The organism is Hahella sp. HN01, assembly GCF_018986435.1.
Classification (GTDB): Bacteria; Pseudomonadota; Gammaproteobacteria; order Pseudomonadales; family Oleiphilaceae; genus Hahella.
This window is the reverse complement of record NZ_JAHMIN010000025.1, coordinates 57672-112468: the sequence shown is the minus strand read 5'-3', so window position 1 is coordinate 112468 and position 54797 is coordinate 57672. Positions and strand designations below refer to the sequence as shown.

Annotated in this window: 43 protein-coding genes (1 of these 43 only partly in view); 26 read left to right on the top strand and 17 right to left on the bottom strand. The window is 56.7% G+C overall.

Features of this window, described 5'->3' with window-relative positions:
- Positions 1-269: 269 nt before the first annotated feature.
- Positions 270-509 carry a hypothetical protein gene (locus KP814_RS21870; protein WP_216738769.1) on the top strand — a complete coding sequence of 80 codons (240 nt, stop codon included), beginning with the start codon at positions 270-272 and terminating at the stop codon, positions 507-509.
- Between the two features lie 288 nt (positions 510-797).
- Here the strand turns inward: KP814_RS21870 and KP814_RS21865 are convergent, their stop codons facing one another.
- Positions 798-1412, bottom strand: coding sequence for a YitT family protein (locus KP814_RS21865; RefSeq protein ID WP_127971292.1), 615 nt, complete (start codon positions 1410-1412; stop codon positions 798-800).
- Between the two features lie 213 nt (positions 1413-1625).
- On the opposite strand from KP814_RS21865, the gene KP814_RS21860 reads away from it, so the two are divergent.
- From KP814_RS21860 to KP814_RS21825, 8 genes are all read left to right on the top strand, one after another.
- A complete protein-coding gene (locus tag KP814_RS21860; RefSeq protein ID WP_256446055.1) occupies positions 1626-2327 on the top strand; it encodes a Yip1 family protein in 702 nt (233 codons plus the stop codon).
- 133 nt (positions 2328-2460) lie between these two features.
- The gene (locus tag KP814_RS21855; RefSeq protein WP_216738767.1) at positions 2461-2835 is read left to right on the top strand and encodes a hypothetical protein; all 375 of its coding nucleotides are present in this window, start codon (positions 2461-2463) and stop codon (positions 2833-2835) included.
- Positions 2836-3062: 227 nt separating this feature from the next.
- The gene (locus KP814_RS21850) at positions 3063-3683 is read left to right on the top strand and encodes a hypothetical protein (RefSeq protein WP_216738766.1); all 621 of its coding nucleotides are present in this window, start codon (positions 3063-3065) and stop codon (positions 3681-3683) included.
- 104 nt (positions 3684-3787) lie between these two features.
- Positions 3788-4984: a hypothetical protein gene (locus tag KP814_RS21845; protein ID WP_216738765.1), complete on the top strand. Its 1197-nt coding sequence runs from the start codon at positions 3788-3790 to the stop codon at positions 4982-4984.
- 245 nt (positions 4985-5229) lie between these two features.
- Positions 5230-9021: a response regulator gene (locus tag KP814_RS21840; protein WP_216738764.1), complete on the top strand. Its 3792-nt coding sequence runs from the start codon at positions 5230-5232 to the stop codon at positions 9019-9021.
- A gap of 7 nt (positions 9022-9028) precedes the next feature.
- The gene (locus KP814_RS21835; RefSeq protein WP_253938547.1) at positions 9029-9967 is read left to right on the top strand and encodes a diguanylate cyclase; all 939 of its coding nucleotides are present in this window, start codon (positions 9029-9031) and stop codon (positions 9965-9967) included.
- A gap of 48 nt (positions 9968-10015) precedes the next feature.
- Positions 10016-10630: an Hpt domain-containing protein gene (locus tag KP814_RS21830; protein ID WP_216738762.1), complete on the top strand. Its 615-nt coding sequence runs from the start codon at positions 10016-10018 to the stop codon at positions 10628-10630.
- A 61-nt stretch (positions 10631-10691) separates the two neighbouring features.
- Positions 10692-14441, top strand: coding sequence for a CHASE domain-containing protein (locus KP814_RS21825; RefSeq protein WP_216738761.1), 3750 nt, complete (start codon positions 10692-10694; stop codon positions 14439-14441).
- Between the two features lie 84 nt (positions 14442-14525).
- On the opposite strand, the gene KP814_RS21820 is transcribed toward KP814_RS21825, so the two are convergent.
- Complete coding sequence (locus KP814_RS21820; RefSeq protein ID WP_216738760.1) at positions 14526-16046, bottom strand: zinc-dependent metalloprotease family protein; 1521 nt, start codon at positions 16044-16046, stop codon at positions 14526-14528.
- A gap of 260 nt (positions 16047-16306) precedes the next feature.
- Between KP814_RS21820 and KP814_RS21815 the strand changes: the two genes are divergently transcribed.
- The gene (locus KP814_RS21815) at positions 16307-16657 is read left to right on the top strand and encodes a hypothetical protein (RefSeq protein WP_216738759.1); all 351 of its coding nucleotides are present in this window, start codon (positions 16307-16309) and stop codon (positions 16655-16657) included.
- Here KP814_RS21815 and KP814_RS21810 read toward each other — a convergent pair.
- The 5 genes from KP814_RS21810 to KP814_RS21790 form a co-directional block, all read right to left on the bottom strand.
- Complete coding sequence (locus KP814_RS21810) at positions 16587-17198, bottom strand: phytanoyl-CoA dioxygenase family protein (RefSeq protein ID WP_216738758.1); 612 nt, start codon at positions 17196-17198, stop codon at positions 16587-16589. The two genes, KP814_RS21815 and KP814_RS21810, sit on opposite strands and share 71 nt — an antisense overlap.
- Positions 17199-17202: 4 nt before the next feature.
- The gene (locus tag KP814_RS21805) at positions 17203-17475 is read right to left on the bottom strand and encodes a hypothetical protein (RefSeq protein ID WP_216738757.1); all 273 of its coding nucleotides are present in this window, start codon (positions 17473-17475) and stop codon (positions 17203-17205) included.
- Positions 17476-17522: 47 nt separating this feature from the next.
- Complete coding sequence (locus KP814_RS21800; protein WP_216738756.1) at positions 17523-18587, bottom strand: substrate-binding domain-containing protein; 1065 nt, start codon at positions 18585-18587, stop codon at positions 17523-17525.
- 193 nt (positions 18588-18780) lie between these two features.
- On the bottom strand, positions 18781-20703 hold the full coding sequence (locus KP814_RS21795) for a bifunctional diguanylate cyclase/phosphodiesterase (RefSeq protein WP_216738755.1): 1923 nt from the start codon (positions 20701-20703) through the stop codon (positions 18781-18783).
- Between the two features lie 21 nt (positions 20704-20724).
- Positions 20725-20958, bottom strand: coding sequence for a DUF2892 domain-containing protein (locus KP814_RS21790; protein ID WP_216738754.1), 234 nt, complete (start codon positions 20956-20958; stop codon positions 20725-20727).
- 256 nt (positions 20959-21214) lie between these two features.
- Between KP814_RS21790 and KP814_RS21785 the strand changes: the two genes are divergently transcribed.
- The 4 genes from KP814_RS21785 to KP814_RS21770 all read left to right on the top strand — a co-directional run bounded on the left by KP814_RS21785 (position 21215) and on the right by KP814_RS21770 (position 23100).
- The gene (locus KP814_RS21785) at positions 21215-21445 is read left to right on the top strand and encodes a hypothetical protein (protein WP_216738753.1); all 231 of its coding nucleotides are present in this window, start codon (positions 21215-21217) and stop codon (positions 21443-21445) included.
- Between the two features lie 17 nt (positions 21446-21462).
- A complete protein-coding gene (locus KP814_RS21780; RefSeq protein ID WP_216738752.1) occupies positions 21463-21891 on the top strand; it encodes a hypothetical protein in 429 nt (142 codons plus the stop codon).
- Positions 21892-22049: 158 nt separating this feature from the next.
- Entirely contained in the window at positions 22050-22817 is a 768-nt protein-coding gene (locus tag KP814_RS21775) for an ABC transporter substrate-binding protein (protein WP_216738751.1), read from the top strand.
- Between the two features lie 40 nt (positions 22818-22857).
- Positions 22858-23100, top strand: coding sequence for a hypothetical protein (locus KP814_RS21770; RefSeq protein ID WP_216738750.1), 243 nt, complete (start codon positions 22858-22860; stop codon positions 23098-23100).
- Positions 23101-23165: 65 nt separating this feature from the next.
- On the opposite strand, the gene KP814_RS21765 is transcribed toward KP814_RS21770, so the two are convergent.
- Positions 23166-24323, bottom strand: coding sequence for a multidrug effflux MFS transporter (locus KP814_RS21765; protein WP_216738749.1), 1158 nt, complete (start codon positions 24321-24323; stop codon positions 23166-23168).
- Positions 24324-24418: 95 nt separating this feature from the next.
- Between KP814_RS21765 and KP814_RS21760 the strand changes: the two genes are divergently transcribed.
- The gene (locus KP814_RS21760) at positions 24419-25192 is read left to right on the top strand and encodes a helix-turn-helix domain-containing protein (protein WP_216738748.1); all 774 of its coding nucleotides are present in this window, start codon (positions 24419-24421) and stop codon (positions 25190-25192) included.
- A gap of 6 nt (positions 25193-25198) precedes the next feature.
- On the opposite strand, the gene KP814_RS21755 is transcribed toward KP814_RS21760, so the two are convergent.
- From KP814_RS21755 to KP814_RS21745, 3 genes are read right to left on the bottom strand one after another with little or no spacing between them, the layout of a single operon-like run.
- Positions 25199-25603 (bottom strand): hypothetical protein, encoded by a 405-nt coding sequence (locus tag KP814_RS21755; protein WP_216738747.1) that lies wholly within the window; start codon positions 25601-25603, stop codon positions 25199-25201.
- A 6-nt stretch (positions 25604-25609) separates the two neighbouring features.
- Positions 25610-26203, bottom strand: coding sequence for a TetR/AcrR family transcriptional regulator (locus tag KP814_RS21750; protein ID WP_216738746.1), 594 nt, complete (start codon positions 26201-26203; stop codon positions 25610-25612).
- 2 nt (positions 26204-26205) lie between these two features.
- Positions 26206-26733 (bottom strand): DUF2867 domain-containing protein, encoded by a 528-nt coding sequence (locus KP814_RS21745; RefSeq protein WP_216738745.1) that lies wholly within the window; start codon positions 26731-26733, stop codon positions 26206-26208.
- Positions 26734-27653: 920 nt separating this feature from the next.
- Between KP814_RS21745 and KP814_RS21740 the strand changes: the two genes are divergently transcribed.
- The 11 genes from KP814_RS21740 (at position 27654) to KP814_RS21690 (ending at position 35137) form a co-directional block, all read left to right on the top strand.
- Positions 27654-28136 carry a DUF6714 family protein gene (locus KP814_RS21740; protein WP_216738744.1) on the top strand — a complete coding sequence of 161 codons (483 nt, stop codon included), beginning with the start codon at positions 27654-27656 and terminating at the stop codon, positions 28134-28136.
- A 133-nt stretch (positions 28137-28269) separates the two neighbouring features.
- Positions 28270-28797 carry a DUF1772 domain-containing protein gene (locus tag KP814_RS21735; RefSeq protein WP_216738743.1) on the top strand — a complete coding sequence of 176 codons (528 nt, stop codon included), beginning with the start codon at positions 28270-28272 and terminating at the stop codon, positions 28795-28797.
- 126 nt (positions 28798-28923) lie between these two features.
- Positions 28924-29445 (top strand): hypothetical protein, encoded by a 522-nt coding sequence (locus KP814_RS21730; protein ID WP_216738742.1) that lies wholly within the window; start codon positions 28924-28926, stop codon positions 29443-29445.
- Between the two features lie 236 nt (positions 29446-29681).
- A complete protein-coding gene (locus KP814_RS21725) occupies positions 29682-30092 on the top strand; it encodes a DUF4279 domain-containing protein (protein ID WP_216738741.1) in 411 nt (136 codons plus the stop codon).
- A 73-nt stretch (positions 30093-30165) separates the two neighbouring features.
- A complete protein-coding gene (locus KP814_RS21720) occupies positions 30166-30807 on the top strand; it encodes a hypothetical protein (protein ID WP_216738740.1) in 642 nt (213 codons plus the stop codon).
- A gap of 112 nt (positions 30808-30919) precedes the next feature.
- The gene (locus KP814_RS21715) at positions 30920-31525 is read left to right on the top strand and encodes a YdeI family protein (protein WP_216738739.1); all 606 of its coding nucleotides are present in this window, start codon (positions 30920-30922) and stop codon (positions 31523-31525) included.
- A 163-nt stretch (positions 31526-31688) separates the two neighbouring features.
- Positions 31689-32219 (top strand): GNAT family N-acetyltransferase, encoded by a 531-nt coding sequence (locus tag KP814_RS21710; protein WP_216738738.1) that lies wholly within the window; start codon positions 31689-31691, stop codon positions 32217-32219.
- Positions 32220-32388: 169 nt separating this feature from the next.
- The gene (locus tag KP814_RS21705) at positions 32389-32988 is read left to right on the top strand and encodes a hypothetical protein (RefSeq protein WP_216738737.1); all 600 of its coding nucleotides are present in this window, start codon (positions 32389-32391) and stop codon (positions 32986-32988) included.
- A 39-nt stretch (positions 32989-33027) separates the two neighbouring features.
- Complete coding sequence (locus tag KP814_RS21700) at positions 33028-33258, top strand: hypothetical protein (protein ID WP_216738736.1); 231 nt, start codon at positions 33028-33030, stop codon at positions 33256-33258.
- 323 nt (positions 33259-33581) lie between these two features.
- A complete protein-coding gene (locus KP814_RS21695; protein ID WP_216738735.1) occupies positions 33582-34274 on the top strand; it encodes a hypothetical protein in 693 nt (230 codons plus the stop codon).
- A gap of 233 nt (positions 34275-34507) precedes the next feature.
- Positions 34508-35137, top strand: a complete 630-nt coding sequence (locus tag KP814_RS21690; RefSeq protein ID WP_216738734.1) for a hypothetical protein — start codon at positions 34508-34510, stop codon at positions 35135-35137.
- A gap of 64 nt (positions 35138-35201) precedes the next feature.
- Here KP814_RS21690 and KP814_RS21685 read toward each other — a convergent pair whose 3' ends face one another.
- From KP814_RS21685 to KP814_RS21660, 6 genes are all read right to left on the bottom strand, one after another.
- Positions 35202-36119 carry a TauD/TfdA family dioxygenase gene (locus KP814_RS21685; protein WP_216738733.1) on the bottom strand — a complete coding sequence of 306 codons (918 nt, stop codon included), beginning with the start codon at positions 36117-36119 and terminating at the stop codon, positions 35202-35204.
- Positions 36116-39562, bottom strand: coding sequence for a non-ribosomal peptide synthetase (locus KP814_RS21680; protein WP_216738732.1), 3447 nt, complete (start codon positions 39560-39562; stop codon positions 36116-36118). Before KP814_RS21680 ends, KP814_RS21685 begins: the two co-directional genes overlap by 4 nt.
- Before the next feature lie 70 nt (positions 39563-39632).
- Positions 39633-41324: a PhpK family radical SAM P-methyltransferase gene (locus KP814_RS21675; protein ID WP_216738731.1), complete on the bottom strand. Its 1692-nt coding sequence runs from the start codon at positions 41322-41324 to the stop codon at positions 39633-39635.
- A 138-nt stretch (positions 41325-41462) separates the two neighbouring features.
- A complete protein-coding gene (locus KP814_RS21670) occupies positions 41463-49337 on the bottom strand; it encodes a non-ribosomal peptide synthetase (protein WP_216738730.1) in 7875 nt (2624 codons plus the stop codon).
- A 69-nt stretch (positions 49338-49406) separates the two neighbouring features.
- Positions 49407-52703, bottom strand: coding sequence for a non-ribosomal peptide synthetase (locus KP814_RS21665; RefSeq protein WP_216738729.1), 3297 nt, complete (start codon positions 52701-52703; stop codon positions 49407-49409).
- Positions 52700-54797, bottom strand: the end of a protein-coding gene (locus KP814_RS21660) for a non-ribosomal peptide synthetase (RefSeq protein WP_216738728.1). It continues 2534 nt past the right edge of the window; only the last 2098 of its 4632 coding nucleotides appear in the window; the start codon falls outside the window, past its right edge — the gene reads right to left on this strand; the stop codon is at positions 52700-52702. Before KP814_RS21660 ends, KP814_RS21665 begins: the two co-directional genes overlap by 4 nt.

Here is a 54797-nt window from a genome sequence, read left to right as displayed (position 1 = left end):
GGTGTGGAAAGAGCTGCGGATATAGGGCGATAGGCCCACTTCCGCCCTGAAAGGGGCGAAAGTTGTTGGAAAAAGCAGTATATGGTTGGGCCAAATGCACAATGGAGAGGGATATTGGGATAACTATGGGTTATTCAGAGGTTCCCTAGGAGACTTTTAAAATGATTTTCACCTGGAAAGAGAAACGCTGGATAATACCTTGTGCGTCTATGGCTTTTCAGGTTTTTTCTTGATGTCGCAATATACGGAGTAGATTAAGAGAAGCGTATATGAATGATAAGTATTCTTTTTTTGATAAATTGACAATGGTGTTTGGCGGCGGCGTAGGAGTCTATTTTACCTTTTTTTTCTTCGATAAAGTTCTAGGTATAGAAATGAATACCGATATTCATGCAGTGCCGTGGTGGATGCTTCTAATTGCGTTCGTTGCGCCGATCGTCTTTGTTATCCTGTTTATGTTGGGCTTTCGAGCAATTAAAATTATGTTGTTCAATGCTTTTTTTAAGTAATTGAAGGTATGCCGAATCTTTTCCTTTTAAAGTCCCTGTTTTATTTCCGTTTCAGCATGACATGCGCAACTGGGCTGATGATGCTTCGGATTGGTTGTGGGATATCGAACTGACGCTCGCGGAGGCGGAGTTGTTATTCGCTGCGTCTCAAAGCAGGCAATTCAGACAAAGAACCAGGCATAAGCTGAGGCAGCAGGTAAACGCCTGGACTATTCAACGGGGATTTTGTTTTGTGCGTGGGAAATCATGAGGGGCGTGGCGTCCTCTCTCAAGACGCCACTGATTGTATTAGCCTACCTGATAGCGTCCAGGTTTGTGGTTGACTGTCAGCAACAGATTCAGCGCTACTGCGCCGAGCACTGAGTAAATCAGAACCATGGGAGTGACGATGAAGCAGGACGCCAGCACGATAATGCAGTCCACCATCATCTGAAACTTTCCGGCGCGCATGATATTGCGCTTTTGCAGGTATAGCGCGAGGATGCCGACGCCGCCCAGGCTGGATTTATGACGGAACAGAATCAGCATGCCCATGCCGATCAGAAAGCCGCCGAAAACCGCTGCGAACCAAGGCTCTATCGACTCAATGGAGACGACATCTCCGGTGTGATCCACAACCAGTGATACGATGGCGACGGAAATAAACGTATTGAGACAGAAACGCCATCCCATCTGCTTGAAAGCCAGCCAATAGAACGGCAGGTTAAGCAGGAAGAAAATCTTACCGAAGCTGATATGCAGCACATGCGTCAATAACAGCGCCAACCCCGCCGTACCGCCTGTCAGCAAGCCGGCTCCGTTGAACAGAAATACGCCGAAAGCCACAAACGCCGTGCCGCTGATCAGCGCAAACAGATCTTCAGGAAGTGAATGCGATTGTAGGGTAAGGGAACTATTAGTCATCGTGAATCCGTCAGAAGGGGAAAATACAGCCTGGAAGTCGCCCAGCGCGGCGATTTTAACGATGCAAAAGACAAAAGTCGCGGATCTTACAAAAAATAACGGGATATTTTAGGGATTTTTACAGAAAAATTGATTTGGGTATGGCTTTAATCTGTGGCTAAACGTAAATTTCCCGCCGTTTTCTTTTTGTTCCATTTGAATTGATAAAACGCCATGCAAGAACGCTCTCCCTATACTCCGCCAAGTGTCGAATTGGAGCCCCCTGTCACTCCGTCAGAAAATGAACGACTAAATCCCTGGTTCTCCATTTGGTTACGGCCTCGCGCAACCATGCAACAGCTTGCTCAAAGCGCGTCAGACAAGTCTGTATTTGTTATGGCTGGAATGGCGGGCATGATCAATATGCTCTATCGCATTAGTGACAATAAACTCTCCACTAAGGGGGATTTTGACGGTGTATGGCCCTGGGCGCTCCTGGCAGGTCTGGTTGAAGGGCTTTTGATTGTTTACCTGGGGAGTGAGCTGATTCGATGGACTGGCCGTTTGCTAAACGGAAGAGCGAGTTATTCAGACATACGTAAGGCCATGGCATGGTCGTATATTCCATTCTTCGCCACGGCTCTCTTCTTCCTGACTGGATGCCTGATCTTAGACATCGGTTTGTTTGATTTCTATCTGGCTATCGCTGACGGCGAACTGGAATTTTGGATTATATTTATCGCGGTCAGCGCTATTCGAATTGTTTTCGGTATATGGGGATTCGTCGTCTTTCTCAAATGCCTTGGCCAGGTTCAGGGCTTTTCCGCTTGGAAAGCATTAGCGAATTGGGTGATGGTTATTTTTGTTGCGACGATCTTTATCTATCTTCCTCTGGGATTAGGTTTTCTCTGGTATCGAGGGTTGCTGAACTTTTAAAGGAGAGGCTCAACGATAGTCATAAGCCATATTGCAAAAGGGCGTTCAACGGATTGTAACGTAGCCGCCGCACACTAAGCGGCTCCCTCATGGGAGTTTAAACACTACGTTATGCTATGAAAGGATTTCTGCAATGTTAAAAACAAAAGTATTGGCTTTGGCCGCTTCCTGCATGGTTTGCACTCTTTCTTTGAATCAGATCGCCAGCGCGAGTGATCGCGTCGCTCAGGTGGATGTGGCGCAAATGGCGGCGGCGGAGAGAAGTTTTTATTATCCGCAGCGTATGAATCAGTATGGCCGTACTGATTACATCTTTATCGACGCCACTAACGGAACCCAGTTCTGTAAAGAAGAGGGTTACAACAACTCGGTTGGCGGTTCTATCCTCTGCGGCGAGGATGAGAGTTCCTACATCACTTTCGACTGGTACCAGCAGCAGTGGGTGTCAAAAAGCACTGGCAGCAAAAATCAGTGCTACCCCTTGTATAGAACTATCACCTGCCGTTAACGGCGGCGCGGTCTAGATCGGGTTGGAAAAAGGGTGGACGGGCTTTCACCCTTTTTTCGCCATGCCGCTCGTTCGTTGAGGACTCATCCCTTCCTGTCTGCGTATTCGCCCTTTCGGAACCAGTCCGCGAAACTGACTGGCGTCGTTGTGCAAAAATACGCCAGTTGAGCTATAACTGAATCAAGGCAGCTTCGCTGCTTGCATGGACGTAAAGGAAGGAGGGAATCGTGCCGTCACCGGAAATTTTCGCTGCGCTCGGCGCGGCGCTGATTGGATTTTCCATCGCTCTTTGGGCTTTCCGAACCTATCGCGGAGATGTGAAGCTAGCCCAACCCAGCTATATCCTGCTTGACCAGGACACCACGTCCCAAGGTAAACGCATCAGCGAAGTGCGTTTGCGGACGGCTTTGTTCAGCGCATCCAAGCGCGGGGTGGTGATCGACTACCTGACCCTGTGGCTGCGTCGGGGCGAAGAGGAAGCCAACTTTAGCGTCTGGGCCTACCTTAACAAGCAATGCCTGCGGGAAAGCGGCGGCTTGCTGGCGCCGAAGGAAGGCGTCGTTCTTGAGCATCATTTCCTGACCGAAACGGAAGGACCTGAATTTGAGTTCAAGTCTGGGCCCTATGAGATGGTGATACTCGCCAAACCCGCAGGATCAGGACGACTACAAAAGCTTAGCAGCCTTTATTTCGTCATCAATGACTATCAGGCTCAGCAAATGCGTAAGTCCGCTATGGGCTTATGCCTGAGATGGGACCCCAAGCATCGTTGTTATCAATCTGATATAGAATCCAACCTCAAGCCCAGCGTGACGCCACTGGTGGAGGAACACGCCGGAGGACATTGAGATTTTCGTTTTACGCCTGGAAACTTCAATTAATCTAATAACTTGGAGTTAAGTAATTATCAGGCTATCCTTCATTAACGGTCGTTAATGGCGAGGAGTAGCTTATGGGGCGGACCCCAACTTATAACGTTGTAAGCAGCGGGGAAATCAATGCGGGCTTTGACGCTCAGCAAGTGGCGAATAGTTGTGCGAAATTATTCAAGACCACGCCAGAAAAGGCCCAGGCGCTGCTTAGTAAGAAACTCGTTTTAAAGAAAGGTCTGGACCTGGAAACGGCGCGCGCATACGTACGCAAGCTGGATAGCATCGGCATGGCGGCGACGGTGCAGGAGGTGAAACCGGAGCCCACTTTTAAAGGGCGTACTCTCTCGTTGGAACCAACAGAGGAAGAACTCCGGGCGAAGGAGGTGGAGGCAGTCAAACCTACTGACGAAAGGGTCACCTGCCCGAAATGTAACCTGGAGCAACCCAAAGCGGAGCAGTGCGCCGGCTGTGGCGTATACATGCACAAAGTCGCCCCTGCGCAGGAACCTACTGAAGCGGCGCCAACAACGGCGGCGGCAACAAGGCCCGGCGGCAATATCCGCAACTCTAGCGCCAAACCCGGCAAAGAGGACGAAGTCACCTACGCGACGGACGATGTTGAAGCGCTCAACCTCAAGGCCGTCGCAGCAGCAGCAGGCGCTGCGATAATCGGCGCTTTGCTATGGAAAGTGATCGTCTTGGCCACAGGTAGTGAGTATGGCCTGATCGCCTGGGGGATTGGCGGCGCAGTGGGATTCGCTGCGCTGGCGATGGGGGGAAGAGGCCTCGCTAATGGGATAGCCTGCGGCGTCCTGGCTTTTCTCGCCATCACTGGTGGTAAATACATGGCTATTCAGAGTATTCAGGATAACTGGTTTGAAATCCTGGCGGATTCGGGGGAAATCGAGTTGCAGGATTTTCGCCCGGTCTATGATTCGGTTATACAGGCCGCTCACAGCTATCAAACCGATGTGACCGATGACGACTCGCTGCGCAATTTCATGATTGAGTACGGCTACACCGAGGCCAGTGAACCCAGCGAAGTGGTGCAATTTGAAATTGATGACTTCAAACGGGAGTTCGAGCCGGAGTTACGCAAAGTGGCGCTGGAAAACCCTTCGTTTGAACAATGGGTGCAAGCCACATTCAGTCAGGAATTTCAGGAATACTCCACTTTTCAGCTGATGCGAGAAGATTTCGGTCTTCTGGATATCCTGTTTTTATTCCTGGGAGTGGGCACGGCGTTTCAAATGGGAAGCGGTTTAAGGCGTCACTGATCTGCGTGACGCCACGCGCAGATTTCCCTGTCTCTTCCCTTTATCGTCCCTTGCCCAGCGTCGCCTTCCGGCAGCCTGTTTCCCCCTTGTATTCCTTGATCAGGCTGTCAGTCGCGCCATTCCTCGCATGTCTCTCAATACAGTCTAAGCTGTAAAGGGGGAGAAGCGATCAAAACGAACGTTCAGGGGCCGCCTGAGTTCGTAGGGATAACCAGAAAACTTCTGGTGTTAAGGGAGGGGCTTTCATGGCGTCCGCCAGACTTTCTGATGCATCATTGCTCAGCATGCGAACCTTGCTGGCGGTTACGCTTGCTTTCTGCACGCTGGCGATTCCTTTCTATTATCTGGCCTATTTCTATCAACTCGATCAGGAACATCACAACTACGACCTCAGGCTGGCGGAACAGGCGGAGCTGAGATCGGAAGCCATACAGAGCAAGTTGGATCTATATCGTCGCGACGTGCGTTTCCTGTCCAACACGCCTCCTATTCAAGGCATCATCCGCGCCATTGATAATAATGGCCTTGACCCGCAAGAAGGGAACTCACTGCTTGTGTGGCAAAGGCGCTTGCAGGTCATTTTTTCCGAATTTATGAAAGAAAACCCCCGCTTTGCGCAAGTGCGCTATATCGGCGTGGCGGACAAGGGAAGGGAGCTGGTGCGTGTGGATCGCACGCCGGAAGGAGTGGTCGCCGTATCGGAGCGGGAATTGCAAAGCAAAGCGGGGCGAGACTACTTCCAGGAAACGCTCAAACTGCCTGCAGGAGAGACCTATGTTTCCGACATCAGCCTGAATCGGGAGCAGGATAATCAATTGGAGACGCCCCATCGGCCAGTGATTCGGGTTTCTGTCCCTATCTATGCGGAAGGCTATCTGTTCGGCATGGTGGTGATCAACGTGGAGTTCGCTGAAATCTTTACGGAGCTGGTCACCGATCTGGCGCCGGAATACACCACCTATTTGCTCAACAGCGATGGCGACTTTCTGGTGCATCCCGACCGCAGAAAAGTCTTTGGTTTTGATATCGGTAAGCGTCACCGCTGGACCGACTATTTCACCACCTCGGACGAATATGGCGCCTATGAGCACATGAAAGTATTTATGGGGCCAAAAGGTCTGATTCATGCTGTCATGGTCGATGTTCCGCTGGACAATAATAACCCGTCTCGACATCTGACGCTGGTGAAGTCAGTCAGCGACGAGTTTCTGAACACGCATGCGTCGCAAACCGGCAGAGTGGCGATTGGCGCGGTGTTGATAGTGGTGGCGATTTTGGGCGTGGTGCTTTATCTGTTTATGTTGAACCTGCGCCGCCGCATGCAGATCAGTCAGGAGCAGGCGCGGCTTGCGGCGATTGTCGATGGTTCTACCGACGCCATTATCAGTAAGTCACTGGAAGGGGTCATAACAAGCTGGAACCGGGCGGCGGAAGAAATGTTCGGCTACACAGCGGAGGAAGCTGTCGGGCAGACTATGGCGTCCCTGATCATGCCCGTGGAGCGCATGGCTGAGGAAGAATACATATTACAGCGATTGCGTCGCGGCGATCCGGTGAGTCATTTCGATACCACTCGTAAACGACGCGACGGTAGCGAGTTTGACGTGTCCATCACCGTATCGCCAGTGTGCGGCCCAAACTGCGCGGTACTGGGGGCCGCCACCACTATCCGCGATATCTCGGCGCAAAAAGCCATTGAAAAGCAAGTGATTGAGCTGAACACCAATCTTGAGCTGCAGGTCAGGGAACGTACGGGAGAGCTTAAAAAGGCTAAAGATGTGGCGGAAGCGGCGAGCATGGCGAAGTCCGAGTTTGTCGCCAACATGAGCCATGAAATCCGCACCCCGATGAACGCCATTCTGGGCATGTTGCAGCTGTTGCAGCGTACGGTGCTGACCAGCCGCCAGCATGACTACGCTGATAAACTCGACGCCGCCGCACGCACCTTGTTGAGCATCCTCAACGATATTCTCGACTTCTCCAAAGTGGAGGCGGGTAAGCTCAGTCTGGATATGCATCCCTTCAATATCGATCAGGTGTTTCGTGAAGTCGGCGTTATCATGTCCGCCAATCTGGGCGGCAAACCCGTAGAATTACTGTTCGATATCGACCCTGACATACCCTACGACATGCTGGGGGATGGTCTGAGGCTAAAACAAATACTCATTAATCTGGTCGGCAACGCCGTCAAGTTCACGGATGCTGGCGAAATCGTACTATCCGCCAGGCTGCTGAAGCGCACAGAACGTGAATTAGAGCTTTTTTTCAGCGTACGGGACACCGGCATCGGCATTTCTCCAGAGAACCTGCAGAACATCTTTGACGGATTCTCCCAGGCGGAGGCTTCCACCTCACGGCGTTTCGGCGGCACCGGCCTGGGCTTGGCTATCTGTCGTCGGCTGGTGGATTTAATGAAGGGCCAGATGAGCGTGGAGAGTACGCCAGGCGAAGGAAGCACCTTCAAATTCACGGTCAAGTTGGGAGTAGTGGGAGATACCCAGGACCTGCGGCGCACCATTCCCAACTTGCACAAGCTCAATGTGCTGGTGGTGGATGATAACGACACCGCCAGAGAAATCGTCGCCGGTATGGCGCAAGGGTTTGGCTGGCGCACGGATTTGGCGGCGTCGGGAGCGGAGGCGGTCGTCTATCTGGAAGCCAGTCGCGACAGTGCGCGTCCCTACGACGTGATATTCGTGGACTATTTGATGCCGGAAGAAAGCGGGCTGGAGGTTTGCCGGAAAGTCCGTTCCATGGACTTTGGCGATGTCCGGCCTATCCTGGTGATGATGTCCGCCCAGGGACGGGAAATACTGGAGCGCCACAGCCAGAGCGGCGACGAAGCCATGCTCGACAGCTTTATCGTCAAACCGATAACGGCCTCCGTATTACTGGATTCAGTGGCGGACGCCCGCGCGGCGGGGCGAAAAGGCTCTTCAACTTCTTACCATTGGCGCAGCTCCGGTCAGATGCTGAAAGGGCTGAAACTGTTGGTAGTGGAGGATAATCCGACCAATCAGCAGGTCGCCCAGGAGCTGTTAATCAGCGAAGGCGCGCAGGTGGAAATCGCCTGCAATGGGGCGGAGTGCCTGGAGATGGTCAAGCGGGCGCAACCGGGCTATGACCTGGTGTTGATAGATATTCAAATGCCGGTGATGGATGGTTATTGCGCCACAGGAGAAATACGCAATCGCCTGGGACTGGCGGATTTACCCATTGTCGCTATGACCGCCAACGCCATGTCCTCGGACAGGAATGCCTGTTTTTCCGTGGGCATGAACGATCATGTCAGCAAACCCTTTGAGCTGGGGCAATTGGTGGAAGTCATTCTCAAGCAGACCGGACTGGAAAGTCGGCTGCAAAAAGTCGCGTCGCTGCATACGACGACGTCTCTGTTTACGGAAGAAGAATTGCAATTCGCCAACAGTCTGCAGATTGACGTCGCTTCCGCGCTGGCTCGTTTTGGCGGCAGCCTGGGCACCTATCGAACGGCGGTGTCTGGTTATAAGAAGGAAGTGCAGGCCTTACTGGAGGAATGGAACGCTTACTTCGCGTCGAGCGGCGATCCTGAGCAGGCGGCGAATATCCTGCATACCCTGAAGGGCCTGGCTGGCTCCATCGGTTCAGGGGGGCATATGAATATTATCCAGGATGTGGAACTGGCGCTGCGTAATCACGAGCTGGATGAAAATCTGTTGGCGGCGTTGCGACGCGAACTGGAGCGAACCCCTCAGATCGTGGTGGAAATCGATAATCTGCTGGCGGTCAAACAAGCGATGGAGTCCCCGCCGGATATCGTTGGTCAGCCGGAGCGAAGTCTGCATCAGGATTTCAAAGAGCTGGCGTCGCTGGTGCGTGCGTCAAATATGGAGGCGATTTCGTTTTTTGAGAATCTCAAAAGGAAATACGGGTCGGAGTTGCCGGAAGCTGTCAACGAACTGGAAGAGTGCATCAACCAGCTCGATTTCAGCACGGCGCTGACTTTGTGTAACGACATGTTGAAACAGCTGGAGTCTTCGGACTGTATCGGTAACTGACATGCCAATGCAGATTGAAAAAAAACGGGCGCGTATTCTGGTGGTGGATGACCAGCCGATTAACATCCAGGCGATCTATCGATTATTCGCAGGCGAGCATGACGTCTTCATGGCGACTAACGGCGCGCAGGCGCTGGAATTCTGCAAGAAAGACATTCCTGACCTGATTCTGCTGGATGTCATTATGCCGGATACCGACGGGTTGGAGGTGTGCCGTCAATTGAAGCTCTCTCCAGAAACCAAAGACATCCCGATCATTTTCGTCACCGCCCACAACACGCCGGAAGAGCAGGACGCCTGCTGGGACGCCGGCGGCGTCGATTTCATCACCAAACCGATTAACCCCGCCACGGTGCGTAACCGGGTGCGCGCTCACCTGACGCTTAAGTTTCAGGCGGATCTTCTGCGGCAACTGGTGTTTCTGGATGGGCTGACCGGCGTCGCCAACCGACGCTTTTTTGATGAATGTCTGGAGCGAGAGTGGCGTCGCTGTAAACGCAATGGCCACCCATTAAGCCTGATGATGCTGGACGTAGACTATTTTAAAAAGTTCAACGACCGCTACGGTCATATCGCCGGCGATGAATGCCTGAGGATGGTGGCGGGCTGTATGAAACAGGTATTGCAGCGTCCTGACGATCTTCCTGCCCGCTATGGGGGCGAGGAGTTCGCCTGCATATTACCGGAAACCAAAATCGCCGGCGCATGTCAGTTGGGTCGCGAACTAGAGGCTTCCATCAGAGCGCTGGGCATCGAACACCAGGCTTCGGAAATCGCCGATGTGGTGACTGTCAGCATCGGCGTGGCGGAGATCTATCCGATCCGGCATATCGAGATTGTGGACTTGATCAAAGAGGCGGATCAGCAGCTGTACGCGGCGAAACAGGCGGGAAGAGGGCGTGTCCACTGCGCTGAAGATAACGCAGAGGAACAACGGATGCTTTAAATGGGGATTTGAAAAATAGAAGATGAAATGGTGAGGTGAGGCGCGAAAGTGAAGGATGGGATAAAGCCGAAACAAAGCACGTTGGACTACTCCAAGTTACTGCTGGCGGGTCAACAGGAAGGCTCTTTGGGTAATCATGTGCGTGAACTGGTGTGTCAGGTGTTAGGTCGCGGCAAACAACCGGTGACGAATATTCGCAAGGCCATGGCTGAAGGGAGCATGACGGAGGCGCTGCGTCTGGCGCATACGCTGCGGGGCTCCATGGGCACCCTGGGCGCTGAGAAGGTGGCGGAGTGCGCCGGCGAATTGGAGGAAAGCATACGGGCCGACCAGGATACGGACAAAAGCCGCCTGCTGAACGCGTTGGAGCGTCGGATGGACGCCATGCTGAAAGAGTTGATGGAGTGGTCGCAGCAGTTCCCGCCGTCCTCGGGCTGCCCGATTAATGTCGAGCTGGACCTGGATATGCTGCAACATTGGCGCGAGCTGCTGGAGGGCAGCAATATGGAAGCGCTGGATTATTTCGACCGTATTCGCTCCTCTTTGCAAACCTTGTGCAGCGCCGCTCAGTTTGAATCCATTCGTGAAAAAGTGGCTAATCTCCAGTTCGATGAAGTTCTGGAGGAACTGGACGGATTGATACAGGAGAACGGCCATGTCTGACGCAATAGAAGCCAGCCAGACTCGATAGCGAGCAGTACGGAGGGTGCGCATGGAGAGCACGATGCTTGGACGTATGAGATGGTTTCTTTGGGGGTTGCTGGCGGTAGGCGTGCTACTGGCCCTGGAAGAAGGCGTGCGCCGGGCCAAGATGAATCAGAGCGAGTCCAGAGCGCGACTGGATATGCTGGCTAATCGCGTCGCCAGCCAGGTGCAATTGCGGATGCAGATATACGAATACGGCCTGCGCGGCGCCCGCGGCGCCATCATCGGAGGCGGCCGTGAAAACATCAGCTATCGCAAATTCCTGGAATATTCCCACTCTCGTGAGCAGGAACGTGAGTTCCCTGGTTCCCGGGGGTATGGCCTGATCCAGCGGGTCACTCTGGAGCAGGAGGCGGACTTCGTCGCCATGGCGCGACGCGAACGGGGCGGCGACTTCGCCATAAAACAAATTAAGGTGAACGACACCGAGCGCTTTGTGGTGCGTTTTGTGGAGCCGGAGCAACATAATTTACAGGCGGTGGGCCTGGATATCGGTTCTGAAACCACTCGACGCGATGCGGCGCTGGCGGCGATGCGCAGCGGCAAGGCTACTCTGTCCGGACCTATTACCTTAGTGCAGGCGTCAGGAAAGAAGCAGCGCAGCTTTCTATTGCTGATTCCGATTTATCGCACTGATCTGTTTCCCGCCACGGTGGAGGAAAGAGAGCGGGAAACCTTCGGCTGGGCCTATACGCCTTTGGTGACGGACGAAGTGTTGCAGGATCTGAACTTTCATAGTGACGATTTTGCTTTTTCTTTGACCGATGTATCTGAATCCGGGGAGGAAGATGTTTTCTACACCTCCGCCGGTTTTGATCGACCCGCCGCAGACGGACTGGAGACCGTCATCAATCTGGATCTGTATCAACGCACCTGGCGCATGCGCATCAAGGCGTTGCCGGCGTTCGTCGACAGTCTGCATTTGCTGTCGCCAGTTCAGGTGGCGCTCACCCTGGCGCTGATCTCTGTGTTGATGACTGGTCTGTTCTATATCTTTTTGGTCAATCTGCAGCGCAAGATGCATATAGGTCTGGAGCGCTCGCGCATGGCGGCCATCGTGGAAAGCTCCAACGACGCCATTATCGGCGTTACTCTGGAAGGTGAAATTACGAACTGGAACCAGGGCGCGGAATCAATGCTGGGATACCCCGCGGCGGAGGCTATTGGTAAAACGCTGATGAGTCTGATCGTACCGCCCAATTGCCGCGAAGAAGAAAAAGACATTATGGAGCGGGTAACTCAGGGCGAAGTGGTGCCTAACTTTCATACGATTCGCAGTCGCGCGGACGGGAGCCATTTTGACGTGTCCGTTACCGTTTTTCCGATCAAAGGCGCCAATAACCGGATCGTCGGCGCCGCCACCACGATTCGCGACATCACCGAACAAAAAGCCATCGAAACCCAGGTGCAGCTGCTTAACGTTAACCTGGAGCGGAAGGTCGCCGAACGCACCGAGCAATTACGCCAGGCCAAGGAAGCGGCGGAATCCGCCAGTCGCGCCAAGTCGGATTTTGTCGCCAATATGAGCCATGAAATCCGCACTCCCATGAACGCCATTCTGGGCATGCTGCAGCTGGTGCAACAAACGGATCTGACCGTGCGGCAGTCCGACTACATTCACAAAACTGAATCCGCTGCGCGCACGTTGCTGGGCATTCTCAACGACATACTGGACTTTTCCAAGGTGGAGGCGGGCAAGCTGGAGTTGGATCTGCATCCGTTTTATCTGGAAAAACTGGTGCAGGAAGTGGGCGTGCTGTTGTCCGCCAGTCTCGGCAAGAAGAATGTAGAGGTGCTGTTCGATATCGATCCCGCGCTGCCGGAGCAGGTGGTGGGAGACTCCCTGCGTTTGAAGCAGATCCTTATCAATCTGGCGGGCAACGCCATCAAGTTCACGGAGTCCGGCGAGGTAGTGCTGACCATCAGATTACACAAGATGGAAGCCACACATCTGTGGCTTTATTTCAGCGTGCGCGACACCGGCATCGGTATTTCCGCAGCGCAACAAAAACATATCTTCGATGGCTTTTCTCAGGCGGAAGCCTCTACCTCCAGACGCTATGGCGGCTCCGGACTGGGATTGGCGATCTGCCAACGCCTCATTCGCATGATGGACGGCGAACTGCAACTGGAAAGCGCGCTCGGCGAGGGCAGTGAGTTCTATTTCACTGTGCGCCTGACCTGCTCTGACGAAGTGGCGCGGAAACCGGAGCCAGCGCTCCAGGGGCCGCTGAAGGTGCTGGTCGTCGATGACAATCAATGCGCGCGGGACATCCACTGCAATATCGTCAAACATCTCTCTTGGCATGGAGAAGGGGCTGCTTCCGGCGAAGAGGGGATCGCCATGGTGAAGGCCGCCAGGGAGACGAACGCCGACTATGATGTCGTGATGATGGACTGGCGCATGCCGGGATTGGACGGCTGGGAGAGCATTCGGCGCATTCGCCGGGTCCTGATGGGCGTTAAAATGCCGCTCATCATGATGGTGACGACCCAGGACAGGGAAATTTTATCCTACCCGCGTGAGGGGGAAGCGGGCCTGCTGGATGGCTATCTGGTGAAGCCCATCACCGCCGCCATGTTATCGGAAGCAGTGACTGACGCACGCGCCGGCTATCGACAACGGCTACAGATCAATCGCAGCTCCGCGCAGGCGGACGCTCAATTGAAGGGATTGCGTATCCTGGTGGTGGAGGACAATCTGACCAATCAACAGGTGGCGCGCGAGCTGTTGAGTGGTTGCGGCGCGCTGGTTGATATCGCAAACGGCGGCTTTGCTGGCGTAACTGCGGTGAAGAAAGCGTCGCCGCCTTACGATCTGGTGCTGATGGACATTCAAATGCCGGATATGGATGGCTACTCCGCCACGCGAGAGATTCGCGACCATGCTGTGTTCAAGGATCTGCCTATCGTCGCGATGACCGCCAACGCCATGCCTTCAGACCGGGAAAGCTGCCTGGCCGCCGGTATGAACGACCATGTCGGCAAGCCCTTCGATCTGAGCGAACTGGTGGCTGTGATTCTGAAACACACCCAGACTCGTGGTGGCGCAAAAGTGATCGCACCGCCTGTCTCTGCGGTGAGTCCAAAGACGGCTTCAACATCGGAGACGCCGCCGTATATACAGCCGGCGATAACGCTGGCGGAAGCGCAAGGTTTGAAACTGCGGGATGCGTTGCGTCGTTTTGGGCAGGATACCGTCGCCTACAGCAACGCCACGCAGGGCTTTATTCGCGATGTCAGCGCGATGCTGAAGGAGCTGCCTGACCTGTTGTCCCGAGGGGATACGCGGCGCGCAGCGGATATACTGCATACGATAAAAGGACTGGCGGGCGCGGTAGGCGCGCCAACATTGGCGGAAGCCGCCGGGGCGCAGGAGCGGGGATTGCGTGGAGGCGACGAATGGATGCCGGAGCAGAATGCCGTGGCGTATATCCGGGCGGAATTTGAGCGTACGTATCACCTGCTGAATCAAATCGTTCCCCTGCTGAACCCTAAGACGCCAGAGGATGAGCTTATCTCCGCCAATCAGACGCTTGATGGACTGAAAGCCGGGCTGAGGGAACTGGCGCAGTTGGTCAAGTTGTCCAATATGAATGCATTGAAGCTATTTACGGAGTTGAACGCCGTTTATCGCCAGCAACTGCCGGTGGCTTTTAGCGTATTGGAAGAAGATATCAATCAACTGGACTTTGACGCGGCCTACGGTCATTGCCTGGAAATGTTGCGGCAGGTAGAACAGGAGGCGTCTACCACTTTGTCGCCTTAGAGAGGGTGGTCGTAAGAGCAAGAACAAGAATAAGCGCAAGAGCAAGAAAGCGCCCACCAGAAAGGTTCTGATGGGCGTAAGACATTAAAGCGCCCGATCCTCAGACACTTCCAGTGATTTCAGCATAAAGCCCTTGGCTTGATCTACGCCGTAAATCACCGCTTGTACGTGAGTCAGGTCGTCCGGCATTTGCACCGCGGCTTCCAGTGTGGTCCAGTCGCTGGCGGTGACGGTTTGTCTGCTCACTTCAAACCATTCTTTCGCGCCGCTTAGGGTTTCGTAGTAGAGCCACAGGGTCGCTGCGCCGTCTTCCAGACCTTTGACTTTCGCCTTCAGTTGGTAAACGTCGCCAGGCTTCAGGTCGCAGGTCAGGTTAACGCCTGCCGTAGGAAGGTTGGCGGCGTTCTCCACTTGCAATACTTTGGTCATCTCGCCGTTAATGTCGACTTCGATTACAGAGAGCTCGTCCTCGCCCTCAATCCAGGGATAGACCGCCCCCGGCTTATTGTCTGAGAAGTCAATTTCAAGGTTGTCCAGGTGCCAGCCCGCTGTGGGTGCGCCCACGGCAAACTGCATCGGCGTCCCCTTGGCGTTGGCCAGCTGCTGGTCGTTCTTACAGAAATTGGCGACCTGCTGCGCCGCCAGATTCAACGCGAGGGCGTTGTTGGCTTGCAGGCCGTTCCCAAGGTCACCGCCGATTGCTACTTCATCGGATTCCTGGCAACTCGTAAGACCATATGCGCAGACCTTAATATCTGGCGTGGAGAAATAGGGAACCCAGGATGCGTAGCCGTGATCATGAGGGTAAGCCATAATGGTGGAAACTTCGCGGTTGGTTGGGCCGCCATAACCGAAAGCAAAAGCATGTTGCAGAGGATATACCTGCGCTTCGACGGCTTCCTCAAGTGTGGAAACCGTGGCGAACGGCAAGGCTGGTCGGCTGCTATAGAAACCTTCGCCATCCAGCATTTTGAATAACCCGTCCAGCATAGGTTGATTTTGGACAAACTCTGTTTGCTCTGTCGGCAAGCCGTGTCCCAATCCAAACAGGTGGCCCAATTCGTGCGCAAAATGATAGGGGGTGACGTTGTCGCCCCAAATATCAATGGCGCAACTTGGGTTCACGTCAACCAGTCCATAAGCACTGTCGATATTGTTGATAGAGAAAATGCCTTTATTGGCCAAAATTGAGCCTGGAGCGGTAATGCCGCAGGTGGCTGACGCAGGGTCATTTTGGTCGTACAGCATCATTACCAGGTCAGCCTGATAGCGGCCGCGTAGTTCACGGACGTAACGGTTTTGCTGCAAGGATGCCAGAGAATCGCTGATGTCCTGATTGTCCACGCTGAGGGTTGCGTCGGAGATCACCTCGCTGTGGACCAGATTCAGCTGGATATCCACCTTGCTGTTAATGAAAGCCTGATTGGTGAAAGCCACGTAGTCGGCGATCTTTTGCTGAATTTCTTCGTTGTTGCTGACGTACTGGTCTTGCGCTTGAGCGCTGTAAACCACCATAACGTCCACGCTGTGGGTGGGAGCCGCCCAGGTAAACTGGGATAAACAGGCGCCTATTGCGATAGCCAGTGTTTTTCTTAATTGAATCATTGTTTTAAAAGCACACAAGTAATAGTTGTATTTAAAAAGGGCGGGCAATATACGCAAACGATCTAAAACGTTTAAGTCCTCATATGTACTTACGACGAAGAGCGAACGCGGCTTAGGTTAAAAGGGAGATGCAAATGGCTGATTTTTATGAAATTTAAATGAAAAATAAGATAATTTGTTATCTTTAGGTTCTCAACAAGGACGTTAGCTCCTATGATATGGCCTGCTATTTCGAATCCGCATTATGGAAAATTAGAAAAATGAACAAAGAGGACTCCTGGAGTCTGAAAGACGCGAACCCTTATGGAAAAAGGGGCGTCAGCGCATTCACGCTCGTTTTATGCCTCGTTATGAGTTTCCTGACTGGACTGGGTCTCTGGTTAGTGAATGGGCCCGTTGAATATCCTTCGATGACATTCTGGATCGGCGCTGTATTGATGGGGTTGCCGCTGCTGGGAGCCATTGAGGCGAGTCATTGGATGTACGACAGAAAGTTCGTCAGCAAACTGCCTGGTTCGCTGCGCATACTGTACGGCGTCATTATCGGTCTGGCGGAGTTGCTGATTCTGGGCGTGATTGTATTCTTTCTGTCCTCACTGGTGGCTTTTTAAGGCTGGCCTGCGATCCTGAATTAGCCGCATATTCCGCCCCCTCCAGCAGTTGCCTATGTTGATATAAGACCTCCAGCCAGTCTGTTTCCTGCTGAGTTAACGACCACTCTGATTCATCCTTATCATGAAGGCGCGCATACAGGCTCTGGGCGATGTCGTTCAGGCGTCGACGCTGCGTCAGCCAATATGGATTAGCGTTTTGCAGCAGCCGCACAGGGCGAAATTCAAAGTACAAAGTCTTGCGTATGCGCTCGCTGACCACTGGCGGAGACGCGTGGGGCAACCTGACGTCATGGAGCAACAGGTCTCCCGGTCGGGTGGGGAGCCGTAGCGGCGTTATCATTGTGCCGGCTAGCATTGACGTTAATGTGGAAACGGAGACGTCGGATAGATGATGACCCGGCAAAACCTGCAACGCGTCCTCTTCCGCCAGCGCGGCGTCGAGATAAATTCCCAAGGTAAAGATCCGACCATTCTGCTGATGATTCATATCCCGATGCCAGTCAACCTGGGTGGCGTTGGCGGCCGAGCGCACCAACATCGACTCATACGTGCAGACCACTTAGGGTCTGAGTCAGGCGCTGCAGCGCAGGCATACCCAGAATGTATAGCGTATGCGCGCCGAAATAGCGCAGCAGCTCATTAACGCGAAACAGCGCCTGAGCGCCGCAGTACGCCACATGTTGTACCGGCGCCTGCGCGCAGTCCTGCATCACTTGCGTCAGTCTCGTGTTATAACGATGAATTAAATCGGACGTTAAGAAGGCGGGAATATGGACATAGCCGTCACGGTCAAATTGTGCGGTTATCTCCCTCATCGCGGCGTCTCCCTGTCAGTGAACGGTTACGGAAGGCTGACAACTCTTTACTGCGTGGACGGAAGCGGCGCGCCGAACCAGATTTTTTCGTACCACTCCCGATAGGGAATATCGCCGCCGAGGTTGTAGATATCGGTTTTATGCACGCTCTCATAGGTGATCAGCAGCGGCTCGGTCACATAGCCGCTGGGAGACGCGCCAGCGAAAGCGCGGTTCAGTTCATCCGCCAGTTGCCAGCCCTGCACGCCGGCGGGCTCCGCCACCGTCGCCACCTGGGTGGACAGGCCGCTACGAATGCGGTTCAACGCTTGAAAGGAGCCGTCTCCGGCGGAAATACTGCGAATATCCGTGCGATTGTGTTTGCGCAGCGGGAAGCTGATGGAGTCGAAATAAAGGTCGTTGATCGCCAGGCTGTGGGTCCAGGCGTCGCCAAACTCTTCCACCAGTCTGTCCACAGCTTTGGGAATTTCCGTCACTGTCTGGCCAAGGCTGATGTTCTCAATGGACAACACGCGGCAGCGATCGCATTGTGAGATGATCTTGCGCATATTCTCGGTTTTTGCGTTGGCCACCTCAAAGCGCGCATCATTGAAGATCACCACGCCCACTTTGCCTTCGCTATGCTGCACCACGTATTGCGCCGCCATTTGTGCGACAGCGAAGGACGGGGTGGCGATGTTGTTAAACAGCTCCTCAGTTGGCCCTGGTTCCGCCGCCGCATGCCAGCCCACCAGGATGATGCCTTTGCGCTTGACGATGCGCGCTTCATCCCGAAGGCTGGAGAGAGAAACCCCGCCCAGCACAATGGCGTCGGCATTGGCGTGGCCCGCCTGCAATAAGGCGGACTTGGCGCTATGTAAATTGTTCTTGCTGTCGATATATTCCAGCTTCCAACCGAGCTGTTGCGCCGCCAGCTGGAAATGCCGATATAGACTGGAAATGCCGCCGTTATTGGAATCCTGGGACACGAACACAATATTTTTGTTCCGCTGCGCTGCAGGACCCGTGGTTGGCCCGTTCCAGGTCACAGAGGAGGCGTTGGCCGCATGACTCTCCGCCTGAACGCAGCAGGTCGTCAGCAGCAAGGCGATAACTGGTAGCAAATAACGCATGGGTGTCCGTATTGCGGATTCACTGCAAAGTTTAGGGTTGTCCGAGAGTAAACGACTTCTCGATTAATTATATAGCAGAGGATGCGTAAAGAGCCTGAACGAAATGAGGTTGAGCCGCTGGCGTGAGCTACGCCAAGGCGTAGAACGGCTCGACTTTCATCATTGGGGACGTAAGAGGGGACGCTATGCCGCCTCAGGCGGAGCGTCGTTTGGGGGTGTCCTGCATAAATCTGACAAACTGGTCCGCCGGCATGGGCTTGGCGAAAAAGTACCCCTGACCGTAGGCGCATCCCAGATTGGTCAATAGATCCGCCAGTTCCTGGGTTTCAACGCCTTCTGCGACCGCCTGATAACCGAGGTTCGCGCACAAATCGAGCATCGTCTGGACGATGGCTTTATCGCAGGGATCGCTCAGCATGTTCAATACGAAGCTGCGGTCCAGCTTGATGCAGTCAAGCTCCAGATTCTTGATATAGGACAGCGAACTCATGCCTACGCCAAAGTCATCCAATGATAACTTCACGCCCAGCTCGCGGAAGGATTTGAACACAGCCTGTGTGGTCTGGATATCAATCATGGTGGCGGTTTCCGTGAGTTCGATTTCCAGCATCTCCGGCGTAACGCCATAGTGATCCAGTTGCTCGCGGATGAACGCCGTCATGCTGCGATCCAGCAGATTGTAGGGGGACAGATTCACGGCGACGGAGACTTCAAGGCCCTGGTCGCGCCACTTCTGAATCTGCTGAATGGCGTGGCTCAGCACGTACCGGCTGAAGGCGTGAATATAGTCGCTATGTTCTATCAGTTCGATGAACGCTCCGGGATAGATAAGGCCCTCCCGTGGATGGTTCCACCTGACCAGCGCCTCGGCGCCGGTGACCTGACAGGTCTGCAAATGCACTTTAGGCTGGTAATGGAGTACAAATTGCTCTTCGCTGAGCGCCTGGGTGACTTCCCCGGCTAGCCGCACGCGTATTTCGGTGTAGGGGTTGTCGGCGGCGGCGTACATTTCCAGCCGGGAGCGTTTTCTTTTCGCGTGATACATGGCGATGTCCGCATTCTTCATTAATTCTTCGATGGTGTCGCCATCTTTGGGGAAGTAGGCGGCGCCGATACTGACGTCCACGTTCAGCAACATGCCGCTGACTTCGAATGGACGTTCGCAGGCTTCAATGAGCGGAGCGGCGATTTTCGCCGCGTTGTCGGTTTTCAGGTTCGCTGTCCAGACCACGAATTCGTCGCCGCCGGTGCGGGCCAGGATATGGGAAGAGGGCAGCGCATCCCGCCAGCGACGACTTATTTTCTTCAATATCTCGTCGCCATAAGAGTGTCCAAGCGTGTCGTTGATCTCCTTGAACTGGTCCAGGTCCAACAGCAGCAGGGCGCCGCAGTGGCTGCAGTCGTCTGCGCCGCGGGCCTTTTCGATATGCGCCGACATCTGTTCAAACACATAGCGTCGGCTGGGCAGGTCCGTCAGGTAATCGTGCGACGCCATGTAGGCGAGGGCCTCATTGTGTTTCTCAATACGCTTGGTGATGATGCCGGATAGAATCAACGCGCCCCATACCGCCACCCAAAAGGTCAGAAACGACGTCACGGTCAAGCGTGTGGCTATATAGTGCAGAAGCGTGTCCAGAGAAGACGTTTCCTGCACCCACAGGGAGTAATTCTGCTTGTTATGATGGCTCTTGATCGCCGCCCACAGGTAGGTTTCCCCCTCCAGCTCGATCAGGCCTGAGCCGGTTGTTTCTTCGTCGAGCAGGGCGGTAACCGCTTCTATTGTGGATTGAGACACGCCGCTGGAAAAGACGACGAAGTCGGTGTCGTTTCTTACCAGAACCCCGATATTTTCTTTAACCTGCAGTTCTTCGATGTAATGCCCGCTCGGCGCCAACAGGGATTCAAGCTCGCTCTCACTATTGGCGAGGTCGGTTTGCGCGCTGAGTAAGGCGACATTGATTTCAGCGGCTTTCAGCTCGGAATTAACGCCGAGATCCGACGCGATGCGATAGGCGACCACCACAAAAACGGTGGAGACGAAAATGGCGAGACTCAAAGTGGCCAGCAGCAGATGGGATCTGAGTCTTGGGTCGATCTGGAGCGCCTGCGCGTCCATTGATAAATGCTCCCGGCGACGTCAGGACTGTTCCGCCGGTGGTTTCAGGGTGCTTATATGGGCGATTTGATAAACGACGCACCAACCGGTGGCGAGAGAGATCAGATTTAATACGCCAAAAGCAATCAGAATCGCCTGCACAATCGGCTCGCCGATATACTCTCCGCCAAACACGCCCGCCCCCGTTACGACAACGCCAATGACGCCACGCAGGGTGCGATCCAATGAGCTTAGGTTCTTCTTCAGCGCTTTCATGGCCGCCTCCCTTGATGCTGGTTGGTTGAACACAAAATGCCTATAAGGCCAAGTATAGCAGCCTGAATTTAGGGCAATGTCCCGAACAGCCTTGTCCTGCGCGCCCTGAGGAACATCGGAGAAATGGCCGTCTCCGCCTGAAATCTGTTGGGGCCTTTGTCAATCTGTTGTTTAATAACGCGAAGTTGAGTCAGCAGGATTGAGTAGATAGGGCGACAACATGACGATGCCGAAAAAGAAAAGCCGGATAATCATCGTGGATAACATAGCGTACCGCTGGAGAAGCAGCGGCAATGACGGCTGGTTGGACGTATATGTCGAGCTGGCGGAAGCGCCTTGCCAATTGTTGTATGAGCAGATTATCTATGGCTCTGATCTGAGCGACTTCAGCATCACCCCTGCGTACGTGGCGAAACTCATCAAAACTGCATTGGATCAAGGTTGGAGCCCAAGCCAATACGGCCCCAATTTCCGAATTACTACCTAAATAGAGGCGCTTAACACATGAAGATAGGAATAGTCTGTCTGGCGTTGTTGTTATGGGGCGATATCGCCCGCGCGGATGCTCAGGATGATGAATGGGTTGCGAAAATGGACGCCATCGCCAATCAGGTCTGCGTTGACATACCGGAAGAGTGCGTGGTGATTTACAGCGCCTATGGAGAAGACGCCAAAGGGATGCCGGTTAATAATCTGCACGAAGTGGCCGTAGAGGGACAAGTGATAGTCGTGCAGCCTCATGATGCGTTCTGGGGAGAGGGAACGGGCTACCAGAGCAAACCCTTGCAAAATCCAACCTGGCTGGATCTGGCCAAGTCAGCGAACCAGATGATTCACACCACCGGCGATTACCACCATGTCTATCTGGAAGACTTTGAAATAGTTGGAACAAAGGATGGGGTGAGCTATATCCAGTTGCTGATGGGCTCGTAATCGCCACCGGCGTATCAATAGTTAAAGATCAAGCAATCTTAAGTGGTTTGTTTGCTGCGGGCCAGGTTCCGGCGCGTTATGGTTCGCCATCGGTTGAGTGCGCTATCGCCCTAAGCTACTCTTAATCAACGAATAAAACTCTAGAGAATGTCGGCTGCATGTTTAAAACGATACTGTTGTTTCTGTTTGCCTGGGGGATCGCTTGTCAAAGCGCCTGGGCTGAAGAGAGGGCGTATCGTTTTGTCACCTTGGAGTTTCCTCCGCTGGAATTTACTGGGGAGAATGGCGAACCTACAGGCGTCGCCGTAGAAGTGGTGCATCGTATTATGGCGGCGTTAGGGTTGCAGGTGAGCATAGACGTGCATCCCTGGAGCCGCTCATTGGACCGGGTGCGTAAAGGGGATGCGGACGCCATATTCACCGCCTACAAAACCCCGGAGCGAGAGCAGTTTCTGGATTACTCCAATGTGGTGCTGATTCCCCAGGTTATCGCGTTGTACGCCAGGAAAGACTCCCCCATAAACTTCAATGGCGACTTGCTCGCGCTGCAGGACAAGCAATTCGGCGTGGTCTCCACCATCAGCTATGGCGCGGTGTTTGATCAAATGCGCAATCAACTGAGAGTGCAGCGAGTCGAAGATATCGAACAGAACTTCAAGAAACTGATGCTGGGTCGGATTGATATTCTGATCAGCAACATTTACGTCGCGGACTGGGAGTTGAAGAAGACCGGCTTCAACAAGCATATCTCCCGATTGCCGCTGGAAGTGGAGCGCCTGCCCAGCTTTATCGCCTTTTCCAAGGCGCGAGATTTGACGGCTTTGCGCGATCGTTTCGACAAGGAATTGCTAAGACTGAAGGAGAGCGGCGAGTTCGACGCCATTGTCGCCAAGTATGACCTGACGGTGCCGCCGGATATTCAATAACATAACCCCGCCAGCTGCAAAGAAGTGAAGAGGAAACAGAATGCATAGCGACTTCAGATTCAGATCAGCCAAGCTGAACCAATTGCTCGACAATGAAATCAGAGAGGGGAACAGCGTCTGGAATGTCACGCGGGGCGAGCAAGCGTACCTGGTGGAAGAGTTCAAAACCAGCGCCCGGGACCTCGGCTTGAAAAGCGAGAGAATGGCGGACCGCAATATCAGCTTTCTAAGATATGTCGATCCGGAAACCGGCGAATTCCTCCAATATGACTACTCCTGGTAATCCCAGAAATAGTCTCGGCTTGCGCATTCTCTCCTTGTGTTGGCCCGCCATTAAAGCCTGAGACCTCAGACACTGTTTTCCGCCATATCGGGCTGTGGCGTCGCCGCCCATGCGCATAGCAGCAGACAGCCCGTGGCGGCGCTCAGGAGTACGGCGCCAAGGTTTTGCAGCCATCCCGAAGCAATTAATCCAATACCCAGTAACAGATAATAAGCCAACCCAAACAGCGCTCCCGCCGCGCCGGCGTTCGCCCGATAACGCACCAGCGCCTGACTGAGAATGTTGGGGATAGCAATGCTGTAGCTCATCAGGGTCAAGGACATCGGCGCCAGGAACCAAAGGCTGTGTTGAGTCAGCAGGACGCCGAGGCCTCCCAGCATCGCCATGGCTATTCCAGCGCGGGTCAGTTGCGTCGGGGATATGCCGCGCTTTAATCCCGCCTGATTCAACAGGCTGCCCGTCAGCGAACCGATAGCCAGGATGACGCCGCTGTAGCCGAATTCGACGGAGGAATATCCCAGTGACTCGAATATAAACGGAGCCAGGGAGTAGTACGAAAACAGCATGAGGTTAAACAGGGCCACCAGAGCCATATGGCGCAACACGTATCCATCCCGCGCCAGCTGTGACGCCAGGATTTTCAATGCCACTGCGTTCAATGTAGACGGGCGGGTTTCCGGCAATTGTCTGGCGCTGAGTCCGAGCAGCGCAGTCGACATGACGAATAAGCCGATAAACACGCTCAGATAGCCGCCGAACGCCGTTAATAGTCCGCCGGCGAAAAATCCCAGCACAGGGCTGATCGCCATACCCAGTCCCATGACGGCGAACATCTTCGCCAGGTCGGCTCCACGGTAGGCGTCGCGCAACATGGTCTGCGTCACCACTGACCCGACCGCCGCGCCAAAGGCGCTCAAGGCGCGCACGAACAACAGCGTTTCGAACTGATCCACGATCAGCGCCGCCGCAGCGCTGAGGCTATACAGGCCCAGCCCGCAAAGCATGGCGGGGCGACGGCCGATACGATCAGCCATGCCGCCCCAGAATCCCACTCCCAGGGCGAAGGCGATAAAGTAAATGGAAAGCGTCTGCGCCGCGGCGTGTTCGGGCGTGGCGAAGTGATGGGCGATATCCGTCAGCGCCGGGCTATAAATGGTTTCCGCAATCTGTGGGAACATCAACAAGGTGAACAGCAGTCCTGTCGCCGGTTTGTGCGATGTCATACTTCCTCCAATGAGCACATAAAGGCGGCTATTTTAGGGACGGAAGTTGTGGTCAAATAACATAACCGGGTCATAAAACCACAAGATAGAGACAGATGGCGCTAATAGACGGAGAAGCCCAGTTCGACGCAGACCAGCTGCATAACGCCGTTATCGGTGTGGCGGCGGAGGTGGGCAGCCATGATTCGGGCATGCACCACCATAAAAAAGCGCAGTTGTTGTACGCTCCCAAGGGATGCATGAACATCACGCTGGATACTATGCACTGCGTGCTGCCGCCGACCCGCGCCGCCTGGATTCCCGCCAATACCCCGCACTGCGTCAGAATGACCAACGTGGTTGCTTATCGCTCGCTGTATTTCGACTTATCCCGCAATGGGCCGCTGCCCGGCCGTATCAGTATTTTTTGCGTCAGCGGACTCATGCGTGAGTTGATAGAACGAATGGCTTTCTGGCCCTGGGATATTTCCGAAGAGAAGCAGCGCAATACGCGCGCGTTGTTTTGCGAAGAACTCAGCCAGGCGAAAACAGAAGCGCTGCAACTGCCATTGCCGCGGGACAAACGCCTGTCCGGCTGGCTGGCGAGCCTGAATCACCCGGACGCATTGCCAGACCCCTTGAACCAGCTTGCGAACCGTGTCGGCGCCAGTAGTAAAACCATCACCCGACTTTTCAACAAAGAGACGGGCATGTCCTATCAGTCCTGGCGCCAGCAGTGGCGACTGCTCAAATCCATCGAAAAACTGTCGGAAGGCCTGAGCGTCAACGACGTCGCCTACGCCCTGGAATTCTCCAGCGACAGCGCCTTCATCAGCTTCTTCCGCCAACACACCGGGCAGACGCCCTATCAGTATGTGCGGCGGGGATAAGAACGATCAGCGTGAAAATTCTGCGTCGGAGTAGGGCTGTAGCTTTGTGCATACGAAGCGTTTCAGTTCCTCATTGGAACAGCCGTCGTAATACCCCAGCTCCGGCTCGAAATAATACAGGTCATTCAATATGGCGCGTGCGCAGCGCATTCTGACAGGCTGATCCGCGGCTTCCGCCATGCTGATTAGAAGGTCCAGCGCGGCAAGCACCGCAGGATAATAAACGCCCTGATGGTTATTCCCGAGGGTGTTCAATACTGTCTCGCTAACTGCTTTCGAGGCGTTTTGATCATGTAGCTCGATGAGAGCAAGCAATGACGCAATTACTTTGTCCGGCGCATAGAGGTCGGGACCGGAATATAGGAGCCAATCGATATTGCGAAGTATGGCTTCAAGGCTTTTGTCCGCCATGGATGCTTAGCCTTCCTGCGATCCGATAGTGGAGACAAACTTCCCGCTAACCATCGCCGCCAAGTGTAATGCGGTCTCAATACCGGGTTTGGGATGAATCTGCTGCAGCCCGAGGAACAGGCCGTAGGCGATTTGAGCGAGTTCCCCGGCGAGGCGGTCTTCGGCGCCCAGATCCAGATAGCACTGTTTAAGATATTGCTGTCGTTGGTTGTCGATCTTCACCAGGTGTTCAGCGATCTGGACGTCTTTCAACGCCCAGGCGCGGATATGCATTTCCGCTTCGATATTGTGTGCGGCGATGACCTGATCGAGTTTTTTTAGCCGCTCCAGAGGCGCCCCGGCGGCGTCCGCTTGTTTAATGAACTCCATGGTCATGCGCTCGTACCAGTGACTCATCAAGGCGTCGTTGAAGTCCTGGCGATTCTCGAAGTGGTGATAGAAAGAGCCCTTGGTGACCTTCAACGCCTCACACAACGGCATGATCTTCAGGCTGTCAGGGCCTTTGTTCACCAGTTGTTTAAGCGCAAACTCCAACCAATCGGTTTTCGACAACTGCTTGGATTTTGCGGGAAGCGGGGCTCTGACTTTCTTGCTGACCATGATTAGATGCGTCCATCTTTGACCGCGTTATGAATGACTACCCGGGCGATCAGCCAGTGAAAGGGCTTGATCAACGCCATATACAGGCGTCCCGTGAGCGTCTTCAGGTTCACCAGTGTGGAGACCACCACCTGTTCGCCTTGTTTGGAGACGGACAGATAAAACTGCATATGCTTGTCTTCCGTAAAGCTGACGACTTCGCTGGCGTCAGCATGGATAACGTGCATGAACGCCACGGCGTCGCCAACCTGGAGGTCGCGAGGAGGGAAGACGCTGCGGTCATCCGTAAATGTCCGCCCAACCTCAAACCCCAACACGCCGACAATTCTATTGCGCAGCGCCATTAACGCCTGTACCCACAGAGGCATCACCGTGAAAATAGCATTCTGCAATTGTCCGGGCGTCAACGACTTATTGGAGACAGGCGCGGCAAGCGCGTCGCGAAAATAGGGTCGAGCGGCGCGTTGGCCGAGATAGTCATCGGTAGGAATCGGTACAGCGGAAACGCGAAAAAGCTTAAAACCTGACATGACGTCCTCCTGAATTTTTAAAACATACCGTAAGGTATGGTATGGATGATATTGCGAAAAAGCAGTGGCGTAAATAGGGTGACGTAAAGAGGAGAGTGACGGCTGGATAACTTGGGGCGATAAATCAACCATGTCCTGCCTCTATCCACCGTTCGCCCTGAGCCTGTCGAAGGGCCTCCCAAAGAGTTAACGCAAAGACACTGGTCCTTATCCTTATCAACGGATAGTGTTGATGGGAAAGCTGTGCTCCTTTCAAACGCTCTGGAAAGCCCTTCGACAGGCTCAGGGCGAACGGAGTAGAAATAAGGGGCAAGTGAAGTGACTTCGTAACGCTATCGTTTTGCGCCCGTCATTCGTTTCACGTATGAAGTGAAAGAGCGTCTGTACTGGTCATGGATGCAACATTTGGACGATTCCAATATCATCCGCACTTGCTGACGCCAAAATACCCGCTATTGGCGTTCGAAATTTGAGTCTTGTAGTGTGGATTTGTAGGCGAGAAAACGAGGATGGATGTGAAACCTATCAGTGGCTATCAAATATGTGCTTTTCTTTCCGCAGGACTAATGTTGGGTGTCAGTATTGTAATTTTTGCGGTGGCTATACCCGAGCTTCTGCCATCTTCTGTTGCTCTGTTTATGGTCATAGTTTCCGTCTTGCTCACCGTTAGTGTAAGGAGAGCGGGCGCTACAGCTTTTACTCAGAAAATTCTTTTGTTTCTGCACATATTAATCCCGGTCGCGATTCTAATCCTGATTCAGAGTTATTCCCCTCATAGCTTCTTTTGGTTTTGGAGTCCATTGATGGCGCTGTCGGCGTTAGGAGGGTTGCTTCTCTTCCCAAAGCAACCAGGAACTGGCAAAGAGTAAGGCTGAGGCTAGGTATTTGATTATCTGGAGTCATCCAGGAACTGTTTAGTGATGTCAAAAAGATTAAGAAAAAAGAACGTGCTTAGACGAATCAACTCAGCCTTTTCTAATGTAACGCTTGAGGATGGGATTAGTCTGCGTGAAACCGTAGAGATTGACCATTACAGAACCGTCCCTAAGAGTTCAACAGCGAGAGATCAGGATGAAGTGAATGATTGGCGCAAGCTTCTGAGCTCTACGGTTATTCAAGAATTATGTTGGATTGGCGGCATACATTTTTTTGATCCGAAAGGTTTCAGGTTCCATATCCCTGCCTATCTCAGCCTTGCTGTTCGTCAAACGCTGAATGGCGATATTTTTCAAAGCATGATTTCCAGTTTGGTTAATCCGGCGGAATATAGACAAGACGGTTTTGTGGTATTTAATGATGCGCAGCGAAAAGCCATCTTCGAAGCCATTATGTATCTGCATGACTTCGAGCTTTATCCTTTGGATGAGCAGGAGATGGCTGGGGCGAAACGGTACTGGGGATAGTGGCTTGGATACTGGTCAGGCAAGTGACTTTGTAACGCCATCGTCATACCCACGCCTTTGACGTCATCAGTTAAATGTCGCTATCTTAGGCGCTGGACAGAGACGGCCACGCTAGCTTAACTGAGGGCGCTATATGCAAAACAAACATCCCTTCACCCTCCTTGAAAACGGAACTCTGGGTCTGGCCACGCTGGTGTTTGGCGTGATGGCGGGGTTTTTCTGGACTTATACTTTCAATGTGAATCTGGCGATGATGCAGGTGGATGGCGAGACTTATGCGCGGGTGCAGTCGCTGTTTAATCAGAATGTCCGGCATCCCATGTTTTTTGCTTTCTTTTTTGGCGGCGGCCTATTTTCAATCATCGCATTAGCGGCGAATCTTCGACAACGTAAAACTCTGTCGTTCTGGCTTATTATGCTGGCGGCTGCGACCTATATCGGAGGCGTCATCATATTCACCAAACAAGTCAATCTGCCTTTGAATTACTACACTGAATCCTGGAATCCCACCAGCTTGCCTGCCGACTGGATGGAGACCCGAAACAGCTGGAATGACGCCAACGCCATACGGGTGGCGACCTCTTTTCTGCCGTTCCTGTTCTGCATCTGCGCATTGGTGATGAGAACCTTCCAGCAAAGCGCAGTGGCGAAGTCCTCGTAATATCGATCAGCTTGAGGGGTTGCTTGAACAGCCATGTTTATAGATGCATGCGTCTTGGTCTGGTAATTTACTTAATGTTACATAGAATGATGATTTTTTAGAGCTATTACTAATCTTGGAAGAAGAATGAAAAAGTTACTGGTTATCTCTTTGCTGGCGCTGAGCTCGCTTTCACACGCGGAAGAAACGAAAGAAAATACAGTCACGGACGCAACCAAGTCCGTTGTGTCCGGTATCGTCAAATTTGGCAAGGATTTATTGGAAGGCGCGGACGAAGGCGTCGATGAGGGCAGAAAAACAGGGCAAAGCCAGGATGGGGCGATCATCGTTGATAACGGCGCAGATCTGGAGAAGAACCTGAGCGTTGAACTGCTGTCCGTCAACAAAGAAGGAGACAATGGTTCCTATATCGAACTCGGTTTCAAGAATGCCAACGACAACCCCGTACGCATTATCAATCTGAAAGACTCCGAAAACATTATCGCCATTGACGCCGATGGTTATGCCACCAATCTGGCCAGAGCGGGCGATAACCCCATGGACGTGACCATTCCCAGCAAAGCAGGCAGAAAGCAGCGTTTCCACTTCGATATACCGGCGGATTCGGTTAAAGAAGTAAGAATCATGGGTAAAGTGCTTTCACTCTAGGCAGTACATTTAGTCTTTCGAGCTTAGGCGACAACTTCTTTCCCGATTGAAGGCATTCAGCGGATATGAATCCGCTATTCCGACACATGATAATCATGGAAGATTTCTGTGGCCAACTTTCAACTGTGTGATGCCCTTATCCACCGTTCGCCCTGAGCCTGTCGAAGGGCCTCCCAGAGAGTTGACTCAATACCCGAAGGCGACAAACCCCTCACTGCTAATAATTTAAAGCTGCTATGGAAGAAGGTTATTATTTTTGCTACATGGTCTCATTGAGAATCATCGGAGATATTGAGCATTTCGATGAAATCACAAAGGTTGTAGGAGTAAAGCCAACTTACTCACATAAGAAAGGCGATAAACGCTCACCACGAAGTAAGCCGTTTGAACGGGACGTATGGATTTATAAGCCCGAGATTGATGAGCATAAACCACTTGCTGAACACCTGGACTCATTATGGGCGACAGTTAGCGCTAATGTTGAGAACATAAAAGCGCTTAAGGAAAAGCTAAAAGTGGATATTTTTTGCGGTTATCGCTCTGATTGCGATCATGCAGGTTTTGATGTGCCGTATCAGAGTCTCACGATCTTTCAGGCGCTGGAAGTTCCGTTTAGTGTCTCTGTCATTGTGATTCGTCCAGATTGAGGCGAGTCAGTATGCAGACAGACCGTTACTTTTCTCCCTTAGCTCTAGGCTCGCATAACTGCAGAATGACATCATGAATAAAATCGCCCTCATTCCAGTTATCGAAATTCTGTATCCAGCGGAAGTCAAAGAGGCGGAGGGGGCGGCGCCGAATGGTTCCTGGCAGGCGGAACCGGAAGCTTGGGATGCTTATCTGAGGCGGCTTAATCGGCGTATGGGCTTTAGCGATTTGCGCTCGTTTCCCCTTGGTTCACGAAGGTATCCCGTTGCCGTGACGCAGACGGATGTCGCTTTGGCGATTGATCTGCACCTCGGAGATACTCCGTTACAAGAGTCCTGTGGGCTGTTCGGCGGATTGGTTTTGATGGAAGGCTCCACGCCAATATTGATTCCTCAATGCTGCGGCATGCTTGCCGATATAACCTCCTGGGAGGCGCTTACGAGACCCGAGGCGTTTGCGGAGCCTTTTTGTCTGGAAGGGCATCCCTGTCCCCAGGCGATGTCGGATTCTGTCGAGGTGGAGATTCAATGTGTTGAGGATAGGGAGCCCTTCGAAATGCCCGCGCCCCTGAGTTGCAGAGTTTCCCGACAGTCTCTCTGCGACGCGCTGGAAGAGGCGAAGCGAGTTCTCAACAGCTTTGCCGCCAAGGTGGAAATTTGGGGACGCGAAAGGGGTTATCCCGAGGCGGCGGATGTATTAGTCTACGAAAAATGACTATGCAGTCTATGTGTTCGATAGCGCGTTGACGTGAAGGAAGTAACAGAACCTCCCTGGTGAGGCGTGGTCAGCGTGGCGGTTTTTCCCTCAAATATAACAAGGAGTTCCCATGAGCCTTAACGTTAAGCAAAGCAGTAATCCCAAGGTCGATAGTTTTCTGGATAGAACCGAACGCTGGAGCGATGAGTTGGCTTTGCTGCGGCGCATGGCCCTCGATTGTGAGCTGGTGGAAGAGTTGAAATGGGGGAAACCCTGCTATACCTCGCAGCAAAACAACATCGTCATTCTGCAGGGGTTCAAGGATTTCTGCGCCATACTGTTCCCCAAAGGCGCCTTACTGAAAGACCCCAGGTCCGTGCTGGAGAAACCGGGCGAAAATACCCAAAGCGCGCGCCGGATTCCCTTTACCAAAGCCGAGGACATCGCCGATATGGAGGCCGTGATCAAGGCGTATATCCACGAGGCGGTGGAAGTGGAGAACGCGGGCCTGAAAGTGGATTTCAAGACCATGGAAGACTACGTCATTCCCGAAGAGCTGCAGGCAAAACTGGATGAAATCCCCGCCTTTAAAGAGGCTTTCAATGCCCTGACGCCAGGACGGCAGCGAGGCTACCTCCTGCATTTTTCCGAACCCAAACAATCCAAAACCCGCGCCTCACGAGTCGCCAGGCACATGCAGCAGATTATGGACGGCAAAGGACTTAATGACCGCTAAGTCGTGAATGCATTGAATCGGCCGTCGCGTATTTCTGAATACTGCGGCGGCTAATGCTGTACCTTTAGAAATCCCCCCACAAATTCAATAGAGTAAAGCGCAAAAGACTGTGCTATTTAGCTCACGTCTACAGTTAGTTGAAGTGTGATAGGAGTAATAGTTCATGGCGCAGATATTTGAAACGGAAAGGCTGATTCTCAGACCCCGGGGACTGCAGGATGTTGAGGCCTGTATCGCCATGGATAAAGACCCGGAAGTCACTCGCTATATCCCGGGCGTTTATGACGGATCGAAAGCGCACGTAGACTTCCTTCTCTCGCGCATCAATGGCGACTTTGGCGAGCGCTGCGGTTATTGGTCAATCTTCGCCAAAGACAACCCTGATGAACTGCTGGGCTGGGTTTCCTACATCCCTCTCGACGCCGTTGGCCCTGAGCTGGAGATGGGCTGGCGTCTTGTGCGCAGAGCCTGGGGCAAAGGCTACGCAACCGAAGCAGCGATCAGGCTCGCTCAATACGCATTCGAAGACCCCGAACTGGACATGCTGACCGCAACCGCCCATATCGAAAACCAGGGTTCCATCAATGTGATGGAGAAACTGGGCTTTAAGTATATCCGCGACAGCGAATTTGAAGGCGTGGCCTGCAAATACTTCGAGCTGACAAAAGAGGAATTTTTGCGGCGTTGGGGATAAGCGCGTTCACTAAAAATCGTCGTTATTTCCCCATGGCTCCGGCTATACTGCTGAACTGAGTTTGCGCAGCTTCCCCAGCCTGGATGGGTTTCCTCTTTGTCGGCAAGTTGGGAGTGAATGGGCGCGTCGTTCAACACCTGTTTTGCAGTAAATGCTGTCTGTGGGTTCTATGAATATCGAACAAGCCTTGAACGCCTTCTACATAGAAAGCGGTTTTGAACTCGAAACCGGTAAACGGCCGGCTTTTGTTGAAGTTTTCGTAGGCTGTCTGCTGGTTCCTTTGCCGAACGTAGAGACGCGCCGCAAGTACATCAAGTACCACGATCTGCATCATGTGATTACCGGCTATGGCGCCTCGCAAGTCGGCGAAGGCGAGGTCAGCGCCTGGGAGTTAGGGACGGGCAGCATGCTGCATCCCATTCTGATGTTCATGAACCTGATCGCTATTTCCACCGCCTTGGCGGTCAGCCCGCGACGAGTGTTCAAGGCGTATCTGCTGGGCTGCAAAAGCCGCAATCTGTATTGCCCCAAAGTGCGTCGCCGTATTGATAACGGCGAGCTGAACGACATCGCGCAACTGCGCAGTGAGTTTGTTAACTGCCGCTGCAGCGACGGCTGGATTGCGTTGAAGATGATCCCCTTTGTCCTGTATGCGCTACTCTCTATTATCATTCACCTGATCCTCGTGATCCCCGCTTTGCTATACAAAAAAGTCTGGGGCAAACTTTTCAGCGCCAGACTGGTGAAGCTGGTGAAAGTGCGCAGCTAGATTGCCGCCCGGTTCCTCGCGACACAGAGAAGAATAACAATGGAAGACCTCAACTTTACTTATATTGTCAAAGACAACGAAGTCACTATCTATCATCACGGCAGGAAAGCCACGACCCTGCGTGGCGACAAAGCCCGCCAATTCGCCGAAGAGGCGGACAGCGCCTCATTCGGAGACATGCAACAACTGATGGCCAGACTCACCGGAAACTACAAACGCGGCAATGAGAAACACGCGAAGAAAATTCGGCGGGAAAAGTATGGTTATTAAACTGGCGCTAAACGGTTTCTGAAAAAAGGTAGATAAATGTCCGGTAAAAAAGACAGCAGTGGTGAAAGAGAGCGTTGTCCCTTTCATGGTCGCGGCCGACGTTTGTCTCGGGACAATATTTCCGAGATTCGACGGACGATCGATATCGCCAACTCGCAAGCCCGCAGAAAAGGCAAGACGCCTCAGAAGCCAAAGATTGTTATGTTTAGCTGCGCCTGTAATTGTTTCAGTGTTGATGTGACATAGCGGTTGCTGGAGGCATTCAGTAACACCCCTGTAAAAGACGATTTGAGTCAGGAATTATAAGGCTGACGGAAGAACATATGCTTGATATTGATATCTACAGACATAATGAAAAGCGTTGGAGCGACCTCGCATACGCGGAAGGGGCTTCTGCGGAAGGAGATTCTTACGACCTTAATGAGAAGCCAAGATACGCAGCCATGCTGGCGCTTCAATATGATCTTAAGAGTAGCGATGAGACGCTGGTTCGGTTTCTTTTCGAGCAAGAGATACTTGCGCGTGAGAATGATGATTATCAAGGAATAGGGGAAGCGCTGCCCTTGGGAGCCTATTTACTGGCCAGCTTCAAACGACCCGGCGACATTCCGCTTTTTTATGACGCTAAATTCGCTAACTTCGATACGGCTTGTGGATTCGATAGAGAATACATGTATGTGGCGCTTGGAGAAAATACAGAAAGTTATGTGCTTGAGCACTACCCTGACTTGCACGAAGAAATTATAGATTTCTTCGATAAAGGCAGAATGGAGAGCTGGTGGAACAGACAGGTGCTGGACCACCCTCAAAAACAATCTGATGAGCACCTGATGACACTGTTTCGTCGCAGTCTCTATTTTGAAGATCTCGCCGCCGCCAGAGAGTTTATCGATGAATGGCGTCGCGCAGAGCCGGAATCCTCATCAAAAGAAAGTACATTGAAATACGCGTACAAAGCGATCGCAGAATGCGAAAGCGCGACGTTTCACTCTCAGAATAACGGGGATGAGGACTGAAAGTTTCCCCTGACACCCATAGCTCAACGCAGGAAACCATTCCCTTACCATCTCTTCCAAGAGTCGCCGGTGGTACATGATGCTTGGCGTGGGACAGCGCCCGCTGTACGCGGCCTTCTCAAGGCATGTTTTAAGCGACGCTCTCAGTAATGGGCTTTTTGAATCTCTGCTAAATTATATGGGGATACACTACACGGGCTTAGTTTGTTATTTGGTGAAGGGAGGCTGGCAGAGTGGAAGACATTTACGAAGGTATTGATCAGGCTCAAAAGGCATTGCAAACAGATCATGCATGGAATGCTGAAGCCCTCGCCCTGGTGCAGGGGATCGAGGGTGTAATCAGAAGAAAGCTGCCATCAGAAATCGTTGCTTTGCTAATAAATGCTGATGGCTTGCCCGAAGACTCTGCATTGCTGTTTATGGGATACGATCCTATTCCCGTGAAAGCAATTTCTGACATGTATAAAAATCCTCAGACTAAACATGGCTGCCAGTTCTTAGCCAATTACGAGTTTAATAAGGAGTGGATCTTAGAGGAGGGAAGTGAGTTGTCGCTACTCAATGATCTCGAAGGAGAGGTGGATGATGAGGTCTTGGTGGACGACCTAAAGCGGCTTTTGCCTCTATTTGATGGGGATGGCTATTACATGGCGTTATTCTTCAAAGACAATCAGGAAACAGAGATCGTTATTGTGACGGAGGACTACGGCGTTAGCTCTTTCGCGCCGAGCCTCAGCGAGCACCTCAGTAACTTGAAATCAGGCTTGCAAAAAGGGGTTTTTAATTGCGAGTTGGATGATGAAGGGGGATTTGAAATAGAACTGCCAGAGTTCTGGAGCGAAAGAGTCGAGGCTGTCAGCTAGCCCTCCATGCCAGGCCTCACCCCCCCAAGATTAATGGAGATGAGGCCTGCAAACTAACCCCCCGTCACCCATAACTCAACGCAGAAAACAATTCCCTTCCCATGTCTTCCGATGGGCGGCGGCCGTGCATCATGCGTTTGTTGTTGAGGACGGCGATGTCGCCGTCGCGCCAGGGGATGTCGCGGGTGTGGAGGTCGTACAGGGATTTGAGTTCTCCCATCAGCCAGTGGGGGATGGGGGAGCCGTCTTCCATGGTGACGGTCTGGCCGGGGTAGGGGCCGGTGAGGCTGTTGGCCAGGGCGCGGTGGCCGCCGGGCAGTTGGTTGTAGACGTAGGTGGAGTAGCTGAAGTCGAGCTGGTTGTCTGCGTTAAGCTCGATTCGCACCCCTTCAAGGCCGTTGAATAATTTTTCCAGATGATCGCGGTTGATCTCCTCCACGGGAATGTCCTCGTCGATCATGAAAGCCACGAACACTTTCCAGAACATTTCCGGGAACAGGCGGTGATAGATAAAGCGGACGTTCTCGATGAAGGTGCGGCTGGTCTCGCTCAGGGAGCGCCAGATCTCCAGGCCGTCGCAATAGGTGGTCTGGCCGCGGTCGCCGGCGGCGCGGCGGCAGTAGAACCAGATGTAGTCCGGGGTGAATGGGCTGTTGCTGTGTTCGCTGTGCAGCTCGATGCCCGGCGTTCCCGACAGCACGCGCTGCACGCGGCGGTCGTAGGATTGCCGGGTGGGATCGAGTATCAGGCGTGAGCTGAACTTCTCCACGAAGTCGCCGAAACGCTCCGGCGTCGCTTCATAGCCGCGAAACAGCGCCACGCCTTTCTGCTCCATGGCGAAGTGAAAGTCGTCGGCGCTGACGCTGTCGAGCGTATCTCCTTCCTGCGCCTGCACCAGATAGCCGGTGAAGGCGAGCTGGCGCTCCGGCGCTTTGCGCGGGGCGGTAGGAATGCGGTGAGTGATGGGTGAGGTTGTGGTCATGCTGTCTGCTCCTTCCGTTCCGTCGTCATGGGAGTAAAGGATTCCGCCTGCTGCAGATGCACCAGCAGACGCGTGGCTAAGGTTTCAACATTGGGCGGTTGCACCATGGTCTGGTGCCGACCCGGAACGTACTCCACCTCCACGCCCCGTTGCGCCCACTTGGACCAGCCCAGACTGGGATCGTCCGGGCATACGGACTTCGCCAACTGTTCCTCCCCGAGAGGACGGAACAGGGTGATCTTGCCGTTGTAAGGCTGCGGTTGATAAGACTCCACCGCGTGATAGTTCAACTTACTGACCTGCAGAATGCGGCGCGCCTGCTCCAGGCTGAACCCCTGGGGCAGGGCCTGGGCTTCCCGGGTGGCTTGAATGGCCACCTGCAACTGATCTTCCGTGGACAGGCCGCGCAACGTATCCGGGTCCACATCCGCAATGCCGCCAAGCAGCGAACTGATGATCTCCGCATCGTCATGGGCTTCGAATCCGCCATCGAACACGTCCGGCGAGTAAGAGTCCAGCAGACCCAGGAAGGCGATTTCCCGGCCCCGCGCCTGCAACACGCGGGCGACCTCGAACACCGCCACGCCGCCGAATGACCATCCCGCCAGATAAAACGGACCGGTGGGCTGACGCTCACATAGCGCGTCGGCATAGTAGGCCGCCATCTCCGGGATGTTGTCGAAGGAGAGCTGCTCCGGCTCGATGCCTCGGGCCTGCACGCCGATGAACGGGCGTTCTTCGCCCAGACTGGCGGCCAGATGGTAGTAACAAAGCACCGTGGCGCCGGTAGGGTGTACGCAGAACAACGGCGGATGTTCGCCACGGGCGGTCAGCGTCACCAGGGGCGACCAGTCTTCAGGATGGGCTTTGCGTGCGCTGCGCACCTGTTCCGCCAGCTTCTCCACGGATGGATGCTGGAACAGAGTGGTCAGGGGCAGGGCGACATGAAACTCTTGCTGAATCGCGCTCATCAAGCGCACCGCCAACAGGGAGAAACCACCCAGGGCGAAAAAGTTGTCCGTCACGCCCACCGGGCTGCGCTCCAGCAAACGTTCCCAGATGCGCGCCACGCCTAACTCCACGTCGTCGCGAGGCGCGACGAATTCGTTTTGCGACGCGGCGGCGTGCATCCCCTCCAGGGCGGCGTAATCTGTCTTGCCGGAGGGCGTCAACGGCAGCGCGTCCAGCGGAACCAGCAGGTCAGGCAGCATATAAGGGGGCAGGCGCTCACGCAGATAGGCCAGAATGGCTTCCGTCTGCAACTCGCCTTTTTTGGCCGTGCGCGCCAGCACCACGTAGGCCAGCAGACGGCGATCCGCCTCTTCACCCTGGGCGACGACAGCCGCTTGCTGAATCTCCTCTCGGCTCAGCAACTGGGTTTCCAGTTCGCCGGCTTCGATACGGAAACCGCGCACTTTAAACTGGCGATCCGTCCTGCCGAGCAAATCCAATGCGCCGTCCGGACGCCAGCGCGCGCGGTCGCCGCTGCGGTAATAGCGCCTTGGCGCGGATAAACCGGGCAGCGCCAGCTCCACGAAACGGGCGTCGTTCAGATCTGGTCGGTTATAGTAGCCCAGGGCCAGGCCGACGCCGGAGATCAGCAGCTCGCCGGGCACGCCCACAGGGCAGGGACGGTCCAGAGCGTCGACCACATGACACTGCATATTCTGAATCGGCTGCCCCACATCCGGCGGCAGGCCGCTGTACACCACTTCGCCGAGGGTGGCGCAGACCGTCGCTTCTGTGGGACCGTAGGCGTTGATCATCAGACGCCCCTTGCTCCATTTCGGAACCAGATCCGCGGGACAGGGCTCCCCCGCCACCACCAGGGTTTGCAGGCCGGGAACGGCGTCTTCCGGCAACAGCGCCAGAGACGACGGCGTCAGGGTAATGTGGGTGATCTCAAACTCTTGCAGCGCCTGAGCCAGATCCGGTCCGGGCATGATGCGGTCGCGGGGCGCCAGCACCAGACGGGCTCCGGCGCACAGAGCGGTGAAAATTTCCGACACTGCGGCGTCGAAACTGAATGACGCCACCTGCAATACCCGGCTGTCGCTGCGTAATCTGAACGCCTTGATATGCGCCTCCAGCATGTTGATCAAGCCGCTGTGATGCAGCAAAGCGCCTTTGGGCGCGCCGGTGGAGCCGGAGGTATAGATCATGTAAGCGGCGGCGTCTGCCGCGGGCGCATAGTCCAGAGGCCGCGGCGACTGTTGGCGCCAGGAGGTGATGTCGTCGAGATAAATGACGGAGCCGCCGCGGTCCTCCAGCACCTCAATGAAGGGCGCATCCACCTCCGGGCTTTCCACCAGGAACAGGCGGCAGCCGGAGTCCTCCGCCATATAGCGCAGGCGCTCCGCCGGGTAATCCGGGTCCAGGGGCAGAAAGGCGCCGCCGGCCTTCAGCGCCGCCAGCAGCGCGATCACCATATCGCAGCCCGGGCGGCAGCAGACGCCGACCAGACCGCCTTTTTCCAGGCCGGAGACCTGCAGCTCTCGCGCCAGCTGATTGGATTGTTCGTCCAGCATGCGGTAGCACAACTGCACGCCCGGCGTTTGCAGCGCAATATGCCCACCGTAACGGGACACCACTTCGCGGAACTGGGTCAGCACATTGGCGTTGGCGGGCGTCGTCTGTTCAGTCAGATTGAAACTGGCCAGCAGACTCCAGTCGCGAGTGGTGAGCATGTCCAGTTGTTTCACCGGTAAATCCGGCTGCTCCAGCGCCATGGTCAACACTTGCTGCAGGTGCTCGGCGAACAGTTCGATGCGATGCAGATGAAAGCGCGACTCGTTGTAGGCGATGGAGAAACTGAGGCTGCCGGCCCGCTGCAGCAGACTCACCGTCACATCATTGTTGAGATTGGCGGGCAGCTCGCCGTGCAGGGCGTCGTAATGGGCCGCCACGTCGAACAGCGGGCAGTGGTGACGCCAGGACAGACCGAAGTCCTCCGCCATTTCCCGCCACTGATAATGCTGATGCTGATACGCGTCCAGCAGCTGCGAGCGGGTTTGCAGCAACAGCGTCTTGAACGACGCTTCAGGGTCAATGCTGTTGATGATGGGCAGAGCGTTGATAAAACCCGGCTCGGCGCCGTTCTCCTCTCGTCGCGCCGGCGAGCCGGTGACCAGGGTTTCCACGCCGCTGGCGTCGCCGTCGGCGCAGAAGGCCTGATTGTAGCGCTGCAGACATAACTGCACGCCGGCGGTGACGATCGTGTAAATAAGAAAGTGTCCGCCCTTGCTGACCTTCATGATGAGGTCGTAAAGGTGGCTGTCCAGCGCCAGACCGTATATCTGATAAGACTTGGGACCTTTATGGGGGAGGTCGTAATCTCGCGGCAGGTTGCTGGGGCTGATGGCCTTGGTCAGGGATTTGCGCCAGTAGTCCCTTGCCGCGAGTGAGTTTGCGTCAAGCAGAAAACCGCTTTCTTGTTGCGCCATGGTCTTTCCTTATTTTCCTTGTTCCGTTCATGAGAGTCTTATTGTTATGGTCGCCGACCGCGCAACCGCCCTAGAAAGCAAAGCTCTCCAGCGCGTCCTGGCTGACTGTCTCGTTACTTCTATGATGGATATTCGCCATAAAGGCGTCATCCGTGGTTTTTTCCAACAATAGAGTGCGCATGCGCTGCAGTATCGGCGCGGGAATCGCCTTCAACGTGGGATCGGCCATCTGCGCCTTGATGGCGGAATTGAACAAGGCCACGTAATCGATCACCTGTTTGCGGGAATAGCCGCGACGCTGCAGATAGAAAGTAGACCATTGTTCGAATCCGTGCTGGGGCAACCAGGTGGAATTGCGAATATCGAAGAACAATCGTTCCACCCAGTCGCAGGCGGTTTCGCTGGTCATGGTGCGATGCCGCCAGGAAAATCCGTTGCCTTCCAAATCATACTCCTGGCGGTTTTTCCAGATCGGCGTCAGCGGATCGCAATACCACAACTGGGCGCGGTAGAAGTCCGGCTTGCTTTGCTCGATCAGGGATTGCGTCTCCCGAATGGTGTCTTCGGTTTCGCCGGGGAAGCCGACGATCAAGCTGGCGTGGGCGGAAATACCGGCTTCCTGCAATTGCGGAATGGCCTCGGCGAAATTGCGCCGGCGCGCGGTTTTGTTCATGTTTTTGAGCATGGTGTCGCTACCGGACTCAATGCCCAGGAACACGCCTTCGCAACCCGCTTCGCGCATTAATTGAATGGTTTCGTAATCTCCCTGATCGCTGCGATAGAACGAATTCCAGCGGAAGCCGTATTGCTTGCGGATCATCAGCCGCAGGATTTCCTTGAAGCGTTTTTTCGGCACGTTGAAGGTGTCGTCGAGAAAGGTGAGGGTGTCCACATTGCCCAGCGCGGCGATACGGTCCAGCTCCTGCTCCACCAGGTCCGGCGCCAGAGTCTTGTAAGCGCCCGCCCGTTGCGGAAAGCCGCAGAACGCGCAGCTGTAGGGACAGGATTTGGCGGTGCGCAGAGAAATAAACTGGGACAGCTGATCCGGCGGAAACAGGCCATAGTCGACGGGGTTCTCCTCCAGAGGGTTGTACTCCGTCTCCACCAGCGTGCGGGAAAACGGTCGCAGCAGACTTTTGGGATCGCGGATGGCCAGATTGGCGACGCCGTCCAACGGCTCTCCTTTTTGCAGCGCGCTGATGATATGCGCCAGCGCCTGTTCGCCCTCGGAGCTGATCACGTAGGTATCCGCCCCCAGGTATTCAAACAGACTGGCCAGCTCATCCGCGTTGCGCACCTCCGCCTGGCCGGAGATATAGGGCCCGCCGACGATGATATGGGCGTCGCTGTGCTCGCGTACGAACTTGATGACTTCGATCATGGGCTGAGGCGACACATACAGCGTGGTGGTGACCGCCACCGTGCGCACCTGACCGCTGCGCAGTATGCGGCGCATCTCGTCTTTTTCCTGTTGAAACAGGTTGACCCAGTCCACGGTGAAGCCGCGCCGCCTCAGGAATGACGCCAGATAGGTCACCGCCGGCCAGAGAAAGTCGAGGTTGTTGAACTGCCGATGGGACTGGCCGGCTTCGTCATAGATATGGTTAATCAGATCCAGCGCCGTATACGGCTGCCCCTGGTGCTCCACAAACGCCAGCCGCAGATCGCGCCAGGCTCCGCCGTGATTATCGACGGAACGCACCATCTCCACGTGTTCGGGAGTGGGCGGCATATTGGTTCCGACAATCAGGCAATCGATCATATCCGCTTTCCTTCCTTGTTAGCCCGCCGCGTCACCGCTGTTTGCAGGCGGCGGGTCTTTATTGTTATTGGCTCGCGCTGGACGACGCTCGTTCAGTCGCAGAGACCTGTTCAGGTCGCTTAGAAATCGTGCATAAATTTAAAAATCAAACTCCTCCGCCGCATCCGCTTCGCCGGTGGCGGGCTTGCCGTCCGCGCCGGCCAGAGACAGCAGACTGTCTCCGGGACGTTGCGCGGCGGCGTCCAGCAGATGCTGGTAGTGCTCCTGCAGCGCGGCGATTTCTTCCGCAGTGAAACGCTCCCGGTCATATTCGAAGACAATGCGCACCTGCTCCGCCTGGGCGTTGACGGACAACACCAGATCGTACTTGGCGGAGCCGCGCTGTCCCGGCAGATAAGACACTTCCAGATCGTCCAGGAAGCTCCCTTTGGGCGGCGCGGCGGACGCCGGCGCATCGCTGTTCTGGAAGTCGAACACCACCTGGAAGATAGGCTGACGGCCCGCCACTCTCGGTGATTGCAACGAACGCACCAGCAGATCGAAAGGCAGTTCCTGATGCGCCTGCGCCTGCAGGGTTTTGTCGCGGGCCTGGGTCAGCAGATCCAGGAAGCTGGCGCTGGCGTCCAGACGCAGCCGGATCGGCAGGGAGTTGACGAAGAAGCCGATCAGGCTCTCCAGCTCCTGGCGATTACGGTTGGCGACCGTGGTTCCCACCACAATGTCCGACTGCCCGCTGAGCCGCTGCAGCAGGGCGGCGAAGGCGGCGAGCATGGTCATATAGAGCGAGCTGCCCTGCTGACGGTTGAAATCCTGCAACGCGGTCACTGTCGATGCTGGCAGATCCTGCACCGCCAGGGCGCACAGACCCGCCGCCTCGCTGTGGGGACGACGGGGCAGATGGATGGCCTCCGGCGCGTCCTGCAGTTCCTGACGCCAATAGTCCAGATGCTGCTGCACCCGTTGCGGCGTGAGCAGGCGGCGCTGCCAGCAGGCGAAGTCCGCATATTGCAGCTGCATGGGCGGCAGGCCGGCGGCGGAGCCGGTGCGCCGGCTGTGGTAGAAAGCCTGCAGCTCCCGCACGAACACGCCGTTGGACCAGCCGTCGAAGATGATGTGATGCATGGTCGCCAGCAGCACATGGCGCTGATCCTCCAATTGCACCAGACGAATGCGCAACAGGCGGTCGCTTTCCAGATCGAACGCATAGTTGGCTTCCAGGCGCGCCAGTTCCCGAACCTGCTCGGCGCGCTCCGGCTCCGGCAGCGCGGACAGATCGAAAAAGCGCCAGTCCGGCGCAGTGTCGCTGTGGATCTCCTGCACCGGCGCGTCTCCCGCCATATGAAAACGGGTGCGCAGCACCTCATGGCGGGCGATGATGTCGCGGAAACTGTCGTGCAGCGCCTGGGCGTCCAGGGAGCCTTTCAGTTCCATGGCGAGAGGCATGTTATATCCCGCCGCCGCGCCTTCCAGTTGGTGCAGAAACCACAAGCGCTCCTGGGCGAAGGAAAGCGGCGGCGCGGCGGGCCGGGTCTGCGCGCATAAGCGTTCGCCGTCGTCCGTCGCCGCGGGAGCCAGCGCCGCCAGCCTCTCCGCCAGCTCGGCGATGCTGGGATTTTCGAAGACGTCTCTGACCGTGGCGTCCACGCCCAGACGTGCGCGAATGCGGTTCAGCAGACGGGTGACCAGCAGACTGTGGCCCCCCAGTTCAAAGAAGTTGGCGCGGATATCGATATGCGGCAGCGCCAGCAACTCGCTCCACATATCATGCAGACTGCGCTCCAAAGCGCTGCGCGGCTCCGCCAGCAGTTCCGGGACGTCGCTCAACGCGTCCGGCGCGGGCAGGGCGCGGCGGTTGATCTTGCCGCTGACGGTGACCGGCATTTTCTCCAGAGTCAGGATGCGGGCGGGCGCCATGTAGTCGGGCAGACGTTTGCGCAACCAGGCGCGTAGATCGGCGACATCAAATCCGACGGTCTGGCGGGGCTCCACATAAGCCAGCAGGCGCATGCCGGCGCCGTCGTCCCGGGCGATCACCGCGGCGGCCTTGACGTCGTCATGGCTGTTCAGCACCGCTTCCACTTCGCCGGGCTCCACCCGGAAGCCGCGTATTTTCACCTGCTCGTCAATGCGTCCCAGATACAGGAACTCGCCTTGCGCGGTGCGGCGGGCCAGATCGCCGGTGCGGTACAGGCGCTGACTGATCTCGCCGTGGGAGCTCATGAGCGTGGTGGTGATGAAACGTTCGGCGGTGAGGTCGTCGCGTCCGACATAGCCCTGGGCGAGACACACGCCGCCGATGTACAGCTCGCCGGGGGCGCCGGCGGGCACAGGTTGTCCCAGTGGGTTGAAAATATGCAGTTGCACGCCGCACAGGGGCGCGCCGATGCCGGGCAGGACGGGCCAGCGGTCAGGCTGATCATCCAGTTGCAGGGCGCTCACCACATGGGCCTCGGTGGGGCCGTAGTGGTTATGCAGGCGACAGTGCGGGCGCTCCCGGAAGAAACGACGCACCGGCGCGGAGATCTGTAACTGCTCGCCGGCGGTGATCACATCGCGCAGATTGTCGCTGACGATGGCGTTATTGCCGGGCTGGTCCTCAGTCAGGGTCTCCGCCAGTTGCTGCAAGGCGACGAAGGGCAGAAACAGACGCTCCACCCCTTGCGCGCGGATAAACGCCATCAAGGCGCGCGGGTCCTGCCGCAAGCGGGGCGGACATAACACCAGGGAGCCGCCGCAGGCCAGAGTGGCGGCGAACTCCTGAAAGCAGACGTCGAAGCCGACGGCGGCGAACTGCAGGGTGCGCGCCGGCGCGCTCAGACGGGGATGCTGACGATGCCAGACCACCAGATTGCTCAGGGCGCGCTGGGGCATGGCGACCCCTTTGGGAACGCCGGTGCTGCCGGAGGTGTACAAAATATAGGCGACGCAGTCCGGGTCCGGTAGCGGCGGCGGTTCCGCGCGGCGAAGGGACAGTTGCGCCCATAGTTGCGGCAGCGGCGCGATGGCGCAGGGCGTGTCCTCCCAGCCATGCTGCGCGTTCACTGTCACCAGCAGGCGCGGAGCGGCGCTTTCCACCATCTGCCGCACCCGGGGCAACGGGAACTCAGGATCGATGGGTGTGTAGGCGACGCCCATTTTCAGCGCCGCGTATTTGAGCACGAACAGCTCGGGACTGCGGGGCAGCCAGAGCGCAATCACATCGCCGCTCGCCACGCCTTGTTCCCGCAGCCAGTCCGCCGCCTGATTGGCGAGACGGGCGAATTCCCCGTAGCTGACGTGGGAGTTGAGCCGGGACCAATCCGTCAGCGCGCCGGCCTGGGGACTCCAGCTCAAGGCTTCCAGATCCGGAGTGCGTTCACATTGATCCTGAATCAGGGCGGGCAGCGGCGTCGCCCCCTGAGCCGGATGGGCGGGAATTTCCGCCGGCGCCGCCAGGGGCAGGCCCAGCACCGGTTCATCCGGGCGGTTGACGCAAAGCTCCAGCAGGCTCAGATATACCTCCAGCATGCGTTCGATGCTGGCGCGGTCGAACAGGGTGCGGTTGTAGACCGCCTCGCCGTGCATCTGTCCCTGGGATTCGGTCAGTGAGAACAACAGGTCGAAGGCGGCGCGCTGCTGCCGAATCGGGAACGGCGTGATTTCCAGTTCCGGCGTTTCCCGAGTCACCGTTGGGGCGTTCTGCAACACGAACATCACCTGGAACAACGGGTTGTGATTGAGGGCGCGGTCTAGCTCCAGTGACTCCACCACTTTGTTGAAAGGCGGGTCCTGATGCTCATAAGCGTCTAGAGAAACGGTTTTAACTTCCTTCAATAACTCATTGAAAGTAAAGTTTTCCTTGCTGCGGATGCGTAGCGCCAGGGTGTTCACGAAGAAGCCAATCAGCGGCTCCAGCTCGGGCCGGGTGCGGTTCGCCACCGGCGCGCCGATGACGATATCGCGCTGGCGGCTGTACACCTTCATCAGGGCGGCGAAGGCGGCGCAACTCACCATGAACAGGCTGGCGCCGGCGGCGTCGGCGAAACGGCGCAATGCCGCAGTGAGGCCGCTGTCGATATGAAAGGGCAAGGTGTCGCCAGCGAAATCCGCCTGCGTCGGGCGCGGACGGTCATGGGGCAATTCCAGCAGGGGCGGCGCGTCCGCCAGTTGCGTGCGCCAGTATTCCAGTTGCCGCTGCGCTTCCGGCCGCTCCAGACGCAAAATCTGCTCGGCGGCGTAGTCGGCGTATTGCAGGGACAGGGGTGGCAGGCTGAGCGTCGCGGCGGCGTCCAGGGTGAAGGTTTCCGGGTTGATGGCCTGATAGAACGCCTTCACTTCGTTAAACAGGACGCCAATGGACCAGCCGTCGGAAATGATGTGGTGCATCGCCAGCAACATGACGTGGCGACGCGGCGCCAGCCGCACCAGCAGTACCCGCACCAGGGGGCCGCGACTCAGGTCGAAAGGCGTCTGCGCCGCTTCCACGGCCAGCCGTTCCGCCTCGGCCTCCCGTCGATCGGACGGGTGGGATTCCACGCTGGCCCGGAGAAACTCGCAGGGAAGTTCCGGGTGAATGCGTTGATAGGGCGCGCCATCCGCCCCCAGGGCCTCGTCTTCATGGAAGGTGGTGCGCAGAATCTCATGGCGCGCCGAAGCGCAGGCGAAGGCCTCCTGCAAACGGTCCGCATGCAGCTCGCCATTGATGCGCACAGTCATGTGCAGGTTGTAGGCGCTGCTGCCGCCGTCGATTTTGCTGAGGAACCAGAGACGCATCTGCGCGGGCGCTAATGAAGCGCTGCGGGCGCCGCCGCTGGGGGCGCGACGGATGGCTTTCTCCGCGGGGGTCTCCATGGCGGCGGCGCTGCGTTCGCGCACCAGGGCGGCGAGTTCCGCCACATTGGGACATTCGAACAGGTTGCGCACGGTCAGGCCGGCGCCGAAGCGCTGGTTGAGGCGGGCGATAATCTGAGTCGCCAACAGGGAGTGGCCGCCCAGTTGAAAGAAGTTGTCACGTACTCCGATGACCTCTTGCTGCAGTACTTCCGCCCATACATCGGCCACCGCCTGCTCAAACCCATTGCCGGGCGCCACATACTCAGTTTCGCGGGCGCTGCGCTGGGGAATCGGCAGCGCCTTGCGGTCGGTCTTGCCGTTGGCGGTCAGGGGGATGGCGTCCAGCGTAATGATCGCCTCGGGAACCATGTAGCCGGGCAGGCGGCGCGCCAGCCGTCGTTTCAGATCATCCGCGTCGATGCTGCGCCCGGGCGCGCTTACGACGTAGGCGGCCAGGTAGGGACCCAGGCTGTCGTCCTTGATCACCGACACCACACAGTCTTTAACCAGTTTCTTACTATTGTCCCGTAACTCATTGATACAGGATTCAATTTCTCCCAGTTCTATACGAAATCCACGCACTTTCACCTGCTGGTCGATACGCCCCAGATACTCCAGTTGATCGTCGCTGTTCACCCGCACCAGATCTCCGGTGCGATACAGACGCTCGCTGAGATCGCCGGAAAACGGGTTAGCGATGAAGCGCTGGGCGGTCAGCTCCGGCTTGCCCAGGTAGCCCCGCGCCAGACCGCGGCCGCCGATCAATAATTCACCCGCCACGCCCCGGGGAACCAGTTGCAGGTTCTCGTCGATGATGTGAATCAGGGTATTGCTGATGGGGCGTCCGATGTTGGCTTTGCCGCCGGGGCGTCGCAGGGCGCAGGTGGAGTAGGTGGTGTCCTCGGACGGACCGTAGAGGTCATAGACGCGACGGATATGCGGCAATGCGTAGAGCTGCTCCACCAGTTCCTGCTTCAGGGGCTCGCCCGCCAGATTCACCGTGCGCACCTGGGGCGGCACGGCGTTGGCCCGCAACAGCGCCTGAATGGCGGATGGCACCGTATTGATGAGACTGACCCTGGAATAGACCTCCAGATCGCCGGCGCGCTCCGCCAGCGCGGTCATATTGTCCGCCAGATGGACGCGGCCGCCACTGCACAGGGTAACGAAAATCTCAAACACGGAGAGGTCGAAGCAAATGGACGTGGTGGCCAGCACCTCCTCCAATTCTTCAAGGTGATACTGGGTCTGCGCCCAGTGAATCAACGCCCCGACAGAGCGGTGCTCAATCGCCACGCCTTTGGGCAGACCGGTGGAGCCGGAGGTGTAGATCACATAGGCCAGATTGTCCGCCGCCATAGAACGCTGAGGATTGCTGTCCTCGCAGCCAGCGGTCAGGGTTTCCAGATCGTCCAGCATAAACGTGGCGACATGCTCCGGCAGACGCCCGCTGGCGGCCTGCTGGGTCAGCGTCAGACGCGCGCCGCTGTCTTCCAGCATGTAGGCGATGCGTTCCGTGGGGTAGGCCGGATCGAGAGGCGCGTAGCCGGCGCCGGCTTTGAAAACGGCGAGCAGGGCGACCACCATGTCCAGCGAGCGATCCAGGCAGACGCCGATGCGGTCCTCCAGCTTGATGCCGCGGGCGATCAGCAGATGGGCAAGGCGATTGGCGCGGCGGTTCAGCTCGCCATAGCTGAGAGAACGGCCGTCTCGCATGACCGCCGTCAGCTCCGGATGCAGCTCGGCGTGGCGCTCGAACAAATGATGAATGCAAAGCGTGTCGGGGTAAGGCTGCGCCTCCATAAACAAGCCGCGGCTGAGCTCGCCGTGTTGGTCGCGATCCAGCATGGGCAGTCCCATCACCGGTCGCTGCGGCTGGTTCAGCGCCGCCTCCAGCAGCGTCAGATACTGGCGCGCCATACGCTCTACGGAGTCCTTGTGCAGCAGCTGGGAGCGGAACCAGAAGTCCAGATGGAAGCCGTCGGCGTCTTCTTCGCCGTACACCTCCAGATCAAAGCGGATCTGGCCGGGCTGCGGCAGACGCAGCGGCGTCACCTGCACCCCTTCCAGTTCGAAGGCGTCCATGGGCGCGTTCTGCAGGACGAACAGCAACTGGATCAACGGCGGGAAGCTGAGATCCCGCTCCGGCTGCAGCGCCTCCACCATGCGCTCAAAGGGCAGGTCCTGGTGATTGTAAGCGCTGAGGGCGGTGTGTTTGACCCGGCGCACCAGATCGCGGAAGTTGGGATCATCGGCCAGATCGCAACGCAGAGGCAGGGTGTTGACGAAGAAGCCCACCAGCGTCTCCACATCCGCCTGATTGCGGTTGGCGATCAGGCTGCCCACCACCACGTCCTGCTGGCCGCTGAGACGACCGATCAGCACGTTGAAGGCCGCCAGCAGCACCATATACAGGCTGGCCCCGGAGGCGCCGGCGAAATGCCGGGCCTGATGCGCCAGACGCGCGGGCAGGTCGATGCGCACGTAGTCCGCATCCGGCGACGGCTGCTGGGTGCGGGGGTAGTCCAGAGGCAGATTCACCAGGGCTGGCGCACCCTGTAGCTGTTGACGCCAGAAGTCCAGCTCCTGTTGCAGCAGGTCGCCCTGCAGGCGCTCCCGCTGCCATACCGCGAAATCCGCATACTGCAGCGCCGGCGGCGGCAGTTCGCAGGGGCGATGGCGCAGGGCGGCGCGGTACAGGGCCGCCAGCTCCCGCACGATCACGCCCACGGACCAGGCGTCGGCGATGATGTGATGAATACACAGGTTCAACCAGCTCAGGCTGTGCGCGCGACTGCTGTCCAGCTCCACCAGAGTGGCGCGCAGCAGCGGCCCCTGAGTGAGATCGAAGGGACGGCGGTTCTTCTCCACGAAGTACGCCTGGGCGCGGGCTTTACGGGCTTCCAGGTCGCTGTCGGCGAACCACACGCGCTCGATGGCGATGTGCAGGGACGGTAATACCCGCTGGGTCGGCAGGCCGCCGTCGCTGACGAACAGGGTGCGCAGAATCTCATGGCGGGCGATCAGTGTATCCAGCGCCCGCTGCAGTGCGGCGTGGTCCAGGGGGCCTTCCAGTTGCAGGGCGGCGCTGATGTTGTAGGCGACATTGTCCCCCTCGAATTCGTGCAGGAACCACAAACGCTCCTGGGCGAAGGACAGGGGGAATTGATAAATCTGTACGGCGGTGGAAGCTTCGGTCATGGCGGCGTACTTGCTCGTTATTATGTTCTTTGGGTTGTCGTTATGGTTGTTGTCTGTTTTCTTCCGTCTTCAGGATGACTCCGCCGCGGCGGGGTCCTGCGTCTCCGGGGTCTGGGTTTCCGGTTTTGGCGCGCCCACCGCGTAGCGCGAGCGGTCGACGCGACGAATGCCGCTCTCGGACGCCGGCGTTGCGGCGGTCGCCAGCGCATCAATGGCGGCGGCCAGATCCTTGAGCGTTGGCTTGTCGAACAGCAGCGTCAGCGGCAGGTCACGCTGCAGGCGTCCGCGCAGCTGCGACAGGACGCGGGTGGCGCTCAGGGAATGCCCGCCCAGCTCCAGAAAATGATCGTTGCGGCCGATAGGGCGACGATCCAGCACCTGACTCCAGATCTCCGCCACCTGCTTCTCCGTTTCCGTCTGCGGGGCTTCGTAAGGCGCTTCCGCGCGCAGTTGCTCCGCTTCGCGCTCAAGGGCCTTGCGATCCAGTTTGCCGTTGGCGTTCAAAGGCAGGCGCTCCCGCTCCCTCAGAATGGCGGGAGTCATGTAAGCAGGCGCTTGCCGGGCCAGCCATTGGCGGATGTCGTCCAGGTCCAGGGGGGAATCTTCCGCGCTGCGTGGCGTGACGAAGGCCGCCAGCAGCGTGTGTCCGTCCGCACCCCGGGTCGCCGCCACCGCTGCTGCGCGCACGTGTTCATGACGGGACAGCAAGTGTTCGATTTCCGCCGGCTCCACGCGATGTCCGCGCACGGATAACTGGTCGTCGATGCGTCCGAGAAAGTCCAGATTGCCGTCCTCGCGCCAGCGGCCCTTGTCCCCGGTCAGGTACACCCGCTCGCCGGGCTTGTAAGGATGCGCCACGAAGCGCGCGGCGGTGAGATCCGCGCGTCCCCAGTAACCTCGCGCCAGAGAAGGTCCGCTCAAGGCGATTTCTCCCGCCGCGCCCAACGGCGCCAGGCGCTGCTGGTGGTCCAGAATCAACGCCTCGGCGTTGGCGATGGGCTTGCCGATGGGATAGGGGCTGGGCTCTTGGGGCGCCAGATAGCAGGACGTGGCGCACACGCTGAACTCGGAGGGTCCGTAATTATTCGAGACCTTGATGTGGTCGCTGGCGCCGCCGTTGCGGATGCCTTTCAGGGTGTCGCCGCCGGACTGCAGCACGATGTTCTGCAGCAGGTGCGGAAAGCTGACGCAGGCCTCCTCGCACAAGGCGGGAGGCAGAAAAGAGATATCAATGCGCTGCTCATGCAGAAATTGACACAGAGGACCTACATCCCGTCGTATTGCGTCCGGCGTGATCACAATGGTCGCCCCCGCGCACAGCGACGGCAGCGACTCCCAGACGGAAGCGTCGAACGCTGGCGACGCCAGCAGGGTGGTGCGTTTGTCCGCCTGGATGCCGAACTGTCGGCGGCTCCATTGGATCAGGTTGATCAGGCCCAGATGCTCCAGCATGACGCCCTTGGGCTCCCCCGTGGAGCCGGAGGTGAAGATCACGTAGGCCAGACTGCGCAACCCACAGGCGCGAACCGGCGCCTGGGCGCGACGGCTGTTGGGGGCGAGGGAGTCCAGGGGGATGAAGGGAATCTGGCTATGCTCGCGCCACAGCTTGTATTCGCCCCACAATGCGGCTTCCTCGGCGTCGCCGATCACCAGTTTGCATTGCGCCTGTTGGAAGGTGCGCAGGCGGCGCTCGGGCGGATAGTCCGGGTCTACCGGAACAAAGGCCGCGCCGGCTTTGCCCGCCGCCAGTTCGGCGATCAGCAGGGCGGCGCTGCGGGGTAGAGCGACGCCGATGCGGTCCTCCACACCCACGTCATAGCGCTCCTGCAGCAACGCGGCCAGGGCGTTGGCGCGTTCGTCCAGCTCGCGATAGCTGATGCGACGCTCGCCGTCTTCCACCGCTATGCTGTCCGGCGCGGCGGCGACGGCCTGCTCGAACAGATCCAGATAACTGTCGCAAGAGGGCAACGGATAAGTCTCGCCCTGAAAGGCGCGCAGGCGGTCGTACTCGGCTGCATCCAGCAGGTCTATTTGCTGCAGCGGCGGTGAGGTCACATCCCCGCTCGCGCCCAGTCCCTGGCGCAACAGGCGCTCATAGTGTCCGCTCAGACGCTCGACGAAGGCGCCTTCGAACTGCGCCGGGTTGTACAGGTAGCGCATCACCAGCGTCGTTCCCTGTGGGCCATGCTCCGGTGTGGCGGTGACGCCGAAATCGTAGGGAATGTCTTCGTGCTTGCTGATGCTTTCCACCTGAATGGCGTCGCGGAAAGCCCCGTCCGGTTGCGCCGGCGCGGGATAGTTCTCGAAGGCGAACAGATGGGTGATCAGATCTTTGCCGAGAGGGCTGAGCTGTTGCACCTCGCTTAACGGCAGATACTGGCGCGACTCCGCCTCCAGCAGACGCAATTGCGTGGCCTGGGCCAGTTCGCGCAGGGTGACGTCGGGACCGACGCGCAAACGCAACGGCAGGGTGTTGATGAAGACCCCCACCATTTCCATGGCCCCGGGAAGCTCCGCCGGACGCCCTGACACCAGGGTTCCGAACACTACGTCGTCGCAATCGTTGTAGCGGGCCAGCAATGCGCCCCAGGCGGCCTGCAGAATGGCCCCCGGCGTCATTCCCCAGTCTGCAGCGGCCTGTCGCACGCGCTCACTAAGCGTCTTGGGCAGCGCCTGAGTGAAGGTGCGTTTGCCGGCGCTGGCGGGCGCGAGGGTCTGCTGCCGTGGGACCTGGGCGGCCTGATGGTAGCCTTCCAGTTGCCCGCGCCAATAGTTTCGGGCCTGGGTCGCGTCCTGGCGCTCCAGCCATTGAATGTAACGGCTGTAGGGCGGCGGCGCGGGCAAGTCCAGCGGGCGCGCTTCGCCCAGGGCGTCATAAATCAGGGTGAAGTCCCGCAGCAGCAGGCTCAGGCACCAGCCATCCATGAGGATATGGTGCAGGCTCCATAACAGGGCGAGGCGGTCGTCCGCCAGTTGCAGCAGCCGCATGCGCATCAGCGGCTCCCGTTGCAGATCGAAACTGCGCTGGCGGTCTTCCGCCTGGGCCTGACGAATCAGTTCCTTCTGAAAATCCGGCGACGCCGTGCGCAAGTCGCTGTAATGAAACTCGCCGACCCGGTGATGCAGCACCGCCTGCAGAGGACGGGACACTTTCTCGGCGATGAACTGGACGCGCAGGATATCGTGACGCTGGAATAACCGCTCCCAGGCCTGCTCCAGCAGATCCACCCGCAGCTCGCCGCGCAGCCGGTACAGCGCCTGTTCGTGATACACCGGCGCGTCGGGATGCAGCAGGCTTTGATAGAGCATGCCTTCCTGCATGGGGGACAAGGGATACAGGTCCTTGAGGTTTTCCTTTTTTATCATGAAATGATTCCTTCCAGCTCATCCAGGCTGATATCAGAATAGGTCAAATCCGAGGGCGTGACGGTAGCTCCCGCGCAGCCCAGGCAGTGTTCAGCCAAATGCGCTAATTGTTCGCTCCAGCGGGTCAGCAGGACATCGGCGTCCAGCAGAGGCCGCGCCCGATCAATGCAAAGCTGCAGGCGCAGGCGTCCGCCCAGGGCCATGGCGCTGATCTCCAGGGCGCAGGGACGCGGCGCTTCGGGTGGAACGCAGTCGCCGCTGGGCTCATCACTGAAGCGCAGGCTGGCGTCAGCGAGAGGCGCGTCGAGCTGTCCCAGGTAGTTGAAGCTGATCTGCGGTTGCAGGTTGAAGCGCAACGCCGCGGCGGCGTCGCCGCCGAATTCCTGCAGCAGGGAGTAGCCCGCGCCCTTGCGGGGAACGCGGCGCAGGCTCTCTTTCACCGATTTGATCTGATAGGCCAGTTCTCGGTCGCCGGGCAAGGTCAGGGACAGCGGCCACAGACTGGTGAACCAGCCGGCGCAGCGGGACAGGTCCAGATCCGTCTCCAGCAGGTCGCGGCCGTGGCTCTCCATCAACAGGCACAGATTGACCGCCGCGCTGTCGGTGAGCGCCATGGCGCGGGCCAGGGCGGTCAGCAGCAGGTCTTCCGGCGTAGTGTTGTAAGCCTGATTGGCGGCGGTCAGCAGCGCCTGGGTCAGCTCCGGGTCTAATTCCCGGGTCAGAGTCAGGGCGTCGCCATAGCGACAAGGTTCGCTATCGGAGGCGTCGAGATCATGGGTTTCCTCCAGCGCCGCCCAATAGGGGATGTCCGCCTGCAGTTCGCGGCTGCCGCCGAAACGGGCCAGTTGCGCCGCACAGCGCGTAAAGCCGGGGGCTTCCGGCAAGTTCACGGACTGGCCGTCGCAAGCCTGGGCGTAGCCTTGCAGCAGGTCATCCAGCAGAATGCGCCAGGTCACGCCGTCCACCGCCAGATGGTGCGCCGCCAGCAGCAATCGGTCGCCGTCCGGGCGGCGCAACAGCGCGGCGGCGAACAGGCGTCCGTTTTCCGGGTACATCGCGGCATGCAGCTTTTCGCCCTCCTGAATCAACGCAGAGGGAAGGTCTTTGCTGTCCCTGAGATCGATGTCCCGTAGTCGCACTCCTGGCGCCTCGTCCAGGGGCAGGGCTTCCTGCATCCAGCGGTTGTCGTCGTCCCGTAAGAAGCGCAGACGCAGGGATTCGTGGGTGGCGTAAATCCCGTCCAGGGCCGCCTGTAGCGCCGAGGCGGACAAAGGCTGCTCGCTGCGCAGCAGGAGCGCGTGATTGAAGCGGCGCGGATTCTCGCTATGTTCCCGGAAGAAGCGACTCTGCGCCGGGGTGAGGGGAACCGGGCCTTGCGGAGCCGCCCAATCCTGATCCTGGCGTTGCTCCAGCGGCGTGACCCAGGGCGCCAGCGCCGCGATGGTCGGATTGGCGAAAAGATCTTTGATGGCTATTTTCCAGCCTTCCCGATGCAGCCGGGACGCCAGTTGGATGGCTTTGATGGAGTCGCCCCCCAGGGCGAAATAGTTGTCGTTGGCGCCGACCTGATCCCGTCCCAGAATCTCGCTCCACAGATGCGCCAGCAGCGTTTCCAGGGGACTTTGCGGCGCGGTGAAGGCGGTGGTCACGCCGAGGCGCTCGCCTTGCCGCAGCGACGCCAGCGCCTTGCGATCCAGCTTGCCGCTGGCGTTCAGGGGCAGCGCGTCCAGGGCGACATAGCCGCTGGGCAGCATGTATTTCGGCAAACGTTCTTGTAAGTATCTTCTTAAAGTATCTGCGCCAACTTCTTGTTTTAAAACAATGTAAGCGATTAGCTCAGCGCTGGCGGCTGTATTCTCCGAGTCAGGGGCGACGAGCAATGCCGCCGCCTGCTCTACATCGGGATGGCTGCGCAGATGGGACTCCACATCTCCTAATTCGATACGATGGCCGCGCACTTTCACCTGATCGTCCATGCGTCCCAGGAACTCCAGCGCGCCGTCCATGGTCCAGCGACCGCGGTCGCCGCTTTTGTAAAAGCGAACCGCACCGGAAGCGGAACAGGGAGAAGCGAGGAAGACGAACTTCTCTCCG

Excerpts from the sequence above, each read along its gene's own strand:
- KP814_RS21870 (WP_216738769.1), top strand. The coding sequence starts at position 270 with ATGAATGATAAGTATTCTTTTTTTGATAAATTGACAATGGTGTTTGGC.
- KP814_RS21865 (WP_127971292.1), bottom strand. The coding sequence starts at position 1,412 with ATGACTAATAGTTCCCTTACCCTACAATCGCATTCACTTCCTGAAGAT.
- KP814_RS21860 (WP_256446055.1), top strand. The coding sequence starts at position 1,626 with ATGCAAGAACGCTCTCCCTATACTCCGCCAAGTGTCGAATTGGAGCCC.
- KP814_RS21855 (WP_216738767.1), top strand. The coding sequence starts at position 2,461 with ATGTTAAAAACAAAAGTATTGGCTTTGGCCGCTTCCTGCATGGTTTGC.
- KP814_RS21845 (WP_216738765.1), top strand. The coding sequence starts at position 3,788 with ATGGGGCGGACCCCAACTTATAACGTTGTAAGCAGCGGGGAAATCAAT.
- KP814_RS21840 (WP_216738764.1), top strand. The coding sequence starts at position 5,230 with ATGGCGTCCGCCAGACTTTCTGATGCATCATTGCTCAGCATGCGAACC.
- KP814_RS21835 (WP_253938547.1), top strand. The coding sequence starts at position 9,029 with ATGCAGATTGAAAAAAAACGGGCGCGTATTCTGGTGGTGGATGACCAG.
- KP814_RS21825 (WP_216738761.1), top strand. The coding sequence starts at position 10,692 with ATGCTTGGACGTATGAGATGGTTTCTTTGGGGGTTGCTGGCGGTAGGC.
- KP814_RS21820 (WP_216738760.1), bottom strand. The coding sequence starts at position 16,046 with ATGATTCAATTAAGAAAAACACTGGCTATCGCAATAGGCGCCTGTTTA.
- KP814_RS21815 (WP_216738759.1), top strand. The coding sequence starts at position 16,307 with ATGAACAAAGAGGACTCCTGGAGTCTGAAAGACGCGAACCCTTATGGA.
- KP814_RS21810 (WP_216738758.1), bottom strand. The coding sequence starts at position 17,198 with ATGTTGGTGCGCTCGGCCGCCAACGCCACCCAGGTTGACTGGCATCGG.
- KP814_RS21805 (WP_216738757.1), bottom strand. The coding sequence starts at position 17,475 with ATGAGGGAGATAACCGCACAATTTGACCGTGACGGCTATGTCCATATT.
- KP814_RS21800 (WP_216738756.1), bottom strand. The coding sequence starts at position 18,587 with ATGCGTTATTTGCTACCAGTTATCGCCTTGCTGCTGACGACCTGCTGC.
- KP814_RS21795 (WP_216738755.1), bottom strand. The coding sequence starts at position 20,703 with ATGGACGCGCAGGCGCTCCAGATCGACCCAAGACTCAGATCCCATCTG.
- KP814_RS21790 (WP_216738754.1), bottom strand. The coding sequence starts at position 20,958 with ATGAAAGCGCTGAAGAAGAACCTAAGCTCATTGGATCGCACCCTGCGT.
- KP814_RS21780 (WP_216738752.1), top strand. The coding sequence starts at position 21,463 with ATGAAGATAGGAATAGTCTGTCTGGCGTTGTTGTTATGGGGCGATATC.
- KP814_RS21775 (WP_216738751.1), top strand. The coding sequence starts at position 22,050 with ATGTTTAAAACGATACTGTTGTTTCTGTTTGCCTGGGGGATCGCTTGT.
- KP814_RS21770 (WP_216738750.1), top strand. The coding sequence starts at position 22,858 with ATGCATAGCGACTTCAGATTCAGATCAGCCAAGCTGAACCAATTGCTC.
- KP814_RS21765 (WP_216738749.1), bottom strand. The coding sequence starts at position 24,323 with ATGACATCGCACAAACCGGCGACAGGACTGCTGTTCACCTTGTTGATG.
- KP814_RS21760 (WP_216738748.1), top strand. The coding sequence starts at position 24,419 with ATGGCGCTAATAGACGGAGAAGCCCAGTTCGACGCAGACCAGCTGCAT.
- KP814_RS21755 (WP_216738747.1), bottom strand. The coding sequence starts at position 25,603 with ATGGCGGACAAAAGCCTTGAAGCCATACTTCGCAATATCGATTGGCTC.
- KP814_RS21750 (WP_216738746.1), bottom strand. The coding sequence starts at position 26,203 with ATGGTCAGCAAGAAAGTCAGAGCCCCGCTTCCCGCAAAATCCAAGCAG.
- KP814_RS21745 (WP_216738745.1), bottom strand. The coding sequence starts at position 26,733 with ATGTCAGGTTTTAAGCTTTTTCGCGTTTCCGCTGTACCGATTCCTACC.
- KP814_RS21740 (WP_216738744.1), top strand. The coding sequence starts at position 27,654 with ATGTCAAAAAGATTAAGAAAAAAGAACGTGCTTAGACGAATCAACTCA.
- KP814_RS21735 (WP_216738743.1), top strand. The coding sequence starts at position 28,270 with ATGCAAAACAAACATCCCTTCACCCTCCTTGAAAACGGAACTCTGGGT.
- KP814_RS21730 (WP_216738742.1), top strand. The coding sequence starts at position 28,924 with ATGAAAAAGTTACTGGTTATCTCTTTGCTGGCGCTGAGCTCGCTTTCA.
- KP814_RS21725 (WP_216738741.1), top strand. The coding sequence starts at position 29,682 with ATGGAAGAAGGTTATTATTTTTGCTACATGGTCTCATTGAGAATCATC.
- KP814_RS21720 (WP_216738740.1), top strand. The coding sequence starts at position 30,166 with ATGAATAAAATCGCCCTCATTCCAGTTATCGAAATTCTGTATCCAGCG.
- KP814_RS21715 (WP_216738739.1), top strand. The coding sequence starts at position 30,920 with ATGAGCCTTAACGTTAAGCAAAGCAGTAATCCCAAGGTCGATAGTTTT.
- KP814_RS21710 (WP_216738738.1), top strand. The coding sequence starts at position 31,689 with ATGGCGCAGATATTTGAAACGGAAAGGCTGATTCTCAGACCCCGGGGA.
- KP814_RS21705 (WP_216738737.1), top strand. The coding sequence starts at position 32,389 with ATGAATATCGAACAAGCCTTGAACGCCTTCTACATAGAAAGCGGTTTT.
- KP814_RS21700 (WP_216738736.1), top strand. The coding sequence starts at position 33,028 with ATGGAAGACCTCAACTTTACTTATATTGTCAAAGACAACGAAGTCACT.
- KP814_RS21695 (WP_216738735.1), top strand. The coding sequence starts at position 33,582 with ATGCTTGATATTGATATCTACAGACATAATGAAAAGCGTTGGAGCGAC.
- KP814_RS21685 (WP_216738733.1), bottom strand. The coding sequence starts at position 36,119 with ATGACCACAACCTCACCCATCACTCACCGCATTCCTACCGCCCCGCGC.
- KP814_RS21680 (WP_216738732.1), bottom strand. The coding sequence starts at position 39,562 with ATGGCGCAACAAGAAAGCGGTTTTCTGCTTGACGCAAACTCACTCGCG.
- KP814_RS21675 (WP_216738731.1), bottom strand. The coding sequence starts at position 41,324 with ATGATCGATTGCCTGATTGTCGGAACCAATATGCCGCCCACTCCCGAA.
- KP814_RS21670 (WP_216738730.1), bottom strand. The coding sequence starts at position 49,337 with ATGACCGAAGCTTCCACCGCCGTACAGATTTATCAATTCCCCCTGTCC.
- KP814_RS21665 (WP_216738729.1), bottom strand. The coding sequence starts at position 52,703 with ATGATAAAAAAGGAAAACCTCAAGGACCTGTATCCCTTGTCCCCCATG.